The 55,797-nt window shown below is 74.0% G+C and carries 44 protein-coding genes and 1 rRNA gene; 10 read left to right on the plus strand and 35 right to left on the minus strand.

Going from position 1 to position 55,797, the window contains the following annotated elements; all coding sequences use genetic code 11:
• Positions 1-125: 125 nt before the first annotated feature.
• The 6 genes from ACZ6EM_RS34935 to ACZ6EM_RS34960 all read right to left on the minus strand — a co-directional run bounded on the left by ACZ6EM_RS34935 (position 126) and on the right by ACZ6EM_RS34960 (position 6,180).
• Positions 126-1,394 (minus strand): hypothetical protein, encoded by a 1,269-nt coding sequence (locus tag ACZ6EM_RS34935; protein WP_465774180.1) that lies wholly within the window; start codon positions 1,392-1,394, stop codon positions 126-128.
• A gap of 90 nt (positions 1,395-1,484) precedes the next feature.
• The gene (locus ACZ6EM_RS34940; protein ID WP_465774181.1) at positions 1,485-2,024 is read right to left on the minus strand and encodes a SigE family RNA polymerase sigma factor; all 540 of its coding nucleotides are present in this window, start codon (positions 2,022-2,024) and stop codon (positions 1,485-1,487) included.
• Between the two features lie 201 nt (positions 2,025-2,225).
• On the minus strand, positions 2,226-3,497 hold the full coding sequence (gene mycP, locus ACZ6EM_RS34945; protein ID WP_401055303.1) for a type VII secretion-associated serine protease mycosin: 1,272 nt from the start codon (positions 3,495-3,497) through the stop codon (positions 2,226-2,228).
• A gap of 98 nt (positions 3,498-3,595) precedes the next feature.
• A complete protein-coding gene (locus ACZ6EM_RS34950; RefSeq protein WP_465774182.1) occupies positions 3,596-3,886 on the minus strand; it encodes a WXG100 family type VII secretion target in 291 nt (96 codons plus the stop codon).
• A 120-nt stretch (positions 3,887-4,006) separates the two neighbouring features.
• A complete protein-coding gene (locus tag ACZ6EM_RS34955) occupies positions 4,007-4,312 on the minus strand; it encodes a WXG100 family type VII secretion target (RefSeq protein WP_401053681.1) in 306 nt (101 codons plus the stop codon).
• Between the two features lie 182 nt (positions 4,313-4,494).
• Positions 4,495-6,180, minus strand: a complete 1,686-nt coding sequence (locus tag ACZ6EM_RS34960) for a type VII secretion protein EccB (RefSeq protein ID WP_452180831.1) — start codon at positions 6,178-6,180, stop codon at positions 4,495-4,497.
• Positions 6,181-6,567: 387 nt separating this feature from the next.
• Here ACZ6EM_RS34960 and eccE point away from each other — a divergent pair, with 387 nt between their 5' ends.
• The 3 genes from eccE to ACZ6EM_RS34975 all read left to right on the plus strand — a co-directional run bounded on the left by eccE (position 6,568) and on the right by ACZ6EM_RS34975 (position 10,843).
• Positions 6,568-7,788 carry a type VII secretion protein EccE gene (gene eccE / locus ACZ6EM_RS34965; RefSeq protein ID WP_452180832.1) on the plus strand — a complete coding sequence of 407 codons (1,221 nt, stop codon included), beginning with the start codon at positions 6,568-6,570 and terminating at the stop codon, positions 7,786-7,788.
• The gene (locus ACZ6EM_RS34970; protein WP_452180833.1) at positions 7,788-8,555 is read left to right on the plus strand and encodes a hypothetical protein; all 768 of its coding nucleotides are present in this window, start codon (positions 7,788-7,790) and stop codon (positions 8,553-8,555) included. The genes eccE and ACZ6EM_RS34970 overlap by 1 nt, the downstream gene beginning before the upstream one ends.
• A gap of 131 nt (positions 8,556-8,686) precedes the next feature.
• The gene (locus ACZ6EM_RS34975; RefSeq protein ID WP_465774183.1) at positions 8,687-10,843 is read left to right on the plus strand and encodes a MinD/ParA family ATP-binding protein; all 2,157 of its coding nucleotides are present in this window, start codon (positions 8,687-8,689) and stop codon (positions 10,841-10,843) included.
• 58 nt (positions 10,844-10,901) lie between these two features.
• Here the strand turns inward: ACZ6EM_RS34975 and ACZ6EM_RS34980 are convergent, their stop codons facing one another.
• From ACZ6EM_RS34980 to rimP, 10 genes are all read right to left on the minus strand, one after another.
• Complete coding sequence (locus ACZ6EM_RS34980; protein ID WP_401046151.1) at positions 10,902-11,846, minus strand: bifunctional riboflavin kinase/FAD synthetase; 945 nt, start codon at positions 11,844-11,846, stop codon at positions 10,902-10,904.
• Between the two features lie 65 nt (positions 11,847-11,911).
• Positions 11,912-15,553, minus strand: a complete 3,642-nt coding sequence (locus ACZ6EM_RS34985; protein ID WP_465774184.1) for a serine protease — start codon at positions 15,551-15,553, stop codon at positions 11,912-11,914.
• 192 nt (positions 15,554-15,745) lie between these two features.
• Complete coding sequence (gene truB, locus ACZ6EM_RS34990; RefSeq protein WP_359909139.1) at positions 15,746-16,675, minus strand: tRNA pseudouridine(55) synthase TruB; 930 nt, start codon at positions 16,673-16,675, stop codon at positions 15,746-15,748.
• A gap of 35 nt (positions 16,676-16,710) precedes the next feature.
• Complete coding sequence (locus tag ACZ6EM_RS34995) at positions 16,711-17,814, minus strand: DHH family phosphoesterase (protein ID WP_401046157.1); 1,104 nt, start codon at positions 17,812-17,814, stop codon at positions 16,711-16,713.
• Positions 17,815-17,816: 2 nt separating this feature from the next.
• Positions 17,817-18,257, minus strand: coding sequence for a 30S ribosome-binding factor RbfA (gene rbfA, locus ACZ6EM_RS35000; RefSeq protein ID WP_359909144.1), 441 nt, complete (start codon positions 18,255-18,257; stop codon positions 17,817-17,819).
• Between the two features lie 153 nt (positions 18,258-18,410).
• Complete coding sequence (locus ACZ6EM_RS35005) at positions 18,411-18,707, minus strand: DUF503 domain-containing protein (RefSeq protein WP_030311386.1); 297 nt, start codon at positions 18,705-18,707, stop codon at positions 18,411-18,413.
• A gap of 152 nt (positions 18,708-18,859) precedes the next feature.
• Positions 18,860-21,985 carry a translation initiation factor IF-2 gene (infB, locus tag ACZ6EM_RS35010; protein ID WP_452179572.1) on the minus strand — a complete coding sequence of 1,042 codons (3,126 nt, stop codon included), beginning with the start codon at positions 21,983-21,985 and terminating at the stop codon, positions 18,860-18,862.
• A gap of 229 nt (positions 21,986-22,214) precedes the next feature.
• The gene (locus tag ACZ6EM_RS35015; protein ID WP_359909151.1) at positions 22,215-22,457 is read right to left on the minus strand and encodes a YlxR family protein; all 243 of its coding nucleotides are present in this window, start codon (positions 22,455-22,457) and stop codon (positions 22,215-22,217) included.
• A 127-nt stretch (positions 22,458-22,584) separates the two neighbouring features.
• Positions 22,585-23,586, minus strand: coding sequence for a transcription termination factor NusA (gene nusA / locus ACZ6EM_RS35020; RefSeq protein WP_401055733.1), 1,002 nt, complete (start codon positions 23,584-23,586; stop codon positions 22,585-22,587).
• Between the two features lie 55 nt (positions 23,587-23,641).
• On the minus strand, positions 23,642-24,178 hold the full coding sequence (gene rimP / locus ACZ6EM_RS35025; RefSeq protein ID WP_359909157.1) for a ribosome maturation factor RimP: 537 nt from the start codon (positions 24,176-24,178) through the stop codon (positions 23,642-23,644).
• A gap of 283 nt (positions 24,179-24,461) precedes the next feature.
• Here rimP and ACZ6EM_RS35030 point away from each other — a divergent pair, with 283 nt between their 5' ends.
• Together ACZ6EM_RS35030 and ACZ6EM_RS35035 are read left to right on the plus strand one after the other, a co-directional pair.
• Entirely contained in the window at positions 24,462-25,385 is a 924-nt protein-coding gene (locus ACZ6EM_RS35030) for a ferritin-like domain-containing protein (protein ID WP_452179573.1), read from the plus strand.
• Between the two features lie 83 nt (positions 25,386-25,468).
• Complete coding sequence (locus tag ACZ6EM_RS35035; RefSeq protein WP_452179574.1) at positions 25,469-26,386, plus strand: aminoglycoside phosphotransferase family protein; 918 nt, start codon at positions 25,469-25,471, stop codon at positions 26,384-26,386.
• A gap of 35 nt (positions 26,387-26,421) precedes the next feature.
• Here the strand turns inward: ACZ6EM_RS35035 and ACZ6EM_RS35040 are convergent, their stop codons facing one another.
• The 5 genes from ACZ6EM_RS35040 to dxr all read right to left on the minus strand — a co-directional run bounded on the left by ACZ6EM_RS35040 (position 26,422) and on the right by dxr (position 32,071).
• Entirely contained in the window at positions 26,422-26,970 is a 549-nt protein-coding gene (locus ACZ6EM_RS35040) for a GNAT family N-acetyltransferase (RefSeq protein WP_359909165.1), read from the minus strand.
• 91 nt (positions 26,971-27,061) lie between these two features.
• Complete coding sequence (locus ACZ6EM_RS35045; protein WP_452179580.1) at positions 27,062-27,937, minus strand: GNAT family N-acetyltransferase; 876 nt, start codon at positions 27,935-27,937, stop codon at positions 27,062-27,064.
• A 214-nt stretch (positions 27,938-28,151) separates the two neighbouring features.
• Positions 28,152-29,312: a flavodoxin-dependent (E)-4-hydroxy-3-methylbut-2-enyl-diphosphate synthase gene (gene ispG, locus ACZ6EM_RS35050; RefSeq protein ID WP_359909168.1), complete on the minus strand. Its 1,161-nt coding sequence runs from the start codon at positions 29,310-29,312 to the stop codon at positions 28,152-28,154.
• 143 nt (positions 29,313-29,455) lie between these two features.
• The gene (locus ACZ6EM_RS35055; protein WP_401046808.1) at positions 29,456-30,760 is read right to left on the minus strand and encodes a M50 family metallopeptidase; all 1,305 of its coding nucleotides are present in this window, start codon (positions 30,758-30,760) and stop codon (positions 29,456-29,458) included.
• 69 nt (positions 30,761-30,829) lie between these two features.
• Entirely contained in the window at positions 30,830-32,071 is a 1,242-nt protein-coding gene (dxr, locus tag ACZ6EM_RS35060) for a 1-deoxy-D-xylulose-5-phosphate reductoisomerase (RefSeq protein WP_465774185.1), read from the minus strand.
• Positions 32,072-32,213: 142 nt separating this feature from the next.
• Between dxr and ACZ6EM_RS35065 the strand changes: the two genes are divergently transcribed.
• Positions 32,214-32,882: an NAD(P)-binding oxidoreductase gene (locus tag ACZ6EM_RS35065; protein ID WP_465774186.1), complete on the plus strand. Its 669-nt coding sequence runs from the start codon at positions 32,214-32,216 to the stop codon at positions 32,880-32,882.
• An 89-nt stretch (positions 32,883-32,971) separates the two neighbouring features.
• Here the strand turns inward: ACZ6EM_RS35065 and ACZ6EM_RS35070 are convergent, their stop codons facing one another.
• The 3 genes from ACZ6EM_RS35070 to ACZ6EM_RS35080 form a co-directional block, all read right to left on the minus strand.
• Positions 32,972-34,414 carry an aldehyde dehydrogenase family protein gene (locus ACZ6EM_RS35070; RefSeq protein WP_401046803.1) on the minus strand — a complete coding sequence of 481 codons (1,443 nt, stop codon included), beginning with the start codon at positions 34,412-34,414 and terminating at the stop codon, positions 32,972-32,974.
• A gap of 224 nt (positions 34,415-34,638) precedes the next feature.
• A complete protein-coding gene (locus ACZ6EM_RS35075; RefSeq protein WP_359909183.1) occupies positions 34,639-36,207 on the minus strand; it encodes a PucR family transcriptional regulator in 1,569 nt (522 codons plus the stop codon).
• 153 nt (positions 36,208-36,360) lie between these two features.
• Complete coding sequence (locus ACZ6EM_RS35080; RefSeq protein WP_465774187.1) at positions 36,361-38,463, minus strand: ATP-binding protein; 2,103 nt, start codon at positions 38,461-38,463, stop codon at positions 36,361-36,363.
• 249 nt (positions 38,464-38,712) lie between these two features.
• Here ACZ6EM_RS35080 and gabT point away from each other — a divergent pair, with 249 nt between their 5' ends.
• Together gabT and ACZ6EM_RS35090 are read left to right on the plus strand one after the other, a co-directional pair.
• Positions 38,713-40,053, plus strand: coding sequence for a 4-aminobutyrate--2-oxoglutarate transaminase (gene gabT, locus ACZ6EM_RS35085; protein ID WP_359909189.1), 1,341 nt, complete (start codon positions 38,713-38,715; stop codon positions 40,051-40,053).
• 480 nt (positions 40,054-40,533) lie between these two features.
• A complete protein-coding gene (locus ACZ6EM_RS35090) occupies positions 40,534-41,199 on the plus strand; it encodes a phosphatase PAP2 family protein (RefSeq protein WP_465774188.1) in 666 nt (221 codons plus the stop codon).
• Here ACZ6EM_RS35090 and ACZ6EM_RS35095 read toward each other — a convergent pair.
• Positions 41,169-41,504, minus strand: a complete 336-nt coding sequence (locus tag ACZ6EM_RS35095; RefSeq protein ID WP_359909195.1) for a DUF2218 domain-containing protein — start codon at positions 41,502-41,504, stop codon at positions 41,169-41,171. The genes ACZ6EM_RS35090 and ACZ6EM_RS35095 overlap by 31 nt on opposite strands.
• 168 nt (positions 41,505-41,672) lie before the next feature.
• Between ACZ6EM_RS35095 and ACZ6EM_RS35100 the strand changes: the two genes are divergently transcribed.
• The gene (locus ACZ6EM_RS35100; RefSeq protein WP_359909198.1) at positions 41,673-42,194 is read left to right on the plus strand and encodes a MarR family winged helix-turn-helix transcriptional regulator; all 522 of its coding nucleotides are present in this window, start codon (positions 41,673-41,675) and stop codon (positions 42,192-42,194) included.
• Here ACZ6EM_RS35100 and ACZ6EM_RS35105 read toward each other — a convergent pair.
• Positions 42,109-43,050 carry an EamA family transporter gene (locus ACZ6EM_RS35105; RefSeq protein WP_452179581.1) on the minus strand — a complete coding sequence of 314 codons (942 nt, stop codon included), beginning with the start codon at positions 43,048-43,050 and terminating at the stop codon, positions 42,109-42,111. The two genes, ACZ6EM_RS35100 and ACZ6EM_RS35105, sit on opposite strands and share 86 nt — an antisense overlap.
• Positions 43,051-43,219: 169 nt before the next feature.
• Between ACZ6EM_RS35105 and ACZ6EM_RS35110 the strand changes: the two genes are divergently transcribed.
• Positions 43,220-44,125, plus strand: coding sequence for a LysR family transcriptional regulator (locus ACZ6EM_RS35110; RefSeq protein ID WP_380545011.1), 906 nt, complete (start codon positions 43,220-43,222; stop codon positions 44,123-44,125).
• A 60-nt stretch (positions 44,126-44,185) separates the two neighbouring features.
• Here the strand turns inward: ACZ6EM_RS35110 and ACZ6EM_RS35115 are convergent, their stop codons facing one another.
• The 9 genes from ACZ6EM_RS35115 to rrf form a co-directional block, all read right to left on the minus strand.
• The gene (locus tag ACZ6EM_RS35115) at positions 44,186-44,950 is read right to left on the minus strand and encodes a ZIP family metal transporter (protein WP_380545014.1); all 765 of its coding nucleotides are present in this window, start codon (positions 44,948-44,950) and stop codon (positions 44,186-44,188) included.
• A gap of 272 nt (positions 44,951-45,222) precedes the next feature.
• On the minus strand, positions 45,223-46,998 hold the full coding sequence (locus ACZ6EM_RS35120) for a restriction endonuclease (protein ID WP_465774189.1): 1,776 nt from the start codon (positions 46,996-46,998) through the stop codon (positions 45,223-45,225).
• Between the two features lie 114 nt (positions 46,999-47,112).
• On the minus strand, positions 47,113-49,128 hold the full coding sequence (locus tag ACZ6EM_RS35125; protein ID WP_465774190.1) for a hypothetical protein: 2,016 nt from the start codon (positions 49,126-49,128) through the stop codon (positions 47,113-47,115).
• Positions 49,129-49,428: 300 nt separating this feature from the next.
• A complete protein-coding gene (locus ACZ6EM_RS35130; protein ID WP_359909213.1) occupies positions 49,429-50,085 on the minus strand; it encodes a YigZ family protein in 657 nt (218 codons plus the stop codon).
• A gap of 131 nt (positions 50,086-50,216) precedes the next feature.
• On the minus strand, positions 50,217-51,506 hold the full coding sequence (locus tag ACZ6EM_RS35135) for a DUF6986 family protein (RefSeq protein WP_401053739.1): 1,290 nt from the start codon (positions 51,504-51,506) through the stop codon (positions 50,217-50,219).
• Positions 51,507-51,616: 110 nt separating this feature from the next.
• Positions 51,617-53,263, minus strand: coding sequence for a DUF2637 domain-containing protein (locus tag ACZ6EM_RS35140; protein ID WP_465774191.1), 1,647 nt, complete (start codon positions 53,261-53,263; stop codon positions 51,617-51,619).
• A 220-nt stretch (positions 53,264-53,483) separates the two neighbouring features.
• Positions 53,484-54,149, minus strand: a complete 666-nt coding sequence (locus ACZ6EM_RS35145; protein ID WP_387736816.1) for a response regulator transcription factor — start codon at positions 54,147-54,149, stop codon at positions 53,484-53,486.
• The gene (locus ACZ6EM_RS35150) at positions 54,101-55,510 is read right to left on the minus strand and encodes a sensor histidine kinase (RefSeq protein ID WP_452181005.1); all 1,410 of its coding nucleotides are present in this window, start codon (positions 55,508-55,510) and stop codon (positions 54,101-54,103) included. Before ACZ6EM_RS35150 ends, ACZ6EM_RS35145 begins: the two co-directional genes overlap by 49 nt.
• Positions 55,511-55,710: 200 nt before the next feature.
• Positions 55,711-55,797, minus strand: a 5S ribosomal RNA gene (gene rrf, locus ACZ6EM_RS35155); the annotation flags it as partial.

A 55,797-nucleotide genomic window follows, 5' to 3' on the forward strand; every position in this document is an offset into this window, starting at 1 on the left:
TGCGCCCCCGGCAGGACACCCGCTGGGTGATCAGCCTCCCCGAGGACCAGCAGGACTGACCCCCACCCCTCCCCCACACGGCGGTGCCCCGGGCCTCCCCCAGCCCGGGGCACCGCCGTCTCCCGCTACTTCCCGGGCTTCCACTGCGGGCTGGTGGCGATCGCCCGCAGCTCCGCCGCGGTCATCAGCGGATCGCCCTTCGACGCCAGCGTGACCAGGACCTCCATGCCGTCCGGCCGCATCGCGTCCACGACCAGCACTCCCTTCGGGGCGCTGGCCACCGCGCCGCGCACGAGGAGCTTCGTCCCGTCCGGCAGGGTCTCCGCGTCCTGGTACGACTCCGGTCCCGGCCGGTCGTCGGGGGCCTTCGCCCAGTTCTCGACCGTCAGCGTCAGGGTCCCGGTCCGCCCGCCCCCGGCCAGCTCGAAGTCCGCCCGCAGCTCCCGGCTCCTGCGGTCGGTCACGGTCACCCCGGAGGGCAACAGCCCGGTCAGGACGGTCTCGCGGTCCTGCAGCGACAGGCCCGGGTCGATCGCCTCGGTGTCGACGCCGTCGAACTTGAGGGCCGCGACGACCCGGTCCCAGGACTTGTCCGTGACGACGGCCTTCAGCTGGTCCAGCGTGAGCGGCGGGTTGGGCCGGCTGTCCGGCGCGTCCTTCTCCTGGGGGGAGTTCCACTCGCTGAAGCCGATCAGCCCGCCGTCCGGACGGGTCACCGAGGCGCGCCACTCCTTGGTGGTGGCCCGGTGGTCCGGATACTCGTAGCCCTGGGTGAGCATGAGCTTCGATCCGTCCGGCAGGACGGTGACGGTGCAGGAGTCCATCGAGGCGATCTTGAGGTTCGTCGGGCAGGTCTGCGGCTGGACGTCCTTGGGACGGTGCTTCTGGATGCTGAGGCCCATCAGCGACCGGCCCTGGCCGTCGTCGAAGACCAGGTTGGCGTCCGCGTACCTCCCCCTGTTCTCGTCGGTTCCATGCCCCTTCGCGTCGGACACCTGGCCCTTGGGCAGCAGCGCCCGGAAGGTGGCCACCACCTCGTCACCGGAGACCACCGTCGGAGCGGAGGACTTCACCGAGGTCGGGGTGGCCGCGGCGGCGGCGCTGCCGGTGGCGTCGGGGGTGGTGGCGTCGGGGGTGGCGCCCGCCGGGGCGGAGGCCGCGCTCACCGTGCCCGCGTCCTTGCCGGCCGGGGCGCCCAGGAACACCGCGCCGGTGCCCACCAGGGCCAGCGCGGCCGCACCCCCCACCACGGCGGCGGTCGAGCGGCGGCGCCAGCGGCGGCGGCCGCGCCGGTAGCCGCCCGCGACCAGGTCTGCCTGTTCGGTGCGGAAGCCTTCGCCCGTACGGGTGAGGGCATAGAGAAGATCGTCCTCGAACTTGTCCGGTTCGGACATGGGTGTTCACCGTCTCCTTGCGTCGCGGGTTGCGGGAAGTGCCGTGTCACGGATGGCGGGAAGCGCCGCACGGCCGGGCGCCCGCCGGCCTCAGCGGGCGGCGAGCTCGGTCAGCGAGTCGCCGAGCAGGGCGCGCAGCCGGTTCAGGGCCCTGGTGGTGCGGGTGCGGACGGCGCCGGAGGAGACCCGCATCGCCTCGGCGGTCTCCTCGACGCTGCGGTCCTCCCAGTAGCGCAGCACCAGGACCGCGCGGTCCTTGGGCGGCATCCGGCCGAGCGCGTCGAGGAGGGTCAGCCGCAGGGTGCTGTCGGTGTCGTGTCCCGCCGGCTCCGGCAGGACGTCACTGGGACGCTCGCCGCTGGAACGGCGGCGCTGCTGGGCGAGGAAGGTGCGCACCATGACGGTGTGGGTGTAGGCCGCCGGGTTGTCGATCCGGCCCCGGCCGGTGAAGGCGCTGCGCCGCCACAGCACGTACATCCGGCTGAGGGCCTCCTGCACGAGGTCCTCGGCGTAGTGGGTGTCGCCGCTGGTGAGCAGGCAGGCCGAGCGGTACAGGTGGCCGGTGCGGCCGGAGACGAGTTCCAGGACCTCCGCGTCCTTGGCCTCCCGGCCCGCCCCGATCCACCTCATGCGCCCTGCCCCCCGCGGTCCGCCCTCCCTGACACTTCATCGATGCGGCGGGCGGGCGGCGGTGTTACAGGGGTCCCGGCGGATTTTCGGTGAGCCGGCCCGCGCCGGGCGCCGGGCGGGCACCGGTCGGGCGGGCCTCGGGCGGACAGGCGTCAGGCGGTCAGACGTCAGGCGGTCAGGCGGGCAGGCGCCGGCCGGGCGTCAGTCGGCGGACTTGCGCCGGTGGTCGCGCAGCACCACGCCGCCGCCGATCAGCAGGGCCACCAGCAGCGCGCCGACGCCCACGACGTACGTCGCGGTACGGCCGTCGCGGTCGGCCTGGGTCTCGCCGAGGCCCACCGGGCGCGGCACGATCGGCGCGGCGGCGAGCTGCACCGGGGCGTCCGGGATGGGCTCGTAGGGCGCGTCCTCAGGAGCCTTGGTGACGGCCTTGACCGGGTCCACCACACCCCAGCCGATGAACTTGTCCGGCTCGCGCTGGGTCCGCTGCGCGGTCTGCTCGATCCAGGCCCGCACCTGGGCCGCCTTCCACTTCGGGTGGGCGCTCCTCAGCAGCGCGGCGAGGCCGGAGACGTACGGGGCGGCGAAGCTGGTGCCGTTGTCCACGCACTGGCCGCTCCCCGGCACGGTGGACAGCATGTCGACACCGGGCGCGGCGACCTTCACGAAGCTGCCGTACTGGGAGAACGGCGCGCGCTCGTTGTTGCGGTCGGAGGCGCCGACGGCCAGCACGGTCGGGAAGGCGCCCGGGTAGGTGTCGCCCTCCTTGCCGTCGTTCCCGGTGGAGGCGACCACCACGACGTTGCGCGACTCCGCGTACTCGACGGCGGCCTTCAGGTCCTGGTACCCGCCGAAGCGGGCGTCGCCCGCACCGCGCACGTCCTGGGAGATGTTGATGACCCCGGCGCCCTTGTCGACCGCTTCCCTGATCGCCTGGACCAGGGTGGAGACGTCGCCGTTGCCGTCGCTGTCGTTCTGCCGGATCGAGAGGATCTGGGCGTCGGGAGCCAGTCCGACGAAACCGGTCTGCGGCCGGACCCGGGCGGCGATGATGCCGGCGACCTTGGTGCCGTGACCGACCGGGTCCTCGACGGACGCGCCCTTGACCGGCTCCTTGGTCTCCCGGTTGACCAGCAGGTTGGAGCCCGCCTGGAGCTTGTCGACCGGCTTCTGACCGGAGGAGTCGGCCGGGACCTGGCCCGCCAACTGCGGGTTGCCCAGGTCGACCCCGGTGTCGATGACCGCGACCTTCACGCCCACGCCGGTGGTCTTCCCTCCCTGCCACAGCTCGTTGAGCAGCAGTCGCTGGAGCGACCACGGCACGGTCGGCACATCGGGCGCGTTCTTGGGGCAGTCGCCGGCCGCGGCCAGCGCGGGCCCGCCCTCGGCGTACGCCGGGGCGGCGAGCGGGCCGCCCAGCACCGTGAGCGCGGCGATCGCCGCGGCCGCCTTCCGGGACCCGTGTCGGGACACCCTGCCACCCCTCATGTCGTTCACCCGTGCCGCGCGTCGGGGGCGGGTGCCCGGAATCCGGGTACCCGCCCCCTGTCGTTCCTCAAGGAACCCGAACGTCAGCCCCAGAGCTTGGCGTTGGCGTCCTCGGTCGTCCGGTAGCTCTGCGCGGCCTGCTCCAGCGAGGTCGCGATCTGCGCGCAGGCCTGCTGGAGGTCGTTGGCCTTGGCGTCCCACTTGGCCTGGTGGGCCTGGTAGCCCTGCTGGGCGACACCCTCCCAGCTGGTGGCGATGCGGGTGACGTTGCCCTTGAGGTCGTTCAGCAGGTGGTCGATGCGGCTCGCCGAGGCCTTGACCTCCTCGGCCGCCTGGTGCACGGTCTGGAAGTTGACGAGAATGTGGTCGGACACGTTGTCTCCCTTGACGAGGGTGCGGAGCGCCGCGCGGTCAGTGGCGGACGCTCCGCAGAGCGGTGGAGCGGGGCAGAACGGCGGTCGGCGCGGGTGCCTTGATCAGCGCGAGTGCGGTGATCAGCCCTGGGCCGAGGAGAACATCGCCTTCTGCTCCTCTTCGGTGCTCGCGTAGTGCTTGGTGGTCAGCTCGATCGCGTGCTTGATCGCGTTCAGCGACTCCTTGAGCGCCGCGATGTCCTCGTTGACCCGGTTCTGCAGGCTCGTGTAGGCCGTCGCGGCCGCGCCCTGCCAACCGCCGGTGATGCCGGAGACCGTGCTGATCAGCTTGTTCTTCTCAGCCTCGATCTTGCCGATGGCCTCTTCGATCTGCTTGGCGAATGCCAGCATCTCCTGCGCGGTCATCGTGAACTGACCCTGAGCCATGCTCCACCGTCCCCCATGAGACAACATTTGCGTGTACGGAGGGCCCTGCGGGCCGACCGCCGCCATCACCGGTGTGATGTCCAGCAGCACTGTAGTCGGCACACGCAGCTCGCCCAACATCGATCACCGAGTAGTTACCAGACCATGACACTAAGGCCAATTCGGTTGCCGCGCTTGGCCCGTCAGGCGTTCTGCGGCTGAACGGCGCCCGTCGCCGTCAGCGGCGGGCCGGCCGGCACCAGGTTCGACCACTCCTTCGGCACCGGCAGCGGCCGGACCCCCTGATAGCCCAACCGGGCCTGGTTGCCGCCGGGTTCCTCCGGCTGGCGGCCGGGATCCTGGGCCGTGGCCCCGGGAGTCGGCGTGGCACCGGCCGGCGGGGTCGGCGGCTTCGGGGTACCGCTCTGGCCGGGCTGGGGCGAGGCGCCGGGGCGCGGGCCGCCGTCGCCGTTGGACGGGACGGAGTAGCGCAACCCCGTCTCGGTGATCAGGAAGTCGGTTCCGGAGCCGGCGGCCGAGTGGTCCAGCGAGCGGTAGAACAGACCGTGACCGGGGGTCACGTACGCCGCCCCGGCGCCGTTGTTGTACGGCGCGGGGTACGAAGTCCCGGCCCAGACGCTGCGCTTGGCCGTGGCACCGTCCTCGGCGACGCCGTCGTAGGTGCTGCACACGACCATCCGGGCGTCCTGGCGGTCCTGTTGGTTGTTCACCGGCGCGCCGGTCTTCAACGGCCAGTCCGCCACGGTGCCCTTCAGCGGCGCGTCGACGCCCCATTGGGCGTTGTCGGCCGGGGTCATCTCGTCGCTGCGCGGCTTCTTGTCCTGGTCGTACTTGTAGAGCATCTGGAACGCCGGGTTCTGCCGGATCAGGTCCGCCTGGAACGGCGTGACCAGGTACAGCTGCTCCTTGCCGACCACGTAGTGGCGGTCCTGGTAGTGCACCAGCCGGCCGACCCGGCGGTCGGCCTGGTTGCTCAGCTCCACCTTGGAGTTGGCACCCTGGCTGTCGGCGACCCCGTCGACCTGCGGGAAGGTGACCGGGGTGGCGTCCACCAGGGTCTCCAGCCAGTCCCGCTTGACCCGCTGCGGCACCGCGTTGGGCCCGAACACCGCGGTGATCAGCGCCTTGCGCTCCCTGTCGTCCGACTGCGGGGAGCCGATCAGGTGCCTGCGGCCCTGCGCGTCCACCAGGTACACCGCCGCACCAGCGGCGGCCGGCTGACCCGGCACCGGCGCGGCCGAGACCTGCTGCTCGTCGGCCTGCTGCACCAGCAGCAGCTGGTCCGGGCCGAGCATCCGGTCCTTGGCCGCCAGCGCCGTCGCGTCCGCGCCGGCCGCCACGAACACCGCCTGGTTGACGGTCTCCTGCTTGTCGTCCGAGCCCGGGCGGTCGCACACCGCCCACTTCATCGGCTTGCTCGCGTTGTCCGTGGTCGGCAGCTTGTCCGGCGCGTACGGGATGCCGATCGTCGGCCCGTGGTTCGGGTACCGGTCGAGCACCCCGTCGTCCACCACCACGACCTTGGCGCCCGCGGGCAGCACCAGCCGCGCCGAGGACATGTTGAGCACCTGGTGCAGCCGCTTGGTCTTCTGGTCCTGGTCGATGAGCACCACGTACCGGGTCGTCGACTGCTTGCCCTGGATGATGTTCTTGCCGTCGTCCCACTTCACCGGCGCGCTCGGCTTGAAGACCCCCCAGAGCCCGAACCCGGCCACGAACACCGCCCCGGCCAGCACACTCGGCAGCACCGCCTTCACCGGACGCGGCGCGTCCTCGTCACTGCCGCCACCGGCGGGCAGCAGGAAGGCGCCCACCGTGCGTTTGCGGGCGAAGGTGTACGCGTTCAGCTCGTCCCGGCGCGATGCCATACCTCGTCGTCCCCCTTGTCAGACGTTGTCGGGCGTTGTCAGACCGACCGGCCCCGTGGTCACCCGCCGGGCACGAACCGGCGCGAACCCTCTACGATGCGGCAGCAGACGGTGAGTACGGTACGGGTACGGTCCGCGACACAGCCAGCCGGGCCGCGACAACGGATCAGAGAGGGCCACCGGGGGATGCCAAGCCAGACCGCTCCAGGACGCCGCCGCAGTGCGGGCGGCGGGAGGCCGCGCCGGTCCGGCCGGGCGCAGCACAGCGCACCGGCGAACGAGACGGGACCGGGGACCGGGACCGCCGGACCGCAGCCGACCGGCAGCGGGGGCGGCGGGGCCGTCCAGGTCCGGGTCAACCCCCGACCGGGGCTGCTCGCAGGGCGGTTGAAGCTCCAACAGCTCGTCCTGGTCGAGGTCGCGGCGGCCCTGGTCGCGGTCGGCTGGACGATCAGCCGACCGGTCGCGGCCGGCTTCGGCGCGGTCGCGCTGGTGCTGCTCGTGCTCGCGCTCGTCCCGGTGCGCGGCCGCACCGTCCCGGAACTGCTGCGGGTCCGCGCCGCCCTCAAGTCCCGCCGCAAGCAGGCCAGGACGCTGCTGCCGCCGGCCGGCACCGACCCGGCGCTGGCGCCGGCCCTGGAACTCGAACCGGGGCTGCGCACCTGCACCCACGCCACCGAGGCCGAGTTCGGCGGCCGCCCGGTCCGCCGGGAGACCGGCATGGTCGGCGACGGGACCTTCCTCAGCTCGGTGCTGCTCGTCCAGGCCAAGGACCAGCCGCTGCGCCCGGTGCGCACCGCCCTGCCGCTGCCGCTGGACGTGATCTGCTCGGCGCTCACGGTGGACGACATCACCCTGGAGTCGGTGCAGCTCGTCCAGCACACCCAGCCCGCCCCGGCCCAGCACCTGCCCGAGCAGTCGCTGGCCGCCCGCGCCTACCGCGAACTGCCGGACGGCACCGCCACCCCCGGGCTGCGGCTGACCTGGATCGCGCTCAAGCTCGACCCGGAACGCGCGGCGACCGCCGTCCGGGCCCGCGGCGGCGGCGAGGACGGCGCCCGCAAGGCGCTGCAGCGGGTCACCGACCAGCTGGCCGGCCGGCTCAACAGCGCCGGCTTCAACGCGACCGTGCTGGACGAGCGCGAGCTGATCGCCGCACTGGCCATCGCCACCTGCGCCAACCCGATCGCGGTGGCGGGCCGTCAGGGCACCGGCAGCGGCGGCGGCACCACCCGCCGCACCCAGGAGGGCAACCGGTTCTGGCGGATCGACGACCGCTGGCACACCACGTACTGGATCTCCCGCTGGCCGCAGCTGAGCCGCCCCGGCGGCGCCCCCGGCCGGATCGCCGCGCCGGACCTGGTCAACCTGATCACCGGCTCCCCGGCCCTCGCCAGCACCTTCAGCCTGACCGCCGGACACGGCACCGGCGGCTCGGTGACGGTCAGCGGGCACGTGCGGGTGACCGGCCGCAACGAGAGCGAGGTCGGCCAGATCGGCCGCCAGGTGGAGAGCCGCGCCCAGAGCACCGGGCTCGGCCTGGTCCGGCTCGACCTGGAGCAGGCCCCCGGCATGCTCGCCACCCTGCCGCTCGGAGGGGCTTCCTGATGGCGTACCAGACCTACCCCACCGCCGGCCCCCAGCCCGGCGCCGAGCAGCGCCGGACCCGGCCGCGGATCCTGCCCGGCTTCGGGCTGCGCGGCCCGCGCCGGGAGAAGCACGTGCTGGAGCCGGCCGACCTCGCGTCGCTGGCCTTCCCGGTCGGCGACGACGGCGTGGTGATCGGCGTCGACCCGCAGGGGCTGCCCGCGGTGCTCGGCCTGTTCCGCCCGACCTCGTACGACCTGGTGCTGGTCGGCGGCATGTGGACGGCGCAGGTCATCGCGCTGCGGGCGGCCGCGATCGGTGCCCGCGTCGCGGTGGAGACCGCCCGCGGACAGCTGTGGGGTCCGATGGCCCAGGCGGCCGGCGGCGGCCAGCCGTGCGTGACGGTCCACCAGGTCGGCCGGCTCGGCCCGCAGGGCGCCTCGGTGGCCTCGCCGGTGCTGGTGGTGCGCGACCTCGGCGCCCGCCCGCCGCGCAGCCGGCTCTCCGCCGCCCCCTGGCAGACCACCCTGACCCTGCTGCCCTACCTGGGCCCGAACGCCTCCCGGGTGCTGAACGCGGCCGACCTGGTCGGCGTGCAGCGGATCTCGCCGCAGGAGGCGGAACTGACCGGCCGGATCCTGTCGCTGCCGCCGGAGGACGTGGCCTCCCTGCCCACCCTCGGCGACGACCTGACCCTGTGGGCCACCAGGATGCGCCGCCAGTACGTACGGGCCGTGGCCGGGCAGGCCGAACAGCAGGTGCTCGGCGGGCCGCGCCGGATGGACTGAGCGCCGGCCCGCCGCACCGGGCGGGCCGGCGGGGATGCGAAGCCGCCTTCAACGGGGGTTGCCGTACGGCCTAGTCTTTGATGTGGCAACGGCACCGCTGAACAAGCGGCGGCGAACACGAGGGAGCCAGAGTGAGCAGCGATCGGGACGGCGTCTACGTCGGCGACAACGCGGCGGAGGACGACGACGACTGGTCGGACGCGCCTGACTACACTCCCCCGTCCTGGTACGTCCAGACCGAGCCCGCGGCGGCCGCGAACGCACCGGCTCCGAACGCACCGGCGGCGGGCGCTCCGACGGCTCCGGGCGCTGCCGCCGCGGCCACGACCGCGGCACCCGGTGCCCCGACGCCCGCCGCTGCTCCGGCGCAGGCCCAGCAGGCCCAGGCCCCCCTGCCCGCTCCGGCGCAGCAGCAGGCCGCGGCTCCGGTGCCCGGCCAGGCCGCGCCCCCGGCGGCCGAGGCCACGCCGGCCGCGGTCCAGGCTCCGGCACCCTCGCCGGCACCCGCTCCCGTGCCCGCGGCGCCCGCCCCGCCGGTGCAGGCCGAGGCGCAGCACGTCCCCTTCCCGGTGCCCTCCCCGACTCCGCCGGTCCCCGAGCAGCCGCAGCCCGGTGCCCCGGCATGGGCGCTGCCGGAGGCCGCGGCGCAGCAGCCCGTGCCGCAGCCCTACCCGGCGCCGCCCGCCGCGACCGCAGTGCCGGGACAGCCCGTCCAGCCGGGCCAGCCGCAGAACTTCGCGCAGCCGCCGGCCCAGCCGGCCCCGCCGCAGCACCCCCAGCACCCCCAGGACCCCCAGGGCCCGGCGGCGGCCTGGGACCCGCAGGCCGCGTGGGCGGCCCAGCAGGCCCAGCAGGCGCAGCAAGCCCAGCAGGCCGCCGTCCCGCCGCAGCCCGGTCCGGTGCCGCAGCCCGGCCCGGTGGACCCGCGCCAGGGCGGCTGGCCGCAGCCCGCCGCGTACCAGCAGCCGGCCCAGCCGCAGCCCGGTCCGCAGGGCCTGCCCGGCCAGCCCCTGCCCGGCCAGGCGTGGCAGCAGCAGCCGCCGCAGGCCCCGCAGCCCAGCGCGTTCCAGCAGGCCGCCGCCCCGCAGCAGACGGCGCACGGCGCGCCGCTCGGCTACACCGCCGCCGTCGAGCTGTCCTCGGACCGGCTGCTGCGCAGCCAGCCCAAGCAGCAGCGCCAGCAGCCGCGCTTCCAGTTCGGCGGCAAGGCCGCGGCGGCCGAGAAGGCCCGCCGGCTGGAGATCATCCGCACCCCCGTGCTGAGCTGCTACCGGATCGCCGTGATCAGCCTCAAGGGCGGTGTCGGCAAGACCACGACCACCACCGCGCTCGGCGCGACCCTGGCCAGCGAGCGCCAGGACAAGGTGATCGCGATCGACGCCAACCCGGACGCGGGCACCCTGGGCCGCCGGGTCAAGCGCCAGACCGGCGCGACCATCCGCGACCTGGTGACGGCCATCCCGCACCTGCGCAGCTACATGGACATCCGTCAGTTCACCTCGCAGGACCTGAACTCGGGCCTGGAGATCCTGGCGAACGACGTCGACCCGGCGGTCTCGACCACCTTCAACGACTCGGACTACCGCCAGGTGATCGACGTGCTGGGCCGCCAGTACCCGATCATCCTGACCGACTCCGGCACCGGCCTGCTGTACAGCGCGATGCGCGGCGTGCTGGACCTGGCCGACCAGCTGATCATCGTCTCCACCCCCAGCGTGGACGGCGCCTCCAGCGCCTCGACCACCCTGGACTGGCTCTCCGCGCACGGTTACGCGGACCTGGTGCAGCGCAGCATCACGGTGGTCTCCGGGGTGCGCGAGACCAGCAAGATGATCAAGGTCGAGGACATCGTCGCGCACTTCCAGACCCGCTGCCGCGGCGTCGTCGTGGTGCCGTTCGACGAGAGCCTGGCGGCCGGTGCCGAGGTCAACCTCGACATGATGCGGCCCAAGGTCCGCGAGGCCTACTTCGATCTGGCCACCCTGGTCGGCGAGGACATCGTCCGGGCCCAGCAGGCCGCCGCCCAGCAGGCCGGCTGGCAGCAGCAGGCCCAGGCGCAGGCCCAGCCGGGCTACCCGCAGCCGTACGCCGACCCGCAGCAGCAGCCCCAGCCGTACCCGCAGCAGGCCGGCCAGCCCGCCCCGGGGGCACCGTGGGCCCCGCAGCCCGGCCAGGTCCCGCCGCCCCCGCCCGGGTACGGCTACCCGCCGCAGCCCGCTCCCGGGGCGCCCTGGGGGCAGCAGCCGGGACCGGGCTACGGCTACCCGCCGCAGGCGCCCCAGCAGTGAAACGGCGGAAGGGGCCCACCGACCTGGTGTCGGTGGGCCCCTTCCGGCGTTGCGGCGCTCAGACGCCGTCGGTCAGCTCACGGGCCCGCTTGACGTCGTCGGCCATCCGGTCCAGCAGCGCGTCGATGGAGTCGAACTTCTCCATCCCCCGCAGGTAGGCCAGGAAGTCCACGGCCACGTGCATCCCGTACAGGTCCAGGCCGACCCGGTCGATGGCGTAGGCCTCCACGGTGCGGGCGGTGCCGTCGAAGGTCGGGTTGGTGCCGACCGAGATCGCCGCCGGCATCCGCTCGCCGTCCGCGGTCAGCCAGCCCGCGTACACGCCGTCGGCCGGGATCGCGCTGTGCGGCACGGTCTCGACGTTGGCCGTCGGGTAGCCCAGCTCGCGGCCACGCTGCGCGCCGCGCACCACCACGCCCTCGACCCGGTGCGGGCGGCCCAGCACCTCGCCCGCGCCGGCCATGTCCCCGGACTCGACCAGCCGGCGGGTCAGGCTGGAGGAGAACGGCTCGCCGGCCCCGGCCGTACCGCACACCTGGAGGTCGACCACCTCGACCTCGAAGTCGTCCGCCCGGCCCAGCTCGCCGAGCAGCGCGACGTCCCCGGCGGCCCGGTGGCCGAAGCGGAAGTTGGGGCCCTCGATGACGACCCGCGCGCTCAGCGCGTCCACCAGCACCTGCCGGACGAAGGTCTCCGGGGACTCCTGGGAGAACTCGGTGGTGAACGGCAGCACCAGCACCGCGTCCACGCCCAGCTCCGCGATCAGCTCGGCGCGGCGCGGGTGCGGCGCGAGCAGTGGCGGGTGGCTGCCCGGCCGGATGACCTCGCGCGGGTGCGGGTCGAAGGTCACCACGACCGCCGGGAGACCGAGTTCGCGGGCCCGCTCGACCGCCCGCCCGATGATCAGCTGATGCCCGCGGTGCACCCCGTCGAACGAGCCGATGGTGACGACGCTGCGTCCCCAGTCCCCGGGGATCTCCTCCAGGCCACGCCAGCGCTGCACCTGACCGCTCCTTGTTCCGTACGGCGCGTACCCTCTGTACGCTCAAACGCTCAAAACCCGAACCCCTATAGCGTGCCATGCGCCTGCCCCGGCTCAGGCACCGGAATACGGGTTGAGCCCGCCGAGGGCCCCGCCGCCCGCCCGGACACGGCCCGCTCGGCCTCGGCGGCGGCGTACTGAGGGTCCCGTCCGGCCGCCGTCAGGGCCCGCATCCGGGCCAGTCGGGGGCCGTCCGGGGCGGTCGGCGCGGCGCCGGACGGCCAGCGGGCGAGCAGCCGGGCGAAGGCCGCCGACCGTCCGGCGCAGCGCACCAGCAGCTCGTCCGCGCCCGGCAGCCCCGGGGTGGCCCGGGCCAGCACCGCCCGGGCCCGGGCGGGATTCTCGGCCGCGCAGTGCTCGGCGAGCCGTTCCACGGCGGTGGTCAGCACCGCCGGGTCGGCCTCGGTGGCGAGCAGGGTGTCCAGCAGCTCGCAGCGCAGCGCGTCCGCCGCCGGGTCGGCCACCGGGACGGACAGCACCTCCGCGAACGGCCGCCGGACCTCCGCCCCGCGGGCGGCCAGCGCGACGCCGAGCAGCACCCGCAGCTCCAGCCGGTCGGCCGGGCCGACGGCGCCGGCGCGCCCCAGCCGGCGGCCGAGGTAGTCGACGGCGACCGGCCCGGCCGGCGCCGGGTCCGCCCGCAGCAGCCCGGCGGCCAGCTCGGCGCCCCGCCGCACGGCCGCCGGGGCGGTCGCGTCGGCGAGCACCCGCAGCGTCTCGGTGAGGACCGCGCCGGGGCCGGCCGACCGGGCGGCGAACGCGGCCAGGACGGGCTCCGGGTCGCTCTCCAGGGCCGGGGCGAGCGCCCGCGGGGTGAGGAAGGCGTCGCCGCCGGCCCGGAGCCGGGCGAGGGCGGCCGGCAGGTACGCGGAGCGGGTCGCCGGGTCACCGACCAGCAGGGCCAGCGCGGCCCCGTGCAGGCCGGGCTCGTCCTCCCGGGCGAGCAGGGTCAGCGCGGTGTACCGCAGCAGCTCCGCCCCGGCACCGGAGGCGTACGGGGCGGTCCGCAGCGCGTGCACGGCGGCCGCGACGTGCCGTTCGGGCCGCCGGTCGTGGCTCCAGCGGTCCACCGCGCGGCAGAGCGCGGACGGCTCCTCGGCGGCGAGCACGGTCAGCAGTGCGTCCGCCCTCGGGTGCGCGGCCGCGGCCAGCGCGTCGGCCAGCTCGTCCAGGGCGAGCCGGCGGTGGGCGCGCAGCAGGTCGTGGGCGACGTCGGCGACGGTGCGGCCGGGGCGCCCCGGCAGGCCGCGCGCGTCCTCGAACCAGGCACAGAGCAGCGGGAACACCGCGACCGGGTCGGCGCGCAGCCGCTCGGCCACCGCGGCGAGGTAGCGCTGCCCGGGGCCGTCGGCGGGCATCAGGCGGCGCAGCAGGTCGAGTTCGGCCTCGACGGGCAGGCCGAGGCCGGTCCAGAAGGCCGGGCCGAAGCGGCCGAGTCCGGCCGCCCGGAGCGCCGCCGTGCCCGCCGGGCCCGCCCGTTCGGCGATCCGGGACGCCAACTGGTCGAGCAGTGCCCGGTGTTCGGCCGGGTCCGGGCCGACGGTCAGACCCGCGGCGAGCAACCCGGCGGCCCACCAGGCGGGTTCACTGCCCGGCGGGCGGAGGTCCAGGGCGCGCCAGATCCGGTGCAGCCACGGGTCGAGGGCGCCGGCGCCCCAGGTCTCGGCCACCCGGCGCAGCGCGGCGACGACCGGGCCGATCCGGTGCCGGGGGACGGCGTTCGCCCCGTCGGCCGGCTCCCCCGCGCGGTGGCCGCCGGGCTCCTCCGGCTCGTCGGCCGGCCAGGGCGCGGTGTCCTCGGCCTCGCCGAGCAGCAGCCGCAGCGCCGCGTCCAGGTCCAGATGCCGGCCCTGCAGCCAGTCCGCGAACTCCCCGTGCGCGAAGCGGAATCCGGGCCCGGCCGGGACGAACAGGCCCTCGGCGAGCACCGCCGTGGCCCAGCCGCCCTCGACCGGGAACAGCTCCTCGAAGACGGCGTGCTCCAGCCCGCCGTCCGACCGGCCGCCGAGCATCCGCCGGGCCGCCTCGTGCACCCGCCCGGCCACCGCCGCCGCGAGCCGGCGCACCCGCCGGTGCCGCGGCGTGCCGGGCCGCACCGCGCCCCGGCGGTGGGCGCCCGGGCGGCGCGGCCGAGCCTCCTCGGCCAGCCGCTGGGCCACCCGCAGGCAGCGCAGGTCCAGGAAGGCGCCGAACAGGTCGCCCCGGCGCACCGGCCCGTCGTGCAGCCCCTGGGCCCACAGCTCCCCGGCCAGCCGGACGGCCAGCGGGTGCCGGGCGTCCTCGGCGGCGGCCGGGTGCCCGGGGGGCAGCCCGTACCGGCGGCGCACCCGCTCGGCCGCCTCGGGGGGCAGCGGGCCGAGCCGCTGTCCGGCCAGGCTCGGCCCGCCGTGGCCGCGGCCGTCCATCCGCACGGTGGGGGCGCTGCCCAGGTCCCCGTGCGGGTGCGGCTCCTCCGTCCGGCGGGGGCCCGGGGTGCCGCTGCCCCAGGTCTCGGCCGCGAGCAGTTCCCACAGCTCCTCCCCGCAGGCCGTCACCAGCCGGGCCCCGCAGCCGGTCAGCCACTGGCCGGCGCCGCGCAGCCAGCGCGCGTCCACCGGCAGCGGGGCCTCCTCGGGGCCGTCCAGGACCACCAGCAGCGGCCGGCCGGCCGCCGCGCACAGCGCGGCCACCGGCTCGGGCGCGGGCGCCGGGGTGCCGAGTCCGGCCGCCGCGGCGGCCAGCGCCCGCTCCACCGGCTCGGCGAGCGACCGGTCGTCGGCGTGCAGGTCGGCGCCGCGCAGCCAGAGGGTGGGCAGCGGGTGGGCGCCGCCGTGGCGGCGGGCGGCCAGGGCGGCCAGTTCGGTGGTGCGCCCGCTGCCGGGGGCGCCGACCAGCACGGTGACGGTCGCGGCCGGAGCGTCCCCGGCCAGGCCGTCCGGCCGGTCCACCCGGTCGGCGGCCAGGTGGGCCACCCGGCCCGGCCCGGCACCGGCCGCCGTCACCTGGGCGGCGGTCAGCCGCAGCACCCCGGCCAGGTTGAGCGCCGGGCCGTAGCCGGGCACCGCGGCCGCGTTGCCCGCCAGCAGCCCGGCCAGCGCCTCGGCTCCGCCCGTCCCGTCCGACGGGCCCGCCCCCACCGCCACGGCCGGCAGCGCCCCGCCGTGCCGGGGCCCGCCCAGGGCGGGCGCGGCCAGGGCGACCACCGCCCCGCTGCGGGCGTCCAGCACCGGCGAGCCGGCCGGTACCGCGACCCCGCCGACCACCGGCACGTCCAGCAGCAGCACCCCGCCCAGCCGGTGCCCGCGGTACGCCGCCGCGGTGACCCCGAGCAGCCCGCAGCGCAGCGCGACCACCCGGCCGTCCTCCCCCGCCAGCGCGGGCAGCAGCACCTCCCGCGCGGCCGCGGCGGGGGCCAGCGGCAGCGGCGGCACCGGCAGCCCGCCGACCGCCTCGGTCCGCAGCAGGGCGAGGCCGTACCCGGGCAGTGGCAGCACGGCGTCCGGGCCGAGCACCCTGGTCTGCCCGCCGGGGGTGTGCAGCACGATCCGGTCCAGGCCGGCCACGCTCTCGTGCGCCGTCAGCACGCTCCCCTGCGGGTCGGCGACGAACCCCAAGCCGTGCAGCCGCCCGTCGAGGTCGCGGATCCGCAGCAGGTACCGCCCCGGATCGCCCTCCGGAAACCCCGGCATCCCGTACCCCTTCGGCCGTCGCTCGCTCGCCGTCGGGAGCCTGCCCGCCGGAGCGGCGCCCCGACCGCGCCCGCGCCGCTCACCACGGGCGTTCGCTCCGCGCGCTCCCTCGTGCGGGTGAAGGTGCCGCGGGAACGGCGGAGCCCCCGTCGGGATGACTCCCGACGGGGGCTCCGAACAGCGGTGGGGCCGTCAGCCGACGAAGACCGCGACCGGCTTCGCCTGCCCGCCCTTCTCCTCGACCAGCGCGAGGAAGCGCCCGTCCGGCCCGTACACCGCGATCGGCCCGTCCACGCCCATCCCGGGCGCCTTCAGCCGGGCGCCGTGCGACAGCTTCTGCGCCGAGGCCTCGTCCAGGTCCCAGCGCGGGAAGGCGGCCGCCGCGGCCTCCGCGATCGGCAGCACCTCCAGCCCCTTGGCGTCCTCGCCGGTGACCTCCGCCTCCAGCTGCTCCAGGGTGCGCGCCGACTCCACCCCGTACGGCCCCACCTTGGTGCGCCGCAGCGCGGTCAGGTGGCCGCCGACGCCGAGCCCGGCGCCCAGGTCCCGGGCCAGCGCCCGGATGTAGGTGCCGGAGGAGCACTCGACGGTGACGTCCAGGTCGATCACCGGCGTGCCGTCCTCGGCGACCGCCGCGCGCTGCTCGTGCACGGTGAAGGAGTGGATCGTGGTCGGCCGGGCCGCGAGCTCGAAGTCCTCGCCCTCGCGCACCCGGGCGTACGAGCGCTTGCCGTCGATCTTGATCGCGCTGACCTTGGACGGCACCTGCATGATCTCGCCGGTGAGTGCCGCGATCCCGGCGTCGATCGCCTCCCGGGTGACGGCGTCGGCCGGGGCCGAGGAGGTGACCTCGCCCTCGCGGTCGTCGGTGACGGTGGTCTGGCCGAGCCGGACGGTCGCCTCGTAGGTCTTGGCGGTGAGCATCAGGTGGCCGAGCAGCCGGGTGGCCCGCTCGATGCCGATCACCAGCACGCCGGTGGCCATCGGGTCCAGGGTGCCGGCGTGGCCGACCTTCCGGGTCCCGGCCAGCCACCGCAGCTTGGCGACGACCCCGTGCGAGGTGATGCCCTCGGGCTTGTCGACGATCACCAGGCCGTCCGGGCCGGTGCCTTTGCGCTTCATCGGGTTCTTTCTCTCAACAACATCAGCAGAGATGATCAACGTACCGGTCGCAGCGCGCCCCGGAACCGCTCGACCACCACGGCCACGTCCTCCCGGACGCTGAATCCGGCCGCGTGGACGTGCCCACCGCCGCCCAGTTCGGCGCAGGCCGCGGCGACGTCCACCACGCCCCGGGAGCGCGAGGAGCCGCGCAGCGTGCCGTCCGGGTCCTGCTTCAGCACCAGCGCCACCTCGGCCTCGGCCGGGCGGCGCAGGATGTCGATCAGTCCCTCGATCTCCTCGACCGTGACGCTGAACAGCGCGAGGTCCTGGTACGGCACCCAGGTCCACACCAGCCCCAGCCCGTCGGCCGCCTCCGGCTCGTAGACGGCCCGGTCGAGCGCGCCCGCGAGCACCTTGAGGTAGCCGAAGGACGAGGTGTCCCACAGCTGCCGGGAGATCAGGTCGTGCCGGATGCCGGTGGCCAGCAGCCGGGCGGCCAGCTCGTGGGTGGCGGGCGTGGTGGCCCGGTACTTGAACGAGCCGGTGTCGGTGGCCACACCCGTGTAGAGGCAGGTGGCCAGCTCCTCGTCCAGCTCGACGCCGAGCCGGCGCAGCAGCTCGTCGACCAGCACGGCGGTGGCCGGAGCGGTCGGGTCGATCAGCTGGTGGGTGCCGAAGCCCGGGTTGGAGGCGTGGTGGTCGAACACCACCAGGACGGGCGCGGCGAAGGCCTTGTCGTGCAGCAGGCCGAGCCGGCTCTCCGCGGCCACGTCGAAGCAGAGCACCAGCTCGGGCACCTCCGGCACCGCGGCGGCCGGCACGATCAGCTCCTGGCCGGGCAGGAAGACCAGCGACTCGGGCACGATCTGCGGATCGTCACCGAAGGAGACCCGCACCTGCTTGCCGAGCGCGCGCAGCGCCAGCGCGGCCGCCAGCGAGGAGCCCAGCGCGTCGCCGTCCGGGCAGATGTGGCAGATCAGGTCGATCGAACGGGCCCGCCCGATCTCCGCCACCACCTGCTGCCAGATCAGCTCGAACCCGCTCTCCTCGGTGCGCGGGCCCGGGACCGCCGCGAGGGCACCCTCCACCGTGCTGGTGGAGGACGCCCCCGTGGTCGATCCGGCTCGCGGGGCGGCCCGCGCCGGCTCACCCGCCATGACTACTCGTCCTCGTCGTCACGCTCGGACGCCGGAACCCGGTACGGGTCCGCGCCGCCGGCGTAGTCCGCCCCCGCGGCCTGGGTGCGCACGGCGGCGTCCGAGGTGCGGGCCCGGTCGAGCAGGTCGTCGATGTTCCGGGCGTTGTCCGGCAGCGCGTCCGCGACGAAGGTCAGCGTCGGCGTGAAGCGCACGCCGATCTTGCCGACCTCGGAACGGATCACGCCCTTGGCGCTCTCCAGCGCGGCCGCGGTGGCCTCGCGCTCGGTCTCGTCACCGAAGACGGTGTAGAAGACGGTGGCCTCGCGCAGGTCTCCGGTCACCCGGGTGTCGGTGATGGTCACGAACCCCAGACGGGGGTCCTTGATCCGCCGTTCCAGGGTCTGGGCGACGACCACCTGAATGCGGTCGGCGAGCTTGCGCGCCCTTGCGGTGTCGGTCACGTTGCCTCCTCGTGCAGTGGGCCCGGTACCCGGGTGAGCTGCGCACCCGTCGGGGCCCACGCCCCAAAGTACCGGCCCGCGCCCGGCCTTGCGGGCGCTCTCGGTCCTGATCCGTGTGAGAACGGCGACTTCCGCCGACCGGCTCCACGGGCCTCATTCATCGTCGTCGTTGTGGTAGCGCCTCCTCGCGGAGAGGAGTTGCACCTCGGGGCGGCCGGCGACCAACCGCTCACAGCTGTCCAGGACCTCGGTGACGTACCCGGCTTCGCCGGCCACCACCGCCAGACCGATCTCGGCCCGGCGGTGCAGGTCCTGGTTCCCGGTCTCGGCAGCGCACACGCTGTACTTGCGCTGCAGTTCGGCCACGATGGGCCGCACGATCGAACGCTTCTCCTTGAGCGAGTGGACGTCGCCCAGCAGCAGGTCGAAGGTGAGTGTTCCCACGAACATGTATGACAGGTCTCGCCGACCTGGAAGGCCTCGGGGAGCAACCCGGAACCGGGCCGGCTCCGCTGTGTCCGACTACTTCCCGGACCCTACACAGCGAGACCGGGGCCGGTCGACGGAAATACCACCCGTCGACCGGCCCCGGCTGACACCGACTAGGCGCGCGGCTTCTCGCGCATCTCGTAGGTCTCGATGATGTCCTCGACCTTGATGTCGTTGAACGACCCCAGGGTGACACCGGCCTCGAAGCCCTCGCGGACCTCGGTCGCGTCGTCCTTGAAGCGGCGCAGACCCTCGATCGAGAGGTTCTCCGCCACGACCTTGCCGTCGCGGATGAGGCGGGCCTTGGCGTTGCGGCGGATGATGCCGTCGCGGACCAGGACACCGGCGATGTTGCCGAACTTGGAGGAGCGGAAGACCTCGCGGATCTCCGCGGCGCCGAGGCGCACCTCCTCGTACTCCGGCTTGAGCATGCCCTTGAGGGCGTTCTCGATCTCCTCGATCGCCTGGTAGATGACCGAGTAGTACCGGACGTCCACGCCTTCCTTGTCGGCCGCAGCGCGCGCACGGCCTTCGGCGCGCACGTTGAAGCCGATGATGATGGCGTCCGAGCCCATCGCCAGGTCCACGTCGGACTCGGTGATGGCACCCACACCGCGGTGCAGGACCCGGAGCTCGACCTCCTCGCCGACGTCCAGCTTGACCAGGGCGTCCTCAAGGGCCTCGACCGAACCGGAGACGTCACCCTTGATGATGAGGTTGAGCTGCTCGATGGAGCCGGCGGCGATCGCCTTGTCCAGGTCCTCCAGGGACACCCGGACCCGACGCTGCGCGAAGGCGGCGTTGCGGTCGCGGGCCGAGCGCTTCTCGGCGATCTGACGGGCGGTGCGGTCCTCGTCGACGACGATGAAGCTGTCGCCGGCGCGGGGCACCGAGGTCAGACCGAGCAGCAGCACCGGACGGGACGGGCCGGCCTCGGCGAGGCTGTTGCCGTTCTCGTCCAGCATCGCGCGGACGCGGCCGTAGGCGTCGCCCACGACGATCGAGTCGCCGACGCGGAGGGTACCGCGCTGCACGAGCACGGTCGCCATGGCGCCGCGGCCCTTGTCCAGGTGCGCCTCGATGGCGATACCCTGCGCGTCCTGCTCGGGGTTGGCCCGCAGGTCCAGCGAGGCGTCCGCGGTCAGGACCACGGCCTCCAGCAGCTGGTCGATGTTCAGGCCCTGGCGCGCGGAGATGTCGACGAACATGGTGTCGCCGCCGTACTCCTCGGCCACCAGACCGAACTCGGTCAGCTGACCGCGGACCTTGGTCGGGTCGGCGCCCTCGACGTCGATCTTGTTGACGGCGACCACGATCGGCACACCCGCGGCCTTGGCGTGGTTCAGCGCCTCGACCGTCTGCGGCATGACACCGTCGTTGGCCGCGACCACCAGGATCGCGATGTCGGTGGACTTGGCACCACGGGCACGCATGGCGGAGAACGCCTCGTGACCCGGGGTGTCGAGGAAGGTGATCGGGCGCTCTTCGCCGTTCACGACCGTCGCCACCTGGTAGGCACCGATGTGCTGGGTGATGCCACCCGCCTCACCGGCCACCACGTTGGACTTGCGGATGGCGTCCAGCAGGCGGGTCTTACCGTGGTCGACGTGACCCATGACGGTGACGACCGGCGGGCGCGGGGCCAGCTGGTCCTCGTCGCCCTCGTTGGCGCCGAAGTCGATGTCGAACGACTCCAGCAGCTCGCGGTCCTCGTCGTCCCGGCTGACGATCTCCAGGACGAAGCCCATCTCGTCCGCCAGCAGCTGCAGCGTGGCGTCGGAGACCGACTGGGTCGCGGTGACCATCTCACCGAGGTTGAACATGACGGAGACGAGCGCGGCCGGGTTGGCGTTGATCTTCTCCGCGAAGTCCATCAGCGAGGCGCCGCTCGACAGGCGAACGGTCTGGCCGTTGCCGCGAGGCAGCATCACACCGCCGACGGACGGGGCCTGCATGGCCTCGTACTCCTGGCGCTTCGCCCGCTTCGACTTGCGACCGCGAGCCGGGCGACCGCCCGGGCCACGACCGAAGGCACCCTGCGTGCCACCACGGGCACCCGGGCCACCGGGACGACCGCCGAAGCCGCCGGGACGCGGGCCGAAGCCACCGCCACCGCCGGGGGCGCCGCCACCGGGACGCGGACCGCCGAAGCCACCGCCACCGGCCGGACGCGAGCCCGGACCGGCCGGACGGCCCTGGAAGCCGGGACGGGCACCGCCGGCACCCGGACCACCCGGACGGCCGCCGGGGCCACCCGGACCACGGCCACCCGGACCCGGACGCGGGCCGGCCGGACGCTGCGGCATCATGCCCGGGTTCGGGCGAGGCATGCCGGACGGGGTCGGACCACCGGGACGCGGCGCGGCCGGACGCGGCATGCCGTCGGGACGCGGGGCGCCACCCGGACGGGGGGCACCGGCACCCGGAGCACCGGCGGGACGCGGACGGTCGCCACCGGGACGCGGGGCACCACCCGGACGGGGGGCACCCGCACCCGGAGCACCACCCGGACGGGGGGCACCGGCACCCGGAGCACCGGCGGGACGCGGACGGTCGCCACCAGGACGCGGACGGTCGCCGCCCTGGGCACCGCCCGGACGCGGAGCACCGCCCTGACCGCCCTGACGGCGGTCGCCGGGGCGGCCCATGCCGGTCGCGCTGCCCGAGGTGAACGGGTTGTTGCCCGGACGCGGACCGGCCGGACGCGGGCCCGGACGGGCACCGCCGGTGGCCTGGCCGCTGGGGCGCGGGGCCTGGGCGGCCGGACGCGGGGCGTCACCGGCCGGAGCCGGCGAGGAGAACTCGGCCGCGGGTGCGGCCGGGGCCGCCGGAGCGGCGGGACGCGCGGCCGGGCGCGGGCCCGGAGTCGGCGCACCCGGAGCCGGCGTGGCCGACTTCGGGGCGGCGGGGGCGGCCGGCGCGGAAGGCGCGGCGGCAGCCGGGGTCGGACGGGGACCAGGGGTCGCGCTGGGGCGCGGACCCGGGGTCGGGGCCCCCGGCTTCGGGGAACCCGAGCCGGCGGTGGGGGAGGGCGCCGCGGACTTCCGCGGACCCGGCTTGGCGGCGGAACCACCAGTGGGGGCCACACCAAGCGCGTCAGTCAGCTTGCGCACGACCGGCGCCTCGATCGTCGAGGACGCCGAACGGACGAACTCACCGAGCTCGGTGAGCTTGGCCATGACGGCCTTGCTCTCCAAGCCAAGCTCCTTGGCGAGTTCATAAACCCGGACCTTAGCCACTTCACTCCTGTCTATGAGTCCGGGGGTCTCGTCCGCCGGACTGTCGCTACTTCATGGGCGTACCCATCGCGTACTCATCGCGTACTCATCGAGAGCTCATCGCAATCTCGACCTACTTCCACATCGCGAGGTACCTGACTGGTGGCACGGCGCGCGGCTTCCCGAGCGCTGTGCTTGTTGCGGTGGTTCTCCGCCGCGCGAGCGGCGGCCGTCGCGGGAGGCGGCCCTGCTACGAGGCTTCGCCCGCCCGCTCCCCGATGAACCCGCGGAGCCGCTCGGTGTCGAGCGCGCCCTGGAGCCGGAAGGCCCGGGGGAACGCCCGACGGCGGACCGCGAGGTCGAGGCAGGTCGGATCGGGGTGCAGATGAGCGCCCCGGCCCGGGAGTGCGCCACGGGGATCAGGGACGCACTCGCCCTCGACCGCCGTGACACGCAACAGCTGGTGCTTGGCCGCGCGCTTGCGGCAGCCCACGCAGGTGCGTTCCGGGCGTGCTCGGACATGCGTCCGGCCAGACGAAGGCAAGTCTACCCCTCCGAAGCGACATGGCGCCGCCCCACCGAACCCGGAGGACCGGCGGGGACGCCGACGACGACACTGATTACCGGGCCTGCGCTTCCTCGGCCTGGCCCTCGGTGTCCGGACGGATGTCGATCCGCCAGCCGGTCAGGCGCGCGGCCAGGCGGGCGTTCTGCCCCTCCTTGCCGATCGCCAGCGACAGCTGGTAGTCCGGCACGATCACCCGGGCGGAGCGCTGGGCGGCGTCCACGATCTCCACGCTGGTCACCCGCGCGGGCGACAGGGCGGCGGCCACCATCTCCCGGGGGTCCTCGGACCAGTCGACGATGTCGATCTTCTCGCCGTGCAGCTCGCCCATCACGGCGCGCACCCGGGAGCCCATCGGGCCGATGCAGGCGCCCTTGGCGTTCAGGCCCTGGCGGCGCGACCAGACCGCGATCTTGGTCCGGTGGCCGGCCTCACGGGCGATCGCCGCGATCTCCACGCTGCCGTCCGCGATCTCCGGGACCTCCAGCGCGAACAGCTTCTTCACCAGGCTCGGGTGAGTGCGCGACAGCGTCACCGAAGCACCGCGCACACCCCGGCGCACGGCCACCACGTAGCACTTCAGCCGGGTGCCGTGCCGGTAGTCCTCGCCCGGGACCTGCTCCTGCGGCGGCAGGATGGCCTCCAGCTTGCCGATGTCGACCAGCACGTTCTTCGGGTCGTTGCCCTGCTGGACGACACCGGTGACGATGTCGCCCTCCTTGCCCGCGTACTCGCCGAAGGTCTGGTCGTCGGCGGCGTCGCGCAGACGCTGCATCATCACCTGGATGCCGATGCTGGACGCGATCCGGCCGAAGCCGTTCGGGGTGTCGTCGAACTCCTTCGGCTCGACGCCCTCGTCCAGCTCCGCCGGGTCCTCCATGGCCCACACGGTGACGTGGCCGCTCTTGCGGTCCAGGTCCACCCGGGCCCGGCGGCGCGAGCCCTCGGTGCGGTGGTACGCGGTGAGGAGGGCGGACTCGATGGACTCGACCAGCAGGTCGAAAGGGATGTTCTTCTCGTTGACCAGCGTGCGCAGGGCACTCATGTCGATGTCCACGGCTACGCCTCCTCGTCTTTCGTCACGTTCGTCATGGTCGTACGGCACCCGGGGGTCACTCGGCGCCGTCCTCCCCCTCGTCGAAGTCCGCGGCCTCGTCCAGGAGCTCGTCGTCCTTGCGGTTGAACTCGACCTGGACGCGCGCCCGGGTCACCTCCGCGTACGCCAGACGGCGCTCCTTCGGACGGCCGCGCCCCTTCACCGGCTGCACCTCGACCAGTGCGCCGTCCTCGTCGGCCTCCAGCACCCGGGCGACGATCTCCCCGCCGTCCACCAGGTGGATCCTGGCCAGCCGACCTTCGGCGCGCTGCCAGTGCCGGGGCAGGACCAGCGGACGCTCCGCACCCGGCGAGCCGACCTCCAGCAGGTACGCGTCGTCCCCCATCAGGTCCGACTCGTCCAGGGCCTCACCGACCACCCGGCTGAACTCGGCGATGGCGTCCATGTCCACACCGCCGTCGGTGTCGACGTCGATCTGCACCTGCCGGCGGCTGCCCGCCCGAGTGACCCTGACGTCCTCCAGGTCCAGTCCGGCCTGCTCGGCCAGCGGCTCCAGCAACGCTCGCAGCCGGTCGGTGTGGGTGGTGCTCATCCGGGTGGACTCCTCGGCCGCGTCTGCTGTTGTCAGAAGGTCGCCGCGCACCCCCGGTGCCACACCGGAATCACGGCAGCTCGGCCCAAAGCCTATCCGGTCAAGCCCCCAACCACCGATTCCTGACCTCCCCCGGCCGCCCGCACACCACCCACTGCGAGCAACCTCACACCCGGCCCGGCATCCCCGAACCGGACCCGGGAACGTGGGGATTCTGTAATCATTCACGCCAACGAGGGCTGGCGGGGAGGCCGTCCTCCCGTACCCGCCCGGAGCGCCCCCGATGCAGCCGCCCAGCCGACGGACCCTCCTGGCCCTCGGACTGCTCACCACCCTCACCGCCTGCACCGCCTCCGTCGGCGACCGGCACGCCGACCCCACCCCGCCCCGCGACCCGGACACCCCGGTCCGCCTGCGCGCGATCGCCGCCACCGACCTCCTGCTCGGCGCCTACGACAACCTGCTCACCGTCCCGGGCGCCCGGACCGCCCTGCTCCAGCCCCTGCGCGACGACACCGTCCAGCACCGCGCCGCCCTCGTCCAGGGCCTGCCGAGCGCGAGCCCCTCCCCCACCAGCACCCCGTACCGCTCCCTCCCCACCCTCCCCGAGCTGGCCCTCATGGAGCACCGGACCGCCGAGGCCCACCTCCACGACCTCGACGAGGTCGGCCCGCCCCTGGCCCGGCTGCTCGCCTCCGTCTCCGCCTCCAACGCCCTGCACGCCGCGGCCCTCGGCGACACGACCCCCGTCCTGACCCCCGACGCCGACACCGAAGGCACCCCCGCCGGCAGAGCCGCCGCCGTCCCCGCCCTCCAGGCCGCCCTCGGCGCCGAACACGCCGCCGTCTACGGCTACGGCGTCGTCGGCGCCCACTTCCCCGACGACCCCCAACGCGCCGACGCCCGCACCACCCACGCCGCCCACCAGGCCCAACGCGACGCCTGGCAACGCCTCCTCGGCACCCTCACCGCCGCCCCCACCCCCGCCGCCGGCGGCTACCGGCTCCCCTTCCCCGTCGCCTCCCCCACCGACGCCGCCAAACTCGCCGTCCACCTGGAAACCCGCCTGACCACCGCCTACGCCGACCTGGTCACCGCCGTCCCCGCCCCCTACCGCCTCCTCGCCGCCACCGCCCTCCGCGAAGCCACCCTGCGCGCCCACCACTGGGGCGCCCCCGCCACCCCCTTCCCCGGCACCCCCGGCTGACCCGGAGCCCCCGCGCCCGCCTCCCTCCCGGAAGCCGGCACCCTCCCGAGCGCCCCGCCCTCCCAAACCCCGACAATGGACCCATGTCGGGAGCCGAACCCACCATCACCGTCCCCACCTGGCTGACGAACACCGTCACCGCCACCCACGGCGAGGCCGGCCGCCAATGGCTGGCCGACCTCCCCGCGAAGGCCGCCGCCCACCTCGCCGCCTGGAACCTCACGCTCGAACGGATCCTCGACCCCGGCGGCAGCCTCAGCCTCGTCGCGTACGTCCACCGCGACGACCTCTCCCCCGCCGTCCTCAAGATCGGCCTGCCCACCCCCGAGACCGCCCAGGAGCACACCGCCCTCGCCCACTGGGCGGGCCGCGGAGCCGTCCTCCTGCTCGACGCCGTCCCCGCCGAGGGGGTTCTCCTGCTCGAACGCCTCCACGGCGAGATCCCGCTGCGTTCCCTCGCCGAGCCGAAGGCCGCACTGGAGGCCACCAGCCTGCTGCACCGGCTCTGGACCGAACTCCCCGAGGGCCACCCCTTCCCCGCCGCCGCCCAGCGGATCGCCGCCGCCGCCCGCCTCGCGGAACACCCCCACCCCGCCGCCGCCGAAGCGCGGCAGCTGATCGCCGAGGCCCTGGACACCGCCCGGAGCCTGGCCGACTCCGCCGACGAGTCCTTCCTCCTGCACGGCGACTTCCACCACGGCAACGTCCTGGCCGCCGACCGGGCCCCCTGGCTGGCCGTCGACCCGAGCCCGCTGGCCGGCGAGCGCGCCTACGACCTGGCCCGTCTCGCCCTGGACCGCGCCGACACCCTGCTCGGCTCCCCCGGCGCCCCCGCGGCCGTCCGCCGCCGTCTGGGCCGGCTCGCCGAGTCCCTCGACGTCGACCGGGAGCGCCTGCGCGGCTGGACCCTCTTCCGGGCCGTCGACCTCGCCCTCCGCGCCCTCGCCGCGGACCGCCGCGAGGACGCCGAGCTCCACCTCGAATTCGCCGATTCCCTCTGACCTCAAGGCCCTTGAGGCCAAAGGCACTTGGGGTGCTAGGCCCCGGTTCCCCGCAGGGGCAGCCGGGCCCCCATCACCGCGTACAGCCGGTCCGTCGCCGGGAACCGCACCGCCCGCGCCAGGTCCTGGTACCCCAACGCCCGGTACAGCCGCCGCGCCGGCGTCTCCGCGTCGATCGCCGAGAGGATGCTCCGGTCCAGGCCCGACGCCTCGCACAGGGTCCGGATGATCCGCGAGCCGACCCCCTGCCCCTGGAACTCCGGCAGCACGTGCAGCTCGGTGACGGCGAAGACCCTGTCCAGCCAGTCCCCGTACCCCCGGGCGGCCAGGTAGGGCTCGATCACCGTGCTCCACCAGTGCTCCCGCTGGTTGGGCATCCCGTACCCGAACCCGACCAGCTGCCCCCCGCTCATCGCCCCCAGCGCGATCACCCCCGGCTGCTGGGCGTGCCGCCCCACGATGTGCAGCCGTACCGCGACCTCTTCGGGCGTCAGCCCGAACGCCACCGCCTGGACCTCCAGCGCCTGCGGCGCCCAGGCCGCAAGGTCGATGGCCTCGATCGTCACCCCGGTCAGCTGATCCATGCTCCGGACGTTACTACCCGTGGCCCCGCGGCGCGGCCGAAGATCCCAACAGCACCTCGCACACCGCGCCCGCCCCGCCCGGGCCTCCCCCTCAGAACAGCACGCTCATGAACGCCCCGACCTCCCGGAACCCCACCCGCCGGTACGCGGCTCGGGCCCGCAGGTTGAAGTCGTTGACGTACAGCGACGCCACCGGCGCCACCTCCCGCAACGCGACGTCCAGGACCGCCGCCATCCCGGTCTCGGAGAGCCCCTGCCCCCGGTGCTCCGGAGCGACCCAGACCCCCTGGATCTGACAGGCCCCCTCCGTCACCGCCCCGATCTCCGCCTTGAAGACGACCTGCCCGTCCTCCCCGAACCGCGCGAACGACCGTCCGGCGGAGACGAGTTCGACCACCCGGGCCTGGTAGAGGAGCCCGCCGTCCCCCGCCAGCGGCGACACCCCCACCTCCTCGGTGAACATCGCCACGCAGGCCGGCATCAGCGCCTCGACCTCGTCGCGCCGCACCCTGCGCACCAGCGGATCCGGCGCGATCTCCGCCGACGGCACCGAGGTCGCCAACAGCGGCTGGTGCGCCCGCACGTCCCGGGCCGGCCCCCAACTGCGCTCCAGCAGAGCCCAGAAGGCCGCCGTGGCCGCCGCCGGCCCGACGATCGAGGAGCAGCGCCGCCCCTGCCGGCGGGCCCGCTCCGCGAACGCCGCGACCGCCTCCGACCCGGCGTCGACGAGGACCAGGTTCGCCCCGGCGTAGCAGAGCGCGTCCAGCACGCCGTCCCCGTCGTACCAGCCCCACAACTCCCCGCCGAGCCGCCACGGGTCCAGCCCGACGGCCTCGACCCTGGTGGCGACGAACGCGTTGGCGACCGGGTCGCGGTGGAGGATCTCCAGGGCGTCCGGGAGGTCCGGCGGCTCCAGCACGCGGGTGGTGGCCAGGGCCCGGGCGGCCTGGAAGGAGCTCGGGAGCATCACACCTCGATCGAGCATCGAGACAGCACCTCACTGAGACGACTCTGGCCGCACCCTACTCCGTGGCCCCACCCGGCTACGGCCGCGGGGCCGTCCGCGAACGGACGGCCCCGCTTCCGGAAAGCACCGCACGGGTGCTCCCGTACGGTCAGGACAACCTACGGCTGTCAGAACACGCTACGCGGGGTTCGCTCCCGCACAAGCCGCGCGGGGATCACTCCCCGGCGACCACGGTCGGCGCGCCCGCCTCGACGCCGGCCGCCTGCATCTGCTCGGCGAGCTTGAGCGCCTCCTCGATCAGGGTCTCGACGATCTTCGACTCCGGAACGGTCTTGATGACCTCGCCCTTGACGAAGATCTGCCCCTTGCCGTTGCCGGAGGCGACCCCGAGGTCGGCCTCGCGGGCCTCGCCCGGACCGTTCACGACGCAGCCCATGACGGCCACCCGCAGCGGCACCTCCATGCCCTCCAGCCCGGCGGTGACCTCCTCCGCGAGCTTGTAGACGTCCACCTGGGCGCGTCCGCAGGACGGGCAGGAGACGATCTCCAGGCCGCGCTCGCGCAGTCCGAGCGACTCCAGGATCTGGTTGCCGACCTTGATCTCCTCGGCCGGCGGGGCGGAGAGCGAGACCCGGATGGTGTCGCCGATGCCCTCGGCCAGCAGCGCGCCGAAGGCGACCGCCGACTTGATGGTGCCCTGGAAGGCCGGGCCGGCCTCGGTCACGCCGAGGTGCAGCGGGTAGTCGCACGCGGCGGCGAGCTGGCGGTAGGCGTTGATCATCACGACCGGGTCGTTGTGCTTGACCGAGATCTTGATGTCGCGGAAGTCGTGCTCCTCGAACAGCGAGCACTCCCACAGCGCCGACTCGACCAGCGCCTCCGGGGTGGCCCGGCCGTACTTCTCCATCAGCCGCTTGTCCAGCGAGCCGGCGTTGACGCCGATCCGGATCGGGACGCCCGCGTCCTTGGCGGCCTTGGCGATCTCGCCGACCTTGTCGTCGAAAGCCTTGATGTTGCCCGGGTTCACGCGCACCGCCGCGCAGCCGGCGTCGATCGCCGCGAAGACGTACTTGGGCTGGAAGTGGATGTCCGCGATGACCGGGATCTGCGACTTCCTGGCGATGATCGGCAGCGCGTCGGCGTCGTCCTGCGAGGGCACGGCGACCCGGACGATCTGGCAGCCGGACGCGGTGAGCTGGGCGATCTGCTGGAGCGTGGCGTTGATGTCCGAGGTCACGGTGGTGGTCATCGACTGCACCGAGACCGGCGCGTCGCCGCCGACCGGCACGTTGCCGACCATGATCTGCCGGGAGTAACGGCGCTTGGCCAGCGGCTTGAGCGGCAGGGACGGAATACCGAGCGAGATCGCGGTCATGTGCGCAGGGTTCCCCGGGGTTGAGGTGTGGTCGACCGCCCGGCCGTGACACGGCCGAGGCCGGGCGCGCTGACGATCGCGCACCCGGCCTCCACGGTACGGCACCGTCATGGCGCCCAGCACACCCGTGGTACCCGAACGCCCTAACTGATCTTCACCGGGTTCACCAGGTCGGCGACCATCACCAGCAGGGTGAAGCCGATGAAGATGCTGGCCACCACGTACGCCACCGGCATCAGCTTGGCGACGTCGAAGGGGCCCGGGTCGGGCCGCCGGAACAGCTGTGCGAACCGGCGCCGGACCGCCTCCCAGGCCGCGCCGGCGATGTGCCCGCCGTCCAGCGGAAGCAGCGGCAGCATGTTGAAGAGGAAGAGCGACAGGTTGATGCCGGCCAGCAGGTTCACGTAGAACGCGATCCGCTGGGTGCCGGGGATGTCGAGCGAGAAGACCTCGCCGCTGACCCGGGCGGCGCCGACCATGCCGATCGGCGAGTCCGGATCGCGCGGGGCGTCGCCGACGACCGCGTTCCACAGCCCCGGGATCTTGCCCGGCAACGCGATCAGCGACTTCACCCCGTTCTCGGTCATGTCGTACATCCGGTCGACCGACTGCCCGAATCCCAGCCGGACCACACCACTCGCGGGAGTGAATCCGAGGAACCCGGCCTGGACGCTCTGGCCCTTGAGCGGGACACCGTTGCCGTCGTACTTCTGGACGTCGTTGACCGCGATGGTCGGGTTGAGGGTGAGCTGCTCCCCGGCCCGCTCGACCACGACCGGCACGCTCCGGCCGGCCGACTCGCGGATGTCCGCCTGGAGCTGGTCGTAGCTGTGGATCCGGTCGCCGTCGAAGGAGAGGATCCGGTCGCCCGCCCTGAGTCCGGCCTGGGCGGCCGGGGTCTGCGGGGCGCCCTCCGGGCAGGTGTCCCGGGGCTGGCCGACCTTGACCACGCACTTCTCGACCGAGCTGACCGTCGGCACGCTCATGTTGACGCCGAAGCCCATCATGACGGTCAGGAAGAGCCCGAACGCCAGGATCAGGTTCATGAACGGACCGGCGAACATGACGATCATGCGCTTCCAGGGCTTGCGGGTGTAGAAGAGCCGGCTCTCGTCACCCTCCTGGATCTCCTCGTAGGAGGCCTCGCGGGCGTCCTCGATCATGGTTCGCCAGGGCGAACTGCTGCGCTTGGTGATCCGGCCGTCCTCGCCCGGCGGGAACATCCCGATCATCCGGATGTACCCGCCGAACGGGATCGCCTTGATGCCGTACTCGGTCTCGCCCTTCCGGCGCGACCAGAGGGTCGGGCCGAAGCCGACCATGTACTGCGGCACCCGGATGCCGAACAGCTTGGCCGTGGAGAGGTGGCCGAGTTCGTGCCAGGCGATCGAGATGAGCAACCCGATGACGAAGACCAGGATGCCGACCACCGTCAAAACCGTTGCCACCGTTGGTCCTCCGTCATGCCGCTCCGCTCATCGTCTCGTCCTACCGCAATCGGGGCCATGGGCCGACCGTCAGCCGGCCGCCAGCTCGCGGGCCCGGGCGCGCGCCCAGTCCTCCGCGTGCAGGACGTCCTCCACCGTCAGGGAAGTTCCCGCCGCCGCGGCGCCGTCCCGCTGACCGTGCTCGGCCACGACCTTGGCAACAGTGTCCACGATTCCGGTGAAGGCGAGGCGGCCCTTCAGAAATGCCTCCACGCACTCCTCGTTCGCCGCGTTGAAGACCGCCGGGAAGGTGGTGCCCAGGGCGCCCACCTCCCGGGCCAGCTCGACCGCCGGGAAGGCCTCGTCGTCCAGCGGGAAGAACTCCCACGTGGCGGCCCTGGTCCAGTCGCAGGCGAGAGCGGCGTCCCGCACCCGGTCCGGCCAGCCCAGGCCCAGCGCGATCGGCATCCGCATGTCCGGCGGGCTCGCCTGGGCCAGGGTCGAACCGTCGGTGAACTCCACCATCGAGTGCACCACCGACTGCGGATGGACGACGACCTCGATCCGGTCGAACGGCACGTCGTACAGCAGGTGCGCCTCGATCACCTCCAGGCCCTTGTTCACCAGGGTGGCCGAGTTGATCGTGACGACCGGGCCCATCGACCAGGTCGGGTGCGCCAGCGCGTCCTGCGGGGTCACCCCGGCCAGCTGCTCCCGGGTGCGGTTGCGGAACGGGCCGCCGCTGGCGGTGACCACCAGCTTGCGCACCTCGGCCCGGGTGCCGCCGGCCAGCGCCTGGAACAGCGCGGCGTGCTCGGAGTCCACCGGCACGATCTGGCCCGGCTTCGCCACCGCCTTCACCAGCGGACCGCCGACGATCAGCGACTCCTTGTTGGCCAGCACCAGCACCCGGCCCGCCTCCAGCGCGGCCAGCGTCGGCCGCAGGCCGATCGAACCGGTGATGCCGTTCAGCACCGAGTGGCACTCCAGGGCGGCCAGCTCGGTCGCCGCGTCCGGACCCACCAGCACGGTCGGCAGCGGACCGCCCGCCGCCTTCGCGGCCAGCGCCTCGCGCAGCGCCGGCTCGGCCGCCGGATCGGCCACCGCCACGGTGTGCACGCCCAACCGCACCGCCTGCTCGGCGAGCAGCTCCACCCGGCCGCCCGCCGCCGACAGCGCGACCACCCGGAAGCGGTCCGGGTTGCGGAGCACCACGTCGATCGCCTGGGTGCCGATCGAACCGGTGGAACCCAGGATCACCAGCTCCCGGGGGCCGGAGGGGTCCGCCACGGTGGGCGTGAAGCGCAGCTGCGGGTGGGCGAGCGAAGTCATGCGCCCATTGTGTCCTGTCCGCGGCACCGCCCCGGACTTCTGGTGTCCTGTCCGCGGCACCGCCCCGGACCTCCCCGGACCTCCCCGGACCTCCCCGGACCTCCCCGGACCTCCCGGCCCGTCCCGGGCTACCGTCGGAACCATGCGTACCGTCATCGCCGGGGGCCACGGACAGATCGCACTCCGACTGGAACGGCTGCTCGCCGCCCGCGGCGAACGCCCGGCCGGCATCATCCGCCGCCCCGAACAGGCCCGGGACCTCGTCGACGCCGGCGCCGAACCACTGCTGCTCGACCTGGAGGCCGCCACCGCCACGCAGCTCGCCGGACTGCTGACCGGCGCCGACGCGGTCGTCTTCGCCGCCGGCGCCGGACCGGGCAGCGGCGCCGCCCGCAAGAACACCGTGGACCGGGACGCCGCCGTACTGCTCGCCGACGCCGCCGAACTCGCCGGGATCCGCCGGTACCTGATGGTCTCGGCGATGGCCGCCGACGCCGCGGCGCACCACCCCGCCGACAAGGTCTTCGAGACCTACCTGCGGGCCAAGGGCGCCGCCGACGACGCCGTCCGGGCCCGCACCGGCCTGGACTGGACCGTGCTGCGCCCCGGGCGGCTCACCGACGGCCCCGGCACCGGCCTGGTCCGGCTCGCCCCCTCGGTCGACCGCGGCGCGGTCGACCGGGCCGACGTCGCCGCCGTCCTGGCCGCCCTGCTGCACGAGCCCGGCACCGCCGGACTGACCCTGGAACTGGTCTCCGGGAACGTCGCCGTCGAGGAGGCCGTCGCCGCGGCCGCCGGGCACGACGGCTGAGCCCGCGCGGGGGCGCGAAACGCCGGGAGGGCCCGGTTCGGCGAACCGGGCCCTCCCACCGCAGCGCTACGGCACTGCCACGACGTCGCTCAGAGGTCGAGGCCGGTCAGGACCATGACCTTCTCGACGGTGTAGTCGTCCATCGCGTACTTGACGCCCTCACGGCCGACACCGGAGTCCTTGACGCCGCCGTACGGCATCTGGTCGGCGCGGTAGGACGGCGCGTCGCCGATGATCACACCGCCGACCTCCAGCTCCCGGTGGGCGCGGAAGGCGGTCTGCAGGTCGTGGGTGAACACACCCGCCTGGAGGCCGAACGCGGAGTCGTTGACCGCCGCGAAGGCCTCGTCCACGCCGTCCACCTTGTGCAGCGACAGCACCGGGCCGAACACCTCGGCCTTGGCCAGGATGGCGTCCCCGGGCAGGTCGGCCAGCACGGTCGGGGCGTAGGTCGCACCCTCGCGGGAGCCGCCGGTGAGCACCTTGGCGCCCTTGGCGACCGCGTCCTCGACCCAGGACTCGACGCGCTTCGCGGCGTTCTCGTCGATCAGCGGGCCGACGTCGGTCGCGTCGTCGCCCGGGTCACCGGTGACCTGCGCCTTGACCTTCGCGACGACCTTCTCCACCAGCGCGTCGTACACCGAGGCGTCGGCGATCACCCGCTGCACCGAGATGCACGACTGGCCGCCCTGGTAGTTCGCGAACATCGCGATCCGGGTGGCCGCCCAGTCCAGGTCGGCCTCCGAGGACCAGTCGGCGAGCACCACGGCCGCGGCGTTGCCGCCGAGCTCCAGGGTGCAGTGCTTGCGCGGCACCGAGTCCATGATCTGGTAGCCGACCTTGTCCGAACCGGTGAAGGAGATCACCGGCAGGCGCTCGTCCTGCACCAGGGCCGGCATCCGGTCGTTCGGCACGGTCAGGATCGACCAGGAGCCGACCGGCAGGTCGGTCTCGGCCAGGATCTCGCCCAGCACCATCGCCGACAGCGGGGTCGACGGAGCCGGCTTCAGGATGATCGGCGCACCGACCGCGATCGCCGGGGCGACCTTGTGGGCGACCAGGTTCAGCGGGAAGTTGAACGGGGCGATCCCGAGCACCACACCGCGCGGGAAACGGCGCACCACCGCGAAACGGCCCACGCCGCCCGGGTCGGTGTCCAGGCGCATGGTCTCGCCGTTGGTGCGACGCGCCTCCTCGGCGGCCCAGCGGAAGACCGACACCGCACGGCCGATCTCACCGCGGGCCCACTTGATCGGCTTGCCGTTCTCGGCGCTGACCAGCTGGGCGAGCTCCTCGGTGCGCTCGGTCAGCCGCTTGGCCACGTGGTCCAGGGCGGCGGCACGCTGGTGCGCCGGAGTGGCGGCGAACACCGGCAGCGCGGCGACGGCGGCGTCCAGCGCCTCCTCGACCTGGGCCTCGGTCGGGATGCTCACCTTGCCGACCAGACGGCCGTCCCAGCTGTTGTGCACCTCGAAGTCGGCGTCACCGCTCGCCCGGCGGCCGGCGAGCCAGAAATCGTACGTGGTGGTCACCGTGGTACCGGCCCTCTCCTCGTCTGTCCTACGGCCCACGGACGTGGGACCCGGATTTGAGGGTAGGCGGGGCGGCGCGCCGACCGGATTGGCCGACTAGGAGCGTTCGCCCCCGGGGCCACTCCACCACGTCCTACCGGGGCGCGGTCCGCGTCCCGCCGGAGCCTCGTCCACCGCCCGCCGCCCGCCGCCCGCCGCGTGAACCGCCCGTGCCACCCCGTACGTCACTCCTCGCCGGAACGCAGCGCCAGCCACAGCTCCATCCGCACGTCCGTGTCGTCCAGCGAACGGCCCAGCAACTCCTCGACCCGGCGCATCCGGTAGCGCAACGTGTGCCGGTGCACCCCCAGGTCCGCCGCCGCCGCGTCCCACTGGCCGTGCCGGGACAACCACGCCCGCAACGACGCCACCAGATCCCCGCGGGCCGTCCGGTCGTGCTCCCGCAACGGCCGCAGCAACCCCTCCGCGAAGGCCGTCACCGCGTCCTCGCCCAACAGCGGCAGCAGCGACCCCGCGCCGACCTCCTCGTGGTCCACCGACCGGCGGCCGCCGCGCAACGCCACCGCCAACGCCCGCTCGGCCTGCGCGTGCGCCGTCCCGGCCTCCTCCAGCGCGGCCGGCGCCGAGACACCCAACGACAGGCCCTCGTGCTCCTCCACCGTGCCCAGACAAGCCCGGTGCACCGCGCCGTTGTCCAACGCCAGCACCATCAGCCGCTGCCCGTGCGCACCGTCCTCCCGCGCCACCAACAGCTTCTCCCCCACCCGGGCGCCCGCCTGCTCGGCCCGGTCGCCCAGCTCCCCGAGCGCCTCCGCGGCATCCGCGTTCGCCGGCCCCGCCCCGGCCACCAGAACCCGTATCGTCCCCTCCGGCAGCCCCCCGAACAGCCCCACCGCCACCTGGCGGGCCGTCGCCACCTCACCGGCCAGCACCATCCGCAACAGCGCCGCGCCCATCCGCTCCTCGGCCTGCCGCAGCTCCCGCGACCGCTCCAGAGTGAGGGTCAGCAGCGCCACCGCCGCGTTCAGCACATACCGCTCGGTCGGCGTGATCCGGTCCTCGGTCCCGACCGCCAGGAAGCCCCGGGCCCGCCGGTCCGCCCCCAGCGACTGGACCACCACGTAGTCCTCGTCCGCCGTGTCTATCCCCGGCGCGCGCCCCTGCAACGCCGCACTCGACGGCGCCGGCCGCCGACGCAGCCGGTCCACCTCCGCCGCCAGCCGCCCCGCCCGGCGAGCCGCCCAGTCCGGCGCCACCACCGACAGCGCGCCCGACCCGTCGTACAGCGCCGCCCAACCCCCCAGCCGGGCCGCCAGCCGACGCACCACCGCCGTCGTGCCGTCCTTGCCGAGCGCCGCCCGGGTCAGCTCCTCCTGCGCCTCGAAGCTGGTCGTCACCGCCTCGTACTGCTCCGCGGCCAGCGCCGCCGACACCACCTTGCTGATCGCGATGAACGGCGTCGGCTCCGGCACCCGCAACAGCGGCAGCCCGCGCTGCGCCGCCGCGTCCACCAGCGGCTGCGGCACCTCGGTGTGCGACAACCCCACCCCCAGCCCCAGCCCGACCACCCCCGCGTCGGCCAACCGGTGCACGTACGCCTGCAACTGCGCCGCCGTACGGCCCAGCTTGATACCGGTGGTGAGCAGCAGCTCGCCACCCTCCAGGAACGGCGTCGGGTCGTCCAGCTCACTGGTGTGCACCCAGCGGACCGGACGTTCCAGGTGATCCGCACCGGCGAGGACCGTCAGATGGAGCGACGTGTTACGGACGACGGAGGCGAGTGTGGGGGGCATGGCACCTTCGAAGGATCGACCTGACCGCGCCGTTGCGGCCGGGCGAGGAGAGGGACGTGGGACTGGTGAGGGTCTCTCCCCTTCATTATGGACGCCCCGGACAACCCGCACTGCCGAATCCACCTCGAAGGCGACTTCCCCGGCAGCCCGCCGTCAACCCCGGAGATCCACCAGCAACGGCGGCACCTGCTCCCCCGACACCGCCGTCAACGACACCACCGCATGCCCCGCCGGCAGCGCGTGCGCCAGATCCGACGGCGACCACCGCAGCCGCTCCACGTCCCGCGTCGTCACCGACTCCGTCTGCGCCGTCGTCCCCGACAACGCCTTCCGCCCGACCCGCCCGGCCCGCCGTATCACCCCACCGGAGGTGTCGGGGGTGTGGGTGACCTCCGTCTCGTGGACGACGTGCGTACCCCACGCCTCCGAGAAGAACTTCCCATCCCAGGGGGCAATACCGGGGAAGACCATCCGACAACCCACCGCCCCGAACAAGGGGGTCCTCAGCGATTCCGGTAGATCCATCAAGGTGCGGAGCATCAGCACGGCGCCTGCATTGGCACCGCGCATCCGCTGGAGGCCACGGACGCTGTTCGCGTCCAGGGCGGCGGACGCGTCATCCACCACCAGGCCGGCGAACAGCGAACGGTCGGCGCGGGCGGCCGCCGCCACGACGAACTGCCCCACCACGAGACGGGAGAGGATCCGCGCCGCCTCCGGGTGGCTTCGCTCGGGCAGCTTCACCCGAACGCGCAACGGGTGGTCAAGCGCTCGCATGGCGAACGGCAGACGGCCCGTGCCGTCCGTGGCGAAGGCCCCCTCGAACGCCGGACGGTCGAGCAGTGCCAAGCGGTCCGCAAGGAGGATCCCCGGATCGTCGGCGCGTTCCTGCTGCCGCTGCCGGTACTCGAGGTCCCGCTCGTAGACCGACAGCTGACCCCTTGCCCGAAGGGCCTTGACGAGCGGTTCCATCATGTCCGGCTCTCCGGAGAGCAGTGCCCGCAGTTCACGGACGCCTGGATAGCGCCCGTAGGCAGTGTTGAACGGTCCAACCACCTGTTGAAGCGTTGTCCGGGTGCTCTCCGCACGCGCGATCAGTTCGTCCGGCAGCAGTGCGTCCGCGAGTCTGGCGGCTGCCTCGTCGGCATCCTGCGTCGCTCCGTAGAGGTCCAGCCCGTAGACCGAACCCGGCTCTCCCGGTGCGATCACGACGTCGTACCACTCGTCCGGGCCGAGGTCCGCGTCCGCTGCACCGACCACCACGACGCATGCCGTCCCAGCCAGCGTCTGGAGACACAGGGCCTCCGTGACAGGGCGAGCGAGTCGAGCCGTCTTGCCGGTTCCCGCAGGGCCGACGGCCAGCAACGACGTGCCCAGGACGGCCGGGTCCAAGGCGAATCCGGTCGACCGGTGGCCGTGCGGGTTCTTGACCACGTCCTGTGTCGTACCGAGCCGCACCTGTTGCAGCAACATATCGTGCCGGGCCTTCCTGGTCACCAGGTCCCGGGACTCCGAGGGGTGTGAGAAGGCCGCAGCACCCCGTGCGAGCACCTGGTCGACGAAAGCGGGCAGGAAAACGGCATCGGCCTGCGCGGACTCCCACGCCCGCTGGATCCGGACATAGTCGACGTCTCCGGCCTTCTCGTGGTCCAGTTTCTCGGCCGCCGCCAGAGCTCCGCTCGATCGCTGGGCGAACCACGGGTCGGCAACGGGCGACGACTCCCGATCGCTGGCGGGGCCGGCCGGGGCGGGCCCCTCGTGGGTGATCGCCCGCGCAAGGACCGGAGCGATGTTCTTCCGCCATCCGGAGCGTGTGAGGAACCGGCGGGCGACCTCGCGCCACCGCCCGGTCCGCCAGAACACGGCAGCCGCGCAGCTGATGGTGATCAGGTTGATGAGAACCTGGACGGTGTTGAACTGCTCCGGCGACGTCCCGGCAAACCATCCAAGGAGTCCTACCAGCCACACCAGCACGAACGTGCCGATGTAGTAGGTCGCGACGGTGGCGACGAGGTTCAGGGCGGCACGCCACAACAGCTGCCCGGTGGGGACCTTCGCTTCCTCCGCCTCGGTGGGATCAGTCCACTTGTAGCCCTGCCGGAAGATCCCGGGAGCCGCCTCCGGCCGAGGAATCGCCACCCACGCCGGAAGGTCGAAGGCCCCGTCCGTGCCCCCGCCGGGGCGTTGGTGGGGCAAGGGGCTCGGGGGGCTGGTGGTGTTGTGCTCGCCGTGGTGGTGTGCCCCGTCCTGTGCCATGTACGGCCCCGCTCCCTCGCCCGCCCGCCCGCCCGGCCCGACCGCCGTCGGTGCCGCCATACCCATGCCGCCGTACCGGCGACACGCCCGCGCTCAGGGTAGTGGAGCGTGGCCTGCGGGTAGTCGTGCCGCCCGCGCTGGCCGTGCCGGACAAGTCGGACGGCGCACTGCTACCGAGTGGCGCGTGCCCGGGTGGGGAGGGCGGCCGTAGCCTGCGAAGCACCGAGCCGAGAAGTCTGGAGAAACCCCATGAGCGCCGCAACGCCGCTCCCGCAGGAGCGCCGCCTGGTCACCGCGATCCCCGGTCCGAAGTCGCAGGAGCTGCACGCCCGCAAGCTGGGTGCGGTGGCGGCCGGTGTCGGCACCACCCTGCCGGTGTACGTGTCCCGTGCCAACGGCGGCGTGCTGGAGGACGTGGACGGCAACTCGCTGATCGACTTCGGTTCCGGCATCGCCGTGACGAACGTCGGCAACAGCGCCGAGGCCGTGGTGGCCCGGACGACCGAGCAACTGGGCAACTTCACGCACACCTGTTTCATGGTGACCCCGTACGAGGGTTACGTGGCGGTCGCCGAGCAGCTGAACGAGCTGACCCCGGGTGACCACGAGAAGCGCACCGCGCTGTTCAACTCGGGTTCCGAGGCCGTCGAGAACGCGGTGAAGATCGCCCGCGCCTACACCAAGCGCCAGGCCATCGTGGTGTTCGACCACGGCTACCACGGCCGCACCAACCTGACCCTGGCGCTGACGGCGAAGAACATGCCGTACAAGCAGGGCTTCGGTCCGTTCGCCCCCGAGGTCTACCGGGTGCCGGTCGCCTACCCGTACCGCTGGCTGACCGGTGCGGAGAACGCCGCCGCCGAGGCCGCGGCCCAGGCGATCGACGCGATCAACAAGCAGATCGGTGCCGAGAACGTCGCCGCGATCATCATCGAGCCGATCCAGGGCGAGGGCGGCTTCATCGAGCCGGCCAAGGGCTTCCTGCCGGCGATCGTGGAGTTCGCGAAGGCGAACGGCATCGTGTTCGTCGCGGACGAGATCCAGACCGGTTTCTGCCGCACCGGCCAGTGGTTCGCGTGCGAGGACGAGGGCATCGTCCCGGACCTGATCACCACCGCGAAGGGCATCGCCGGCGGTCTGCCGCTGTCCGCGCTGACCGGCCGCGCCGAGATCATGGACGCCGCGCAGACCGGTGGTCTGGGTGGCACCTACGGTGGCAACCCGGTGGCCTGTGCCGCCGCGCTGGGCGCCATCGAGACCATGAAGGAGCTGGACCTCAACGGCAAGGCGCAGCGGATCGGCGAGATCATGCTGGGCCGCCTGCGGGCCATGCAGGAGAAGTACGAGATCATCGGTGAGGTCCGCGGCCGCGGTGCGATGATCGCCGTCGAGCTGGTGCTGCCGGGCGGCAAGGAGCCGAACGCGGCGGCCACCGCGGCCATCGCCAAGGCCTGCCACGCCGAGGGCCTGGTCGTGCTGACCGCCGGCACCTACGGCAACGTGCTGCGCTTCCTGCCGCCGCTGGTCATGCCGGAGCACCTGCTGACCGAGGGCCTGGACATCCTGGAGGGTGCGTTCGCCGCCCTCTGAGCGGTGTCGCCCGTCAGGTCGTGAACCCCCGCCGGAGGGTTGTCCGGACAGCGCTGAACGGCCCGTGGGGACCTCTTGGTCCGCACGGGCCGTTCGGTTTCCGGCGTGCCGCGCGGGCGGTCCGGGCATGATCGACAGGGTGCCCCGGAGGTTGCCCGGCGCGGGGTGAAGATGGTGTGCGGAATCGCTGAAGGCGCTCGGCGCGGAAGGGCTGTTGACGTAGTGTCATCGCAGATGGACAGCGAGCCTCAGCCGTTGGCGCGGCCGTCCGCGGGGCCCCTTCCGGGGCCGGTCGCGCGGGTGCCGCACGAGGACGACCAGGCCGGCCCGGGAGGGTCGGCGCCCACCGAAGGCCGATCGACCGACCGTCCGACCCACACCCCCCGGGGCGCGCGGAACGGCGATCATCAGAGCCGCCCCGGAGCTCTCCCCCCTGCTCCGGGGCGGCTGTCCGCCGTTCCGGGCCGGGTGGCGCGGTCGGTGGCGGTGCCGGTGGTCGCCGCGGTGCTGCTGATGGTGGTGTCCTGGCAGGTCGCGGCGGAGGGGCCGCTGCTCGGCGTGGACCGCGGGGTCCGCCGGGCGGTCCGTTCGGCCCATCGGGACTTCCCGAACGCCTTGCTCGACCGGCTCGGTCTCCTCCTGTCGGACCTGGGCAGCAGCGTTCCGGCGGTCCCGGTGCTGCTGCTGGCCGGTGCTCTGGCCGCGTGGCTCGGGCGCCGGGCCGGGGCCGGGCGCTGGTGGCTGCCGCTGCCGGTGGCGGCGCTGACGGCGGTGCTGATCCCGTTGCTGGTGGTCCCGGCGAAGTCGGCCTTCGCCCGGCCGGGTCCGCTCGGGGAGCCGCTGGCGGCGGGCCAGTGGGGCTGGTACCCGTCCGGGCACACCGCGACGGCGGCGGTCTCGTACGGGGTGGCGGCGCTGTTGCTGGCCCGGGTGGCGGGGCCGCGCGCCGTCCGGGGGTTGACGGCGGGTGCGGTGGTGTTGTCGCTCGGGGTGGGCGCGGGGCTGGTGTGGAGCGATTTCCACTGGCTGCTGGACGTGGTGGCGAGCTGGTGCCTGGCCGTCCTGGTGCTGTGGGCGTTCGCCCGGTGGCTGCCCCGGCCGGGTTCCGGGGGTCGTCAGGCTTCGGGGGCCTCTTCGTTGCGGTGAACGAGGCCGGGCTCGCCGTTGTCCCGGTGCCATGCGATGACGAGTTCGTCGCGGGCGCCGAAGCGGACCAGGTGGCGGCCGACGACGTCCTCCAGGCCGGGCAGGTTCTCGCGCTCGCCCTCGACGGTGAGCAGCAGCGCGTCGGGCTGTGCCTCCAGGGTGGCGGTGCCGGCGCCGAAGACCATCGTGCCGCGGCCGGTCTCCTCCGAGTAGACGGCCTCGATCTTGCGCCCCATGTGGGCGGTGAGCTGCTTGGCGTAACGGCCCGGGCGGTCGGTGGCGACGCGGGCTTCGGAGCGGGGCATGGGTCCTCCAAGGTCGGGAAGGGGAACTTAGGGTCCCCTCACTCGGGGCAACGCTAACCCAGATACTGAGCTAAGCTCAACATATTTCCGCGATCACCCTCCGCCGCCTGGCCGCGGGCCCCGGACCGACGGCTACCCTTGGGCGGACGCCAGCCGAGGAGACCGCCGATGACCACCACGCCGACCGACGAACCGGCGGACCCCTCCTCCGGCCCCCGGTCCGGCACCCCGGACACCGCCGCCGAACTGGCCGACGCGATGACCAGGGCGATCAAGCGGATCCGCCGTCAGACCGGCTGGCGGCTGGAGCCGTACGGCATCACCCCCGGCCAGGCCCGGGCGCTGCGCACGCTCGCCCACGTCCCCGGCTGCGAGACGCCGGACCACGCGATGCGGCTGAGCGACCTCGCCGACAAGCTGCACATCGCCCCGCGCTCGGCGACCACCGTGGTCGACGCGCTGGAGGAGGCCGGCCTGGTCGAGCGCAGCCCCGACCCGGCCGACCGGCGGGCGGTGCGGATCCTGCTGACCGAGGCCGGGCGGGCGGCGGTGGAGCGGATCGGGCAGGTCCGGGACGAGGTGGCGCAGGAGTACTTCGGCGAGGTCAGCCCCGCCGACGAGGAGGTGCTGCTGCGGGTGCTGCGCTCGGCCGAGGCCCGCTTCCTCGAAGCCGGGCCACCACGCCGGTAGCGGCCCCCGGGCGCAGCGCGGTGATCCCGATCCCGGCGATCACCAGCAGCGCGGCCGCGGCGGCGGTCGGGCTGATCCGCTCGCCCAGCAGCAGCCAGGCCGAGGACATCCCGAACACCGGGACCAGCAGCGAGTAGGGCGCGACGGCGGTCGCGTCGTAGTTGCGCAGCAGGAAGCTCCAGGCGACGAAGCCGAACAGGGTGGAGACCAGCCCGACGTAGCCGATCGCGCCCAGTCCGGCCGGGGTGATCCCGCGCAGGGCGCGCAGGTCCGCTTCGGGCCCCTCGACCAGCAGGGACAGGCCCAACAGCGGCAGCGGCGGGACGGCGCTGACCCAGACCATCCAGCGCAGGGCGTCCGGCGGCGCGGCCTTGCGGGTCAGGACGTTGGCCAGGCCCCAGGCGAGGGCGGCCAGGACGACCAGGGCGAAGGCCCCGAGCGGTCCGCCCGCGCCCTGGTCCCGGGCGCTCAGCGCGATGCCGGCGAAGGCGACCGCCAGGCCCGCCAGCCGCTGCCGGCCGGGGCGCTCGCGCAGCAGTACGGCGGCGAACAGCGCGGTGAAGCCGGCCTGCCCCTGGAGCACCAGGGAGGAGAGTCCGGCCGGCATCCCGGCGTGCATGCCGAGGAAGAGCAGCCCGAACTTGACCACCCCGAGGACCACGCCGACCGCCACCACCCAGCGCCGGGCCACCTTGGGCGGGCCGACGAAGAAGACCGCCGGCACCGCGACGACGGCGAACCGCAGGGCGCAGAAGAGCAGCGGCGGGAAGCTGTCGAGGCCGACGTGGATCAGGACGAAGTTGAGGCCCCAGACGGCGGCCACCAGGACGGCCAGGGCGATGTGGCGCGGGCTCATGCCGCCCGGACCGCCGTTGCCACCCGTGCCACTCGTGCTGCCGGTGCTGCCCGTGCTGGTGCGGCCGCTCGGGGCGGCGGCGGTTGTCGCGGTCATGGGTCGAGCATGGCGACCCCGGACCGTGTAGCACCAGCGATGAATACTGAAGCGGACACTTTAGGATCACTGCATGATGGATCTGGGGCGCCTGCGGGCGCTGCACGCGGTGGCGGTGCACGGCTCGGTCGGCGGGGCGGCGGCCGCGCTCGGCTTCACGCCCTCGGCGGTCTCGCAGCAGATCGCCAAGCTGGAGCGGGAGACCCGCACGGTGCTGCTGGAACGGCAGGGCCGTGGCGTGGTGCTGACTGACGCGGCGCGCGAGCTGGCCGTCACCGCGCGGACCGTGCTGGGGCTGGTGGAGCAGGCCGAGGTGCGGCTGGAGGAGCAGCGCGGCCGGGCCGTCGGGCGGCTGCTGGTGGCCGCGTTCCCGTCCGGTGCCCGCGGACTGATGCCCGGGGCGCTGGCCGATCTGCGGCGGCGCTGCCCGGAGCTGGACGTCCGGCTGCTGGAGCGCGATCCCTACCCGGCGGCCGAGCTGGTGGCCCGGGGCGAGGTGGACCTGGCGCTGGTGCAGGACTGGCCGACCGTACCGCTGCCGGTGCAGGAGGGGGTCTCCCGGATGGACCTCGGCACGGACCCGGTGGACCTGCTGCTGCCCGCCGACGACGATCTGGCCGCGCTCGACCCGGTGCCGGTGGAGCGGCTGTGCGGGCAGCGCTGGATCAGCGTGCCGCCGGGCAACATCTGCCACGACTGGCTGGTCCGCACCCTGCGCGAGGCCGGCGAGGAGCCGGACGTGCGCTACCAGGTCGGGGAGTTCGAGACGCAGATCGCCCTGGTCGCGGCCGGTCTGGGCATGGGTCTGGTGCCCAGGCTCGGACGGGGCCCGCTGCCGCCCGGGGTGGCGGTCCGCCGGGTGGCGCCGGAGCCCGGCCGCCGGGTGTTCGCGCTCTGGCGCTCCCAGGCCTCCCGGCGTCCGGCCATCACCGAGGCGCTGGCCTCGATGCGGGAGTGCTGGGGGCGGCTTCCGGTCTGAGGGCCGCCGTGTTCGAGGGCATCGCGGGGGCCCGGGCCTCGTACGGGCCTCGTACGGGCCTCAGCCGGCGAAGCCGATCACCAGCCACATGAAGCCGACCCCGGCCACGGTGCAGAGCAGGGTGGTGCGCGAGGGGTGCGGGCTGTGCGCCTCGGGGAGGATGTCCGAGGTCGCCAGGTAGAGCAGGAAGCCGGAGAAGAAGCCCAGGTAGAGGCCGAGCAGGTGCGCCGGGATGGTGAACGCCAGGGTGATCGCCGCGCCGGACACCGGGGCCAGCGCGTCGGCGGCGAGCAGGGTCAGCGCCCGCCTCCGGTTGTTCCCGTACAGCCGGGTGATCGTGTACGTGTTGAAGCCGTCGGCGAAGTCGTGCGCGACCACCGCGATGGCCACCACCGTGCCGACCGTGGTGCCGGCCTGGAAGGCGGCGCCGATCGCGAAGCCGTCCATGACGCTGTGCCCGACCAGGGCCAGTGCGGCGGTCATCCCGACGCCCTGGTGCCCGACGGAGTGGGTGTGCCCGTGCTGGTGGCCGTGGGAGTGCGCGGCGTACTCACCCTCGTGGCCGCGGTGGATGGCGACCGCGCGCTCGATCACGTGGATGGTGAGGAAGCCGGCCGCGAACATCAGCAGCGCCTGCGGGACGCCGTGCAGTTCGTTCGGGGCCTGGTGGATCGCCTCGGGCAGCAGGTCGAAGGCGACGACGCCGAGCATCAGCCCGGCGGCGAAGCCGAGCACCAGGTGGCGGCGGTCGCGGGTGCGCTGGGCCACGAAGCCGCCGACCAGGGTCATCAGGAACGCCGCGGCGGCGACCAGTACCGCGGTCATCGGGCCGACTCCGTCTCGGGTCCGGCCTGGTGGCCGGGGCCTTCACCGGGTGGTCCGCCGAGCGTGCTGCCCATTCCTCTCCCCCTGGGATCCGCCCGTGACCGGGCCGACCGCCGACCGTACCGGACGCCCGTTCGACGGTGATCACCCGGGGTGCCGGGCCCGACCGGGAGCCGTGCCCCCAGCCTCGGCCCGGGCCCGCTCGGGCGCCCCCCGGATGGGCCGCCGGTTGAGCTGTCGGAGTGAGGCCCCCCGCCGCGGCGAGGGACCCGTCAGCCGCCGGTGGCGAGCGGCAGGCCGAGGTGGGTGTGGGCGAGTTCGCGGACGCCGTCGCCGTCGATCAGGTGGATGTGGCGGTGGCTCTCCTCGGCGGTGAGGTCCAGCACCTCCTCGGTGAACCGGCCGGTGGTCAGCCGCAGCCCGCGCTCGGCGGACTCCTCCCCGACCGCCTCGGCCAGGGTCTCGATCTGCTCGGCGCCGACCGACGCGGTGTCCCGGGAGGCCCAGACCACCCAGCGGCCGGGCAGCGCGGTCCCGGGCGCGCCCTCGCCGGTGGCGACCAGCCCGGCCGGGCCGCGCAGCCGGACGCTCCACTGCGCGATCCCGCCCCTGGTCAGCAGGTCCCGCACCAGCTGGGCGAACTCGTTGGCGGACAGGTCGGAGGCGGCCGGCACGGTGGCCCCGGCCCGGGCGGCCGGCTGGACACCGGCCCGGTCGTACGGGTCCGGGGTGACGGCGGCGCCGAGCTGGCGCAGCCGCACCAGGGCCTCGTCCTGCTCGGCGTCGGCGTAGACGCCCTCGTCGTCGCGTTCCTCGTACGGGGTGCCCGGCGGCAGCAGCCGGGTGCGGGCCAGCGCGTCGCGGTCGGCGTCCACGCTGACCAGGCAGAGCGGCTCGGCCGCGGCGGGGTCGCGCAGCCAGCCGTTGAGGACGACGCCGGCGAGTATCTCGTCGGTGTCGACGGCGTCGGCGGCCTGGAGGGCGCGCAGGGCGAGCCGGGCGACCAGCCGCAGGTAGTCGGTGGCCCGGTCCGCGGGCGGGCGCGGCACCGGACGGATGTCGCCGTCCGGGTCGAGCCGGTAGCCGGTGAGCGAGGGCACCAGGTCGAGCGGCGGCAGGTCGAGGTCCAGCACGGCGGTGCGGGTGAGCGGGCGGAAGACCGCCCTGCAGGGGGCGGGCAGGTCCTGGGTGGCGGTCTCGGCGGCGGCCAGCGCCCGTTCCAGCAGCGATTCCACCGCGGCCGGTTCGGCCAGCCGGTAGGCCCGCCGGCATTCCTCCAGGCTCTCGTTGTACTCGCGCACGGCGCGGGCCCGGGCCTCCTCGGCCGCCTCGTGGGCGCGCCGGGACTCGTCGGCGGCCGGGCTGCCGGCCTCGGCCCGGCGGGTGCGCCACTCGCGCAGGGCCCGCTGGTGGGTGAGCCGGGCCTGGGCCAGCTCGCGCTGGTAGCCGGAGTCGAGCAGCCGGCGGGACGGGCCGCTGTCCGGGTCGGCCGCGGGCGGCTCGGCGGGAGCGTAGTCCTCCCAGCGGGGCTCGGAGTCTTCGGCCGCGGCGGGACCGTCGGCCGGGTAGGGGCGGGGCTGGTAGTGGCGCAGCTGACTCTCGAAGTCCATGGCCGAGACGGGCAGCGCGGCCCGTCGCAGCAGGTCGGCCAGCCGGTCGTGCTCGGCCTGGACGGCGCGGGTGCGGTGGTGGGTCAGGGCGGCGGCCCGGGCGTGCGCCGCCACGGCCTCGTCCTGGTCGGCCTCGGCGGGGCCGGAGTGGCCGGAGTGGCCGGTTCCGTGGTCGGCTCGGCCAGGGCCGGGACCGACGGGATCCGGGTCGGACGGACCGGCACCGGTTGGACCGCGACCTGCCGGATCGCCACCTGCCGGGCCGTCGCCGGACGGACCGTCACCGGCCGTGCCCCCACTGGGGCGGCCGGCGACGGCGTCGCCCTGCTCCTGCTCCTCCTCGGCTCCGAGGTCGCGGAAGACCGAGGCGAGGAAGCCCGGCCGGGGGAACTGGACGGTGGCGGTTCCGTCGGACTGGCCGTCTGCTGGGTACTGCATCGGTCGTCGTTCCCCCATGCTCGTCCGGCGCCTGCCCGGGGCGATCGGCGAACCTGTGGACCCGCCGCTGCCGGACATTGTCCCCCGAACGGACGCAGCGGTCAGCCAAGCCGCTCAGTTGGTCCGGGTGTTGGTGAGGTGCAGACCGATGTAGCCGACGTAGATCCGGCCGCTGCCGGAGCAGTCGTCCAGGTAGTGCAGCCGGGGCGCGGTGCGGCCGCCGCCGATCCGCAGGTGCGCGCCCATGAACGCGCGCCGGGAGGAGTCGACGCATTCCGGCACCGGCAGCATCCGCTCGCGCTTCCACTTGGTGTGGCTGAACACCGTCCGGGACTCCCCGCGGACCGCCTTGCGGGGCGGGAAGCGGTGGCAGCCCTCGGGGGTGCGCTCGCACCACTGTTTGAAGTCCCCGCCGGCCGCGCCGCGGACGGCCGCCTCGGCGTACTCCTGGAGGGCGGTCAGCCCGTCCCAGGCGAGCCGGGCCCAGCCCGCGCCGGCGCACTGCAGCTCGTCCAGGGCGAGCGCGTTCTTCTGGTCCCCGGTGAAGGTCACCAGCGGGAACTCGCCCAGTCTGGCCATGAGTTCGGAGAAGGTCTCGGGCGTTCCCCGGCGGTCGTGGAGCTGGGCGACGGAGAACGGCCCGACGACCGGACCACTGCCCGGTGCGGCGCAGTGGCGTCCGGTCAGGGCGCGGGTTCCGGAGCGGAGGCGGCCCTCCCGGATGTCCCGGCCGTCGCGGCCCTCCCGGCCCTGGCCCCGGTCCCGGTGTTCGCGGCGTTCCAGGCGCAGGGTGTGCCGGACCCGCTCCAGCTCGTCGGCCCGGGCCTGCTGCTCCGCGCGGTCCTGCTGCTCCTCGTGGACGAGCGCGGCCAGTTCGATGACCTGGTCCGGGGCGGCCCGTTCGGCGGTCCGTTCGCAGGCCTGTCCGACGGCGTGCCCAGCCGTCCGCCCGGCCTGCTCGGATGCCCGCTCGACGGTCTGCTCCGTGGTCTGCTCGGCGGACTGCTGGGCGGACCGCTCGGCGGGCTCGCGGAGCTGCGGCGGCGGGACGCGCAGCACCGGGACGGCCGCGAGCGGCGGTGGCAGCGGCTGCTCCGCAGCCAGGCGGCGCGGCTCGCGGGCGAGCAGCCCGGCGGCGCGGCGCAGGTCCTCTTCTATTCGGCCCCGGGCGAGCACCGGATGTCGGGCGCTGTCCTGCCGGGAGGCCGGGTCGACCTCGGGCAGGTAGGTGCGCACCGCTCCGCCGTAGACGGTGTGGTACTCCAGCGCGACGTTGAACCCGGTGCGGGCGCCGGGGTCCAGCACGTAGGTGGTGGCGAGGCCGGGCAGCTGCTGGCAGAGCGGGGCCACCACGTCCTCCACCCAGCGGTCGAGCGGGAGGTTCACCGGGACGCTGGCCACCACCGTGGGCAGCCTGCGCCCGGGGTCGCACAGCTCGTCGATCAGGGCGTCGACCTCGTCGGCCGTGATCACCCGGGGGGTGGAGCGGACGGCGGACGGGCCGTCGGTGGCGTCGAGCAGCGGGAGGAGCGAGCGGGCGAGTTCGGGCACCGGCACCCGGCACGGGGTGCGCACACCGCTGCCGGTGCTGTGTGTCTCCGCCTCCAGCCGGACCCAGGTGGGGCCGTCCGCCGCGGTGGCCACGGTGAGGGTGAGCTGCTGGGTGCCGTGCGGGGCCGGGGTGCGCAGCCGGCGGCGGTCGTAGCGGCCGGCGCCCGGACCCTCGCGCAGCGGGCCCAGGTCGCGGTCGAGCAGGACGCGCTCGCCCAGGCGGAGGCGCTCGGCGGTGGGAGCCGGTCCGGCGGTGGGAGCCGGTTCGGCGCTCTGCCCGACGGGGGCGCGGTGGGCCGGTGGGGGCTCCTCGTAGCCCTCCTGCTTCAGCCAGGAGGCCAGCTGTTCGTCGGCCAGGGCGACGGCCTCGGCGTGCCCGAGGAGCGTGGTGACCGTCATCCGGTAGGGCGTCGCGGGACCGCGGGGGCCGGGCAGGTCGGCGGCGGCGTGCGCGCGGACGCGGTTCGGGGCGGGGCGGTTCGAGGTCGGGTGGTACGAGGTCGGACGGTTCGAGGTCGGGCGGCTGGAGATCGGGTTCGTCGCGGACAGGGGATTCGAGGTCGAACGGTCTGAGGTCATGCGCATACCTCCGCGGTGCGGGGTCGGGTCCTGTGTCCTCCATCGACGGTTTCGTCCGGTTCTGCCGGAACCTTGCCCAGGAAACGCCACGGCCCGGAGCGGAAGTTCCAACTCCGGGCAACGACACTACGTTCGGGTGAATCTGCTCAAGCGTTCTTCCGCGTGGCGCAAGGCCTGGGCTACCGGAAACGGCCGGTCACGGGCCGTCCGACGAGCCGTCCCGCGGATCGTCCGTCCCCCGGGACCCACGAGGTACCACCCGCCCCGCGGCCGGACCGGTGCCGCTCGGAGCGGCACCTCTCAGACCGGCACCTCGACATAGGTGCGGCCGGCCGGGACCGCCACCGCGGTACCGCCGGTCGCCTCCGCCAGCCAGGTGTGGAACTCCGCCACGTCCGGCTCCGGCACGCCCACCTCGATCCGCACCCCGGTGGCCTCGTAGGCCAGATCGCTCACCGTGTACCCGGCCGCCCGCAGGTCGTTCTCCACCCGCCCGGCCCGGACGTGGTCCACCGTCACCGCGAGCAGCGCGACCGGCCGCCGCTCCAGCAGGCCGATCCCGTCCACCGCCGCCGAGACCGCGTTGCCGTACGCCCGCACCAGGCCGCCCGCACCGAGCTTGATCCCGCCGAAGTACCGGGTGACCACGGCGACGGTGTCGGTCAGCCCGCGCCGGCGCAGCACCTCCAGCATCGGCACCCCGGCCGTGCCGCCGGGTTCGCCGTCGTCGCTGGAGCGCTCGCGGCGCTGCTCGTCGCCGACCACGAAGGCGGTGCAGTTGTGCCGGGCGTCCCAGTACTGCTTGCGGATGCCGGCGATGAACGCCTGCGCCTCCTCCTCGTCGGCGACCCGGGCGAGGTGACAGATGAACCGGGACTTCTTGATCTCGGTCTCGTGGCTGCCGGCCCGCCGGATGGTGAGGTACGGCCTGGCGGTGGGCTCCGGCGTGGCGGACATGGCGGGGAGGTCCTCCCGAGGACGGCGAAGGCTGGCGGTGCCGCCCCGGGACACCGGGGCGGCACCGCCAGCCTAGTTGGCGCACGACGGGAGGACCGGCGGCCGGCCACCGGCCACGGGCCACCGACGGGTCAGCGCCCGGCCAGGGCATTCAGCCGCGCGCGGTCCAGACCGGTCAGCGCGGTGACCTCGGCGAGGTCGACGGCGCCGCAGTCCAGGCCGCGCAGCAGGTAGCCGCTCAGCGCCCGGGCGGTGGCCGGCTCGTCCATCACGTCACCGCCCGCCTTCGCGACGTACGCGGCCAGTCGGGCGGCGGCGGCCGCCAGGCCCTCGCGGTAGAAGGAGTAGACCGCGACGTAGCGGGTGGGCAGGTGCGCCGGGTGCATGTCCCAGCCCTGGTAGTACGCGCGGGCCAGCGAGCGGCGGACCAGGCCGTGGTGGAGCTTCCAGGCGGCGTGCACCTGCTCGGTGGAACCGGTCGGGACGACGTTGGTCGAGCCGTCGGAGAGCCGGACCCCGGTGCCCGCGGCCGCCACCTGCATGACCGCCTTGGCGTGGTCGGCGACCGGGTGGTCCATGCTCTGGTGGGCCGCGCTGACGCCGCAGGCCGCGCTGTAGTCGAAGGTCCCGTAGTGCAGGCCGGTGGCGCGCCCCTCGGCGGCCTCGATCATCCGGGCGACGGTGGCCCGGCCGTCCGGGCCGAGGATCGCCTGGGTGGTCTCGATCTGGATCTCGAAGCCGATCCGGCCGGCGGGCAGCCCGGCCCGGCGCTCGAAGTCCTCCAGCAGCCGGACCAGCGCGGTGACCTGCTCGGCGTAGGTCACCTTCGGCAGGGTCAGGACCAGGCCCTCCGGCAGCCCTCCGCGGGCCAGCAGGGTGGCCAGGAACAGCTCCAGGGTGCGGATGCCGCGGGCCCGGACGGCGGCCTCCATGCACTTGATCCGGATGCCGAGGTACGGCGGGGCGCCGCCCCCGGCCACCGTGGCGGCGACCAGCCCGGCGGTGCGGACGGCGGCCGCGTCCTCCTCGGCGTCGGGGCGGGGGCCGTAGCCGTCCTCGAAGTCGATCCGCAGGTCCTCGATCGGCTCGCGCTCCAGCTTGGCGCGGACCCGGGCGTGCACGTCGGCGAGCAGTTCGTCGTCCGCGACGCCGAGGGCGCGGGCCAGTTCGGCGGGGGTGGCGGCGTGCCGGTCGAAGGCGTCCAGGGCCCGGCGGCCCCACTCCCGCACGGTGTCGGCACCGAAGGCGTCGGCCGGGACGTAGACGGTGTGCACCGGCTGCCTGGTCCCGGGTTCGCCCGGGTAACGGCGTGCCAGATCGGCGTCGACGGGGGCGAGCAGCGCCTCCACGGCGGCGCGGGCCGCGGTGGAGAAGGAGGCCGCGTCCGTCGGCCCGTTTCCGTCGACCCCGACCCGTGTCATCCGCACTCCTCCATGCCGAACCAGCGCTTCAACAATTTGTTGAGGCGAAGGTAGCTCCGGCGGGTACGGGCGTCAATGGCCGACCCGACACCGGACGGTGGCGGCCGCGGTCAGTCCCTCCCGGCGGCGGCGTAGCGCTCGTTCAGCTCCGGGTACAGGTCGGCGACCTCCTTGGGGTGGACCGAACCGTCCGGACCCTTGCCGGTGACGCCGAACTCCCTGGTCAGCCAGTCGGCGAGGCGCTGGGGGTCGGGCTGGTGGCCGTAGCTGTCCATGTACGAGACGAGCGCCTCGTAGGCGAGGTCCGGGTCGAGGCGCGCGGGCACCGGAGCAACCGCGCGCTGCTCGGCGTGGACCGGCTGCTCGGCGTGGACGCGCTCCTCGGCCGGGACCTGCTGCTCGTGCTCGGCGGGCTGCTCAAGCTGCTCGGACTGCTCGGACTGCCGCTGCGAGCCGGCCGCGTGCTGGGCCTGCGGAACGGGCTCGGAGGTGGCGGCGGGGGCGGGGGCGGCGAGGGCGGGGGCGGCGAGGGCGGTGGGCTCCTCGGCGACCGGGCGTGGGGGCTTGAACCAGGGCGAGGCCTGGCCGGGCACCCGCCCGCCCGGGGCGGCGTCGGCCGGGTGGCCGGTGGTGCGGACCGGGCGCTCGGTCCAGACGTTCAGCTCCTCGCCGCGCGGCTGCGGGACGGCGTCCGCCACCTCGTCCGGCTCCTGGGCGGCCCGCAGCCGGACGGCGGCCAGCTTCGCAAGCATCGGCGCGGCGACCTCGGCGGACAACGGCGCGACGGCCGCGGGTGCCTGTGTCTGTGTCTGTGCCGCAGCCTGTTCGGGCTGGGCCTGTGCCTGTGCCTGTGCCGCAGCCTGTTCGGGCTGGGCCTGCTGAACCTGCTGGACCTGCGGAGCGGCCTGCTGGGCGGCCTGCGGCTCCTGCTGCGAGTGTTGCGGGTGTTGGGGCTGCTGCGGCTGCTGGGCCTGGGCCTCGGCGACCGGGGCGATGGCCGCGGTGGCGCGGTTCTCCTGGCCGGGTATCCCCTGCGCCTCCTGCTCCGGCAGCGCCTCCGGGGCCTCGCGCACACGGCCCTCGTCGTCCAGCCGGTCGAGCAGCGCCGGGTCCAGCGGCACGCCGAACTTGGCGAGCTTGAGCGGCAGCAGCGCCTGGATCGGCGCCGAGCGGCGCCAGCCGCGGCCGTACCGGAAACGCAGCTGCGCCCGGTAGACCAGGCGGTTCTGTTCCAGTCGGATGACCTCGTCGTAGGAGCGGAGCTCCCAGAGCTTCATCCGCCGCCAGAGCCGGAAGGTCGGCACCGGCGAGAGGAGCCAGCGCATCACCCGGACCGACTCCATGTGGCGGTCCGCCGTGATCGCCGCTATTCGGCCGACCGCGTGCCGCGAGGCCTCGACCACGACGACGAAGAGCACCGGAATGACCGCGTGCATCCCCATGCCGAGCGGGTCGCCCCAGGACGCGGCCGCGTTGAAGGCGATGGTGGCGACGGTCAGCAGCCACGCGGTCTGCCGCAGCATCGGGAAGGGTATCCGCAGCCAGGTCAGCACCAGGTCGAGCGCGAGGAGCACGACGATGCCGGCGTCCACGCCGATCGGGAAGGCGTAGGAGAAGGCGCCGAAGCCCTTCTCCTCGGCCAGCTCGCGCACCGCGTTGTACGAGCCCGCGAAGCCGATGCCCGAAATGAGGCAGGCACCGGCCGCGACCAGGCCGAGCAGGCCACGATGGGCCTTGGTGAGCGTTGGGCGTGCCATTACGTCTATCAACCCCTGGATGTCGGCCGCTGGCGTACAGTGCCTCGGCTGCCGGGTCCCGTTGGTCGGGCCGCCGGACGGCTGAGCAGCCTCCGGGCTCGGCCCACCGGAGTTTACTCGTACGCGTGTTTAAGCGTTCCCACAGCCTGGGGTGTCACAGTGCGGCGGCCGAACGCCGGCCCCGGCACCGTGCGGATCGGCGCCGGGGCCGGCCGGACCGTCAGCGGGTCTGCCTCGCCGTGCCGTTGAGGTAGGCCAGTACGGCCAGCACCCGGCGGTTGGCATCCTCGTCCGGGGCGAGGTCGAGCTTGCTGAAGATGTTGGCGATGTGCTTGGCCACCGCACCGTCGCTCACCGACAGCCGGGCGGCGATCGCCGAGTTGGAACAGCCCTCGGCCATCAGTTCCAGCACCTCGCGCTCCCGCGGGGACAGCCGCAGCAACGGACCGGGCCTGCGCGCGGTGGTCTCCATCAGCTTGGCGATCACGTCCGGGTCCATCGCCGTGCCGCCGGCCGCCACCCGGCGGACCGCGTCGATGAACTGCCCGGCGTTGAAGACCCGGTCCTTCAGCAGGTAGCCGATCCCCCCGGTGCCGTCGGCCAGCAACTCCCGCGCGTAGAGCTGCTGGACGTGCTGCGACAGCACCAGCACCGGCAGGCCCTGGATCTCCCGCCGTGCCTTGAGCGCGGCCTGCAGGCCCTCGTCGGTGAGCGTCGGGGGCAGCCGGACGTCGACCACGGCCACGTCCGGCCGGTGGGTCAGAAGCGCCTCCAGCAGCTCGGGGCCGGTCTCCACCGCCGCGGCGATGGTGAAGCCGTGCGCTTCCAGCAGCCGGATCAGGCCTTCGCGAAGGAGGTAGAGGTCCTCGGCGAGGACAACTCGCACGGCAACTCCAAGGTGATGGTGGTGGGTCCGCCCGACGTGCTGTCGATGGAGAGGACACCGTCGAAGGTACCCAATCGCTTCTCGATACCACGCAGTCCGGTCCCCCGCGAAGGGTCCGCCACCCCCACCCCGTCGTCCGTCACCGTGATCCGCAGGAGGCCGGCCCGGTAGAGGATGTCCACCCAGACCTGCTCCGCCTCCGAGTGCTTGGCCGCGTTGGCCAGCAGCTCGCAGATGCTGAAGTACACGGCGGCCTCCACCGGCGCCGGCGGACGGTCCGGCAGGCTCACGCACACCTCGGTCGGCAGCGCGCTGTCCAGCGCGAGGGCCCGGACGGCATCGCCGAGTCCGCGCTCGGCGAGCACCGGCGGGTGGATGCCGCGCACCAGGTCCCGCAGCTCCTGGAGGGCCCGGGCCGAGGACTGGCGAGCCTCGGCCAGGAGCTCCCGCGCGGCCCCCTGGTCGGTGTCCATCAGGTGCTCGATGGTGCCCAGCGTCATCCCGATCGCGACCAGTCGCGCCTGGGCGCCGTCGTGCAGGTCCCGCTCGATCCGTCGCAGCTCGGCCGCCTGGCTGCCCGCCGCGTCCGCCCGCGTCTCGGTCAACTCGACGACCCGCCTGGTCAGCTGGGCGCGCGTCGCCCGGCCGTCCTGGTCCAGCACCCGGCGGGCGGCCTCCGCGTACATCCGCACCGCGAACGGTGCCACGAGTATGCCGCCGACGACCATGGCGGCCCCGAGCGCGGTGCTCAGCAGCATGGACGCCATCCGGCCGCTCAGCGGGCCGAAGTCGTCCGCCGGCACCGGCGAGGAAAGGGCGTAGGCGACGCCCAACCCGAACAGAACCGCCAGCGGGCCGGCCAGAGCCACCACAAGGAGCGGGTTCACCAGCATCCAGAGCAACTCGCCCCGGGTGGTCCGGTCCCGCAGGCCCCAGTGGACGACCTGCACGTACTTCGCCACCGTCCGCGAGCGGTGGTACGTGTAACCCGTCCACCAGTGCCCGCGGCCGTCCAACTCCAGCTCCGGACGCGGCTCGTAGGTGGACGGCAGCCGTATGCCGAACCAGCGTTCCACCTGCCCGCGGGTACGGTCGGCGACGCTCCGGACGAGGTGGGCGGCGACCACGGAACCGACGAACGCAGCCACCAGCAGCGCGACGAGGATCCCCGGGGAGTAGTTCTGGAGGACCTGGGCCGCGATCACCCCCGAGAGGACGGCCGCCGCCACCGGCAGCACGAACCCCGGCACCGCGGACAGCAACACCACGAGCAGTCGTGTCAGGCCCTCGCCGCCCGCCGTGAAGGCGGCCCGGGCCTGCGCACGTACGGACGTGCCGCTCGCACGACTCACTGTTGTCACGGGAAGCTCCTGATGCCGGTACCGATCGTCCTCCATCAGTCTTCACGAACCGTCCATCACCCACACTGGCCATGGCACCCCAATCCCGAGGTAGACCTAGGACCACCTGCGAGTGGAGGAAGTGACACCGACCGATGAGACAGTCCGGAAATGCGAAGAACCCCCATCCGGATCCCGGATGGGGGTTCTTCTGAATAATTGTTCGGCGGCGTCCTACTCTCCCACAGGGTCCCCCCTGCAGTACCATCGGCGCTGTAAGGCTTAGCTTCCGGGTTCGGAATGTAACC

Source organism: Kitasatospora sp. NPDC041917 (assembly GCF_055589745.1).

What these genes read in the sequence shown, in the direction of transcription:
- ACZ6EM_RS35005 (WP_030311386.1), bottom strand. Translation starts at nt 18,707, where the DNA reads ATGTTCGTGGGAACACTCACCTTCGACCTGCTGCTGGGCGACGTCCAC.
- ACZ6EM_RS34970 (WP_452180833.1), top strand. Translation starts at nt 7,788, where the DNA reads ATGGCGTACCAGACCTACCCCACCGCCGGCCCCCAGCCCGGCGCCGAG.
- ACZ6EM_RS34940 (WP_465774181.1), bottom strand. Translation starts at nt 2,024, where the DNA reads ATGAGGTGGATCGGGGCGGGCCGGGAGGCCAAGGACGCGGAGGTCCTG.
- ACZ6EM_RS35040 (WP_359909165.1), bottom strand. Translation starts at nt 26,970, where the DNA reads ATGGATCAGCTGACCGGGGTGACGATCGAGGCCATCGACCTTGCGGCC.
- ACZ6EM_RS35080 (WP_465774187.1), bottom strand. Translation starts at nt 38,463, where the DNA reads ATGGCACAGGACGGGGCACACCACCACGGCGAGCACAACACCACCAGC.
- ACZ6EM_RS35140 (WP_465774191.1), bottom strand. Translation starts at nt 53,263, where the DNA reads ATGGCACGCCCAACGCTCACCAAGGCCCATCGTGGCCTGCTCGGCCTG.
- ACZ6EM_RS35035 (WP_452179574.1), top strand. Translation starts at nt 25,469, where the DNA reads ATGTCGGGAGCCGAACCCACCATCACCGTCCCCACCTGGCTGACGAAC.
- ACZ6EM_RS35045 (WP_452179580.1), bottom strand. Translation starts at nt 27,937, where the DNA reads ATGCTCCCGAGCTCCTTCCAGGCCGCCCGGGCCCTGGCCACCACCCGC.
- ACZ6EM_RS35135 (WP_401053739.1), bottom strand. Translation starts at nt 51,506, where the DNA reads ATGACACGGGTCGGGGTCGACGGAAACGGGCCGACGGACGCGGCCTCC.
- ACZ6EM_RS35105 (WP_452179581.1), bottom strand. Translation starts at nt 43,050, where the DNA reads ATGAGCCCGCGCCACATCGCCCTGGCCGTCCTGGTGGCCGCCGTCTGG.
- ACZ6EM_RS35030 (WP_452179573.1), top strand. Translation starts at nt 24,462, where the DNA reads ATGCAGCCGCCCAGCCGACGGACCCTCCTGGCCCTCGGACTGCTCACC.
- ACZ6EM_RS34955 (WP_401053681.1), bottom strand. Translation starts at nt 4,312, where the DNA reads ATGGCTCAGGGTCAGTTCACGATGACCGCGCAGGAGATGCTGGCATTC.
- rimP (WP_359909157.1), bottom strand. Translation starts at nt 24,178, where the DNA reads ATGAGCACCACCCACACCGACCGGCTGCGAGCGTTGCTGGAGCCGCTG.
- dxr (WP_465774185.1), bottom strand. Translation starts at nt 32,071, where the DNA reads ATGACTTCGCTCGCCCACCCGCAGCTGCGCTTCACGCCCACCGTGGCG.
- ACZ6EM_RS34960 (WP_452180831.1), bottom strand. Translation starts at nt 6,180, where the DNA reads ATGGCATCGCGCCGGGACGAGCTGAACGCGTACACCTTCGCCCGCAAA.
- truB (WP_359909139.1), bottom strand. Translation starts at nt 16,675, where the DNA reads ATGAAGCGCAAAGGCACCGGCCCGGACGGCCTGGTGATCGTCGACAAG.
- ACZ6EM_RS34995 (WP_401046157.1), bottom strand. Translation starts at nt 17,814, where the DNA reads ATGGCGGGTGAGCCGGCGCGGGCCGCCCCGCGAGCCGGATCGACCACG.
- ACZ6EM_RS35075 (WP_359909183.1), bottom strand. Translation starts at nt 36,207, where the DNA reads ATGCCCCCCACACTCGCCTCCGTCGTCCGTAACACGTCGCTCCATCTG.
- ACZ6EM_RS35130 (WP_359909213.1), bottom strand. Translation starts at nt 50,085, where the DNA reads ATGTCCGCCACGCCGGAGCCCACCGCCAGGCCGTACCTCACCATCCGG.
- ispG (WP_359909168.1), bottom strand. Translation starts at nt 29,312, where the DNA reads ATGACCGCGATCTCGCTCGGTATTCCGTCCCTGCCGCTCAAGCCGCTG.
- ACZ6EM_RS35065 (WP_465774186.1), top strand. Translation starts at nt 32,214, where the DNA reads ATGCGTACCGTCATCGCCGGGGGCCACGGACAGATCGCACTCCGACTG.
- ACZ6EM_RS34935 (WP_465774180.1), bottom strand. Translation starts at nt 1,394, where the DNA reads ATGTCCGAACCGGACAAGTTCGAGGACGATCTTCTCTATGCCCTCACC.
- ACZ6EM_RS35095 (WP_359909195.1), bottom strand. Translation starts at nt 41,504, where the DNA reads ATGCCCCGCTCCGAAGCCCGCGTCGCCACCGACCGCCCGGGCCGTTAC.
- ACZ6EM_RS34985 (WP_465774184.1), bottom strand. Translation starts at nt 15,553, where the DNA reads ATGCCGGGGTTTCCGGAGGGCGATCCGGGGCGGTACCTGCTGCGGATC.
- ACZ6EM_RS35115 (WP_380545014.1), bottom strand. Translation starts at nt 44,950, where the DNA reads ATGACCGCGGTACTGGTCGCCGCCGCGGCGTTCCTGATGACCCTGGTC.
- ACZ6EM_RS35100 (WP_359909198.1), top strand. Translation starts at nt 41,673, where the DNA reads ATGACCACCACGCCGACCGACGAACCGGCGGACCCCTCCTCCGGCCCC.
- gabT (WP_359909189.1), top strand. Translation starts at nt 38,713, where the DNA reads ATGAGCGCCGCAACGCCGCTCCCGCAGGAGCGCCGCCTGGTCACCGCG.
- ACZ6EM_RS35125 (WP_465774190.1), bottom strand. Translation starts at nt 49,128, where the DNA reads ATGACCTCAGACCGTTCGACCTCGAATCCCCTGTCCGCGACGAACCCG.
- ACZ6EM_RS35120 (WP_465774189.1), bottom strand. Translation starts at nt 46,998, where the DNA reads ATGCAGTACCCAGCAGACGGCCAGTCCGACGGAACCGCCACCGTCCAG.
- ACZ6EM_RS35110 (WP_380545011.1), top strand. Translation starts at nt 43,220, where the DNA reads ATGATGGATCTGGGGCGCCTGCGGGCGCTGCACGCGGTGGCGGTGCAC.